This window comes from Shewanella marina JCM 15074 (genome assembly GCF_000614975.1).
Lineage (GTDB): Bacteria > Pseudomonadota > Gammaproteobacteria > Enterobacterales > Shewanellaceae > Shewanella > Shewanella marina.
In genome coordinates, this window is the sequence record NZ_BALM01000012.1 from 1 (window position 1) to 57,671 (window position 57,671).

Annotated in this window: 46 protein-coding genes, 1 other RNA gene and 2 pseudogenes (1 of these 49 running past the window's edge); 29 read left to right on the plus strand and 20 right to left on the minus strand. The window is 41.1% G+C overall.

The genetic code is table 11. From position 1 onward, the window contains the following. Window positions 1-953: 953 nt before the first annotated feature. Complete coding sequence (locus JCM15074_RS10510; RefSeq protein ID WP_025821164.1) at window positions 954-2,225, plus strand: CinA family nicotinamide mononucleotide deamidase-related protein; 1,272 nt, start codon at window positions 954-956, stop codon at window positions 2,223-2,225. A gap of 44 nt (window positions 2,226-2,269) precedes the next feature. On the opposite strand, the gene ppc is transcribed toward JCM15074_RS10510, so the two are convergent. Both ppc and argE read right to left on the minus strand, forming a co-directional pair. Continuing rightward, complete coding sequence (gene ppc / locus JCM15074_RS10515) at window positions 2,270-4,906, minus strand: phosphoenolpyruvate carboxylase (protein ID WP_025821165.1); 2,637 nt, start codon at window positions 4,904-4,906, stop codon at window positions 2,270-2,272. A 154-nt stretch (window positions 4,907-5,060) separates the two neighbouring features. After that, entirely contained in the window at window positions 5,061-6,209 is a 1,149-nt protein-coding gene (gene argE / locus JCM15074_RS10520) for an acetylornithine deacetylase (protein WP_025821166.1), read from the minus strand. A 257-nt stretch (window positions 6,210-6,466) separates the two neighbouring features. Here argE and argC point away from each other — a divergent pair, with 257 nt between their 5' ends. From argC to argH, 5 genes are read left to right on the plus strand one after another with little or no spacing between them, the layout of a single operon-like run. Beyond that, window positions 6,467-7,459: an N-acetyl-gamma-glutamyl-phosphate reductase gene (gene argC / locus JCM15074_RS10525; RefSeq protein ID WP_025821167.1), complete on the plus strand. Its 993-nt coding sequence runs from the start codon at window positions 6,467-6,469 to the stop codon at window positions 7,457-7,459. 12 nt (window positions 7,460-7,471) lie between these two features. After that, window positions 7,472-8,257: an acetylglutamate kinase gene (gene argB / locus JCM15074_RS10530; RefSeq protein WP_025821168.1), complete on the plus strand. Its 786-nt coding sequence runs from the start codon at window positions 7,472-7,474 to the stop codon at window positions 8,255-8,257. A 12-nt stretch (window positions 8,258-8,269) separates the two neighbouring features. Continuing rightward, window positions 8,270-9,178, plus strand: coding sequence for an ornithine carbamoyltransferase (locus JCM15074_RS10535; protein WP_025821169.1), 909 nt, complete (start codon window positions 8,270-8,272; stop codon window positions 9,176-9,178). A 22-nt stretch (window positions 9,179-9,200) separates the two neighbouring features. Next, window positions 9,201-10,433 (plus strand): argininosuccinate synthase, encoded by a 1,233-nt coding sequence (locus JCM15074_RS10540; protein ID WP_025821170.1) that lies wholly within the window; start codon window positions 9,201-9,203, stop codon window positions 10,431-10,433. A gap of 19 nt (window positions 10,434-10,452) precedes the next feature. Then, window positions 10,453-11,826 (plus strand): argininosuccinate lyase, encoded by a 1,374-nt coding sequence (argH, locus tag JCM15074_RS10545; RefSeq protein ID WP_025821171.1) that lies wholly within the window; start codon window positions 10,453-10,455, stop codon window positions 11,824-11,826. Between the two features lie 68 nt (window positions 11,827-11,894). On the opposite strand, the gene JCM15074_RS10550 is transcribed toward argH, so the two are convergent. Further along, window positions 11,895-14,474, minus strand: coding sequence for a penicillin-binding protein 1A (locus tag JCM15074_RS10550; RefSeq protein WP_025821172.1), 2,580 nt, complete (start codon window positions 14,472-14,474; stop codon window positions 11,895-11,897). A gap of 516 nt (window positions 14,475-14,990) precedes the next feature. Here JCM15074_RS10550 and JCM15074_RS10555 point away from each other — a divergent pair. The 9 genes from JCM15074_RS10555 to JCM15074_RS10595 all read left to right on the plus strand — a co-directional run bounded on the left by JCM15074_RS10555 (window position 14,991) and on the right by JCM15074_RS10595 (window position 24,307). Next, on the plus strand, window positions 14,991-16,070 hold the full coding sequence (locus JCM15074_RS10555; protein WP_025821173.1) for a pilus assembly protein PilM: 1,080 nt from the start codon (window positions 14,991-14,993) through the stop codon (window positions 16,068-16,070). Beyond that, on the plus strand, window positions 16,058-16,630 hold the full coding sequence (locus tag JCM15074_RS10560; protein ID WP_025821174.1) for a PilN domain-containing protein: 573 nt from the start codon (window positions 16,058-16,060) through the stop codon (window positions 16,628-16,630). The genes JCM15074_RS10555 and JCM15074_RS10560 overlap by 13 nt, the downstream gene beginning before the upstream one ends. Beyond that, window positions 16,630-17,235, plus strand: a complete 606-nt coding sequence (locus JCM15074_RS10565; protein ID WP_025821175.1) for a type IV pilus inner membrane component PilO — start codon at window positions 16,630-16,632, stop codon at window positions 17,233-17,235. The genes JCM15074_RS10560 and JCM15074_RS10565 overlap by 1 nt, the downstream gene beginning before the upstream one ends. After that, window positions 17,232-17,747, plus strand: coding sequence for a pilus assembly protein PilP (locus JCM15074_RS10570; RefSeq protein WP_025821176.1), 516 nt, complete (start codon window positions 17,232-17,234; stop codon window positions 17,745-17,747). The genes JCM15074_RS10565 and JCM15074_RS10570 overlap by 4 nt, the downstream gene beginning before the upstream one ends. A 23-nt stretch (window positions 17,748-17,770) precedes the next feature. Beyond that, complete coding sequence (locus JCM15074_RS10575) at window positions 17,771-19,813, plus strand: type IV pilus secretin PilQ (RefSeq protein ID WP_084266990.1); 2,043 nt, start codon at window positions 17,771-17,773, stop codon at window positions 19,811-19,813. Window positions 19,814-19,994: 181 nt separating this feature from the next. Further along, window positions 19,995-20,510 (plus strand): shikimate kinase AroK, encoded by a 516-nt coding sequence (aroK, locus tag JCM15074_RS10580; RefSeq protein ID WP_025821178.1) that lies wholly within the window; start codon window positions 19,995-19,997, stop codon window positions 20,508-20,510. A 12-nt stretch (window positions 20,511-20,522) separates the two neighbouring features. Then, window positions 20,523-21,593 carry a 3-dehydroquinate synthase gene (gene aroB, locus JCM15074_RS10585; protein ID WP_025821179.1) on the plus strand — a complete coding sequence of 357 codons (1,071 nt, stop codon included), beginning with the start codon at window positions 20,523-20,525 and terminating at the stop codon, window positions 21,591-21,593. A 25-nt stretch (window positions 21,594-21,618) separates the two neighbouring features. Further along, window positions 21,619-23,331, plus strand: a complete 1,713-nt coding sequence (locus tag JCM15074_RS23570) for an AAA family ATPase (protein ID WP_025821180.1) — start codon at window positions 21,619-21,621, stop codon at window positions 23,329-23,331. Window positions 23,332-23,470: 139 nt separating this feature from the next. After that, the gene (locus JCM15074_RS10595) at window positions 23,471-24,307 is read left to right on the plus strand and encodes a Dam family site-specific DNA-(adenine-N6)-methyltransferase (RefSeq protein WP_025821181.1); all 837 of its coding nucleotides are present in this window, start codon (window positions 23,471-23,473) and stop codon (window positions 24,305-24,307) included. Here JCM15074_RS10595 and JCM15074_RS24000 read toward each other — a convergent pair. Beyond that, window positions 24,295-24,483, minus strand: a complete 189-nt coding sequence (locus JCM15074_RS24000; protein WP_084266991.1) for a DUF2970 domain-containing protein — start codon at window positions 24,481-24,483, stop codon at window positions 24,295-24,297. The genes JCM15074_RS10595 and JCM15074_RS24000 overlap by 13 nt on opposite strands. A 513-nt stretch (window positions 24,484-24,996) precedes the next feature. On the opposite strand from JCM15074_RS24000, the gene rpe reads away from it, so the two are divergent. From rpe to trpS, 3 genes are read left to right on the plus strand one after another with little or no spacing between them, the layout of a single operon-like run. Beyond that, on the plus strand, window positions 24,997-25,674 hold the full coding sequence (gene rpe, locus JCM15074_RS10600) for a ribulose-phosphate 3-epimerase (RefSeq protein ID WP_025821182.1): 678 nt from the start codon (window positions 24,997-24,999) through the stop codon (window positions 25,672-25,674). Then, entirely contained in the window at window positions 25,674-26,357 is a 684-nt protein-coding gene (locus JCM15074_RS10605; RefSeq protein WP_025821183.1) for a phosphoglycolate phosphatase, read from the plus strand. The genes rpe and JCM15074_RS10605 overlap by 1 nt, the downstream gene beginning before the upstream one ends. A gap of 18 nt (window positions 26,358-26,375) precedes the next feature. Beyond that, the gene (gene trpS / locus JCM15074_RS10610) at window positions 26,376-27,374 is read left to right on the plus strand and encodes a tryptophan--tRNA ligase (RefSeq protein WP_025821184.1); all 999 of its coding nucleotides are present in this window, start codon (window positions 26,376-26,378) and stop codon (window positions 27,372-27,374) included. A gap of 40 nt (window positions 27,375-27,414) precedes the next feature. On the opposite strand, the gene JCM15074_RS10615 is transcribed toward trpS, so the two are convergent. After that, window positions 27,415-28,287: a LysR substrate-binding domain-containing protein gene (locus JCM15074_RS10615; RefSeq protein WP_025821185.1), complete on the minus strand. Its 873-nt coding sequence runs from the start codon at window positions 28,285-28,287 to the stop codon at window positions 27,415-27,417. Window positions 28,288-28,473: 186 nt separating this feature from the next. Here JCM15074_RS10615 and JCM15074_RS10620 point away from each other — a divergent pair, with 186 nt between their 5' ends. Next, window positions 28,474-29,376 carry a DMT family transporter gene (locus JCM15074_RS10620; RefSeq protein WP_025821186.1) on the plus strand — a complete coding sequence of 301 codons (903 nt, stop codon included), beginning with the start codon at window positions 28,474-28,476 and terminating at the stop codon, window positions 29,374-29,376. Here JCM15074_RS10620 and dolP read toward each other — a convergent pair. From dolP to JCM15074_RS10640, 4 genes are all read right to left on the minus strand, one after another. Continuing rightward, window positions 29,373-29,942: a division/outer membrane stress-associated lipid-binding lipoprotein gene (dolP, locus tag JCM15074_RS10625; protein ID WP_025821187.1), complete on the minus strand. Its 570-nt coding sequence runs from the start codon at window positions 29,940-29,942 to the stop codon at window positions 29,373-29,375. The two genes, JCM15074_RS10620 and dolP, sit on opposite strands and share 4 nt — an antisense overlap. Continuing rightward, window positions 29,939-30,532, minus strand: a complete 594-nt coding sequence (locus JCM15074_RS10630) for a phosphoheptose isomerase (RefSeq protein ID WP_025821188.1) — start codon at window positions 30,530-30,532, stop codon at window positions 29,939-29,941. The genes dolP and JCM15074_RS10630 overlap by 4 nt, the downstream gene beginning before the upstream one ends. A gap of 118 nt (window positions 30,533-30,650) precedes the next feature. Then, complete coding sequence (locus tag JCM15074_RS10635; RefSeq protein ID WP_025821189.1) at window positions 30,651-30,977, minus strand: YraN family protein; 327 nt, start codon at window positions 30,975-30,977, stop codon at window positions 30,651-30,653. Then, on the minus strand, window positions 30,974-32,797 hold the full coding sequence (locus JCM15074_RS10640; protein ID WP_025821190.1) for a penicillin-binding protein activator: 1,824 nt from the start codon (window positions 32,795-32,797) through the stop codon (window positions 30,974-30,976). Before JCM15074_RS10640 ends, JCM15074_RS10635 begins: the two co-directional genes overlap by 4 nt. A gap of 87 nt (window positions 32,798-32,884) precedes the next feature. Here JCM15074_RS10640 and rsmI point away from each other — a divergent pair, with 87 nt between their 5' ends. Next, the gene (gene rsmI, locus JCM15074_RS10645) at window positions 32,885-33,727 is read left to right on the plus strand and encodes a 16S rRNA (cytidine(1402)-2'-O)-methyltransferase (protein ID WP_025821191.1); all 843 of its coding nucleotides are present in this window, start codon (window positions 32,885-32,887) and stop codon (window positions 33,725-33,727) included. Window positions 33,728-33,834: 107 nt separating this feature from the next. Beyond that, an RNA gene (gene rnpB, locus JCM15074_RS23585) (RNase P RNA component class A) lies at window positions 33,835-34,204 on the plus strand. Between the two features lie 170 nt (window positions 34,205-34,374). Here the strand turns inward: rnpB and JCM15074_RS10650 are convergent. The 5 genes from JCM15074_RS10650 to fixA form a co-directional block, all read right to left on the minus strand. Further along, the gene (locus JCM15074_RS10650) at window positions 34,375-35,691 is read right to left on the minus strand and encodes an MFS transporter (protein ID WP_025821192.1); all 1,317 of its coding nucleotides are present in this window, start codon (window positions 35,689-35,691) and stop codon (window positions 34,375-34,377) included. Window positions 35,692-35,908: 217 nt separating this feature from the next. Then, window positions 35,909-36,196: a ferredoxin family protein gene (locus JCM15074_RS10655; protein ID WP_025821193.1), complete on the minus strand. Its 288-nt coding sequence runs from the start codon at window positions 36,194-36,196 to the stop codon at window positions 35,909-35,911. Beyond that, window positions 36,193-37,485 (minus strand): FAD-dependent oxidoreductase FixC, encoded by a 1,293-nt coding sequence (fixC, locus tag JCM15074_RS10660; RefSeq protein ID WP_025821194.1) that lies wholly within the window; start codon window positions 37,483-37,485, stop codon window positions 36,193-36,195. The genes JCM15074_RS10655 and fixC overlap by 4 nt, the downstream gene beginning before the upstream one ends. Before the next feature lie 77 nt (window positions 37,486-37,562). After that, window positions 37,563-38,498, minus strand: a complete 936-nt coding sequence (locus JCM15074_RS10665) for an FAD-binding protein (protein ID WP_025821195.1) — start codon at window positions 38,496-38,498, stop codon at window positions 37,563-37,565. 16 nt (window positions 38,499-38,514) lie between these two features. Beyond that, window positions 38,515-39,288, minus strand: a complete 774-nt coding sequence (gene fixA / locus JCM15074_RS10670; RefSeq protein WP_025821196.1) for a putative electron transfer flavoprotein FixA — start codon at window positions 39,286-39,288, stop codon at window positions 38,515-38,517. A gap of 544 nt (window positions 39,289-39,832) precedes the next feature. Here fixA and caiT point away from each other — a divergent pair. The 6 genes from caiT to caiD all read left to right on the plus strand — a co-directional run bounded on the left by caiT (window position 39,833) and on the right by caiD (window position 46,311). Beyond that, window positions 39,833-41,395: an L-carnitine/gamma-butyrobetaine antiporter gene (caiT, locus tag JCM15074_RS10675; protein ID WP_025821197.1), complete on the plus strand. Its 1,563-nt coding sequence runs from the start codon at window positions 39,833-39,835 to the stop codon at window positions 41,393-41,395. Between the two features lie 38 nt (window positions 41,396-41,433). Next, window positions 41,434-41,634, plus strand: coding sequence for an acyl-CoA dehydrogenase family protein (locus JCM15074_RS25620; protein ID WP_234400212.1), 201 nt, complete (start codon window positions 41,434-41,436; stop codon window positions 41,632-41,634). Between the two features lie 14 nt (window positions 41,635-41,648). Then, window positions 41,649-42,569 (plus strand): crotonobetainyl-CoA dehydrogenase, encoded by a 921-nt coding sequence (gene caiA, locus JCM15074_RS21805; protein ID WP_234400215.1) that lies wholly within the window; start codon window positions 41,649-41,651, stop codon window positions 42,567-42,569. A 24-nt stretch (window positions 42,570-42,593) separates the two neighbouring features. Further along, window positions 42,594-43,811: an L-carnitine CoA-transferase gene (caiB, locus tag JCM15074_RS10685; protein WP_025821198.1), complete on the plus strand. Its 1,218-nt coding sequence runs from the start codon at window positions 42,594-42,596 to the stop codon at window positions 43,809-43,811. 98 nt (window positions 43,812-43,909) lie between these two features. Continuing rightward, window positions 43,910-45,475, plus strand: coding sequence for a crotonobetaine/carnitine-CoA ligase (gene caiC / locus JCM15074_RS10690; protein ID WP_025821199.1), 1,566 nt, complete (start codon window positions 43,910-43,912; stop codon window positions 45,473-45,475). Between the two features lie 50 nt (window positions 45,476-45,525). Next, window positions 45,526-46,311: a crotonobetainyl-CoA hydratase gene (caiD, locus tag JCM15074_RS10695; protein WP_025821200.1), complete on the plus strand. Its 786-nt coding sequence runs from the start codon at window positions 45,526-45,528 to the stop codon at window positions 46,309-46,311. Between the two features lie 70 nt (window positions 46,312-46,381). Here the strand turns inward: caiD and JCM15074_RS10700 are convergent, their stop codons facing one another. Further along, window positions 46,382-47,134, minus strand: a complete 753-nt coding sequence (locus JCM15074_RS10700; protein WP_025821201.1) for a TetR/AcrR family transcriptional regulator — start codon at window positions 47,132-47,134, stop codon at window positions 46,382-46,384. 619 nt (window positions 47,135-47,753) lie between these two features. On the opposite strand from JCM15074_RS10700, the pseudogene JCM15074_RS21810 reads away from it, so the two are divergent. Continuing rightward, window positions 47,754-48,877, plus strand: a pseudogene (locus JCM15074_RS21810) (dicarboxylate/amino acid:cation symporter). A gap of 6 nt (window positions 48,878-48,883) precedes the next feature. Here the strand turns inward: JCM15074_RS21810 and JCM15074_RS23575 are convergent. Together JCM15074_RS23575 and JCM15074_RS10715 are read right to left on the minus strand one after the other, a co-directional pair. Beyond that, window positions 48,884-49,558, minus strand: a complete 675-nt coding sequence (locus tag JCM15074_RS23575; RefSeq protein WP_051536880.1) for a BamA/TamA family outer membrane protein — start codon at window positions 49,556-49,558, stop codon at window positions 48,884-48,886. A gap of 1,027 nt (window positions 49,559-50,585) precedes the next feature. Further along, entirely contained in the window at window positions 50,586-51,809 is a 1,224-nt protein-coding gene (locus JCM15074_RS10715) for a threonine/serine exporter family protein (RefSeq protein ID WP_025821202.1), read from the minus strand. 236 nt (window positions 51,810-52,045) lie between these two features. Between JCM15074_RS10715 and JCM15074_RS21820 the strand changes: the two are divergent. Continuing rightward, window positions 52,046-54,318, plus strand: a pseudogene (locus JCM15074_RS21820) (YgiQ family radical SAM protein). A gap of 142 nt (window positions 54,319-54,460) precedes the next feature. Here the strand turns inward: JCM15074_RS21820 and hisS are convergent. The 3 genes from hisS to hdcC form a co-directional block, all read right to left on the minus strand. Next, window positions 54,461-55,720 carry a histidine--tRNA ligase gene (gene hisS, locus JCM15074_RS10725; RefSeq protein ID WP_025821203.1) on the minus strand — a complete coding sequence of 420 codons (1,260 nt, stop codon included), beginning with the start codon at window positions 55,718-55,720 and terminating at the stop codon, window positions 54,461-54,463. 238 nt (window positions 55,721-55,958) lie between these two features. After that, the gene (locus JCM15074_RS10730) at window positions 55,959-57,095 is read right to left on the minus strand and encodes a histidine decarboxylase (RefSeq protein ID WP_025821204.1); all 1,137 of its coding nucleotides are present in this window, start codon (window positions 57,093-57,095) and stop codon (window positions 55,959-55,961) included. 96 nt (window positions 57,096-57,191) lie between these two features. Beyond that, on the minus strand, window positions 57,192-57,671 hold the final stretch of the coding sequence (gene hdcC / locus JCM15074_RS10735; RefSeq protein WP_025821205.1) for a histidine-histamine antiporter. Its footprint extends 885 nt past the window's final position; only the last 480 of its 1,365 coding nucleotides appear in the window; the start codon falls outside the window, past its right edge — the gene reads right to left on this strand; the stop codon is at window positions 57,192-57,194.

Sequence of the window (57,671 nt, forward strand, 5' to 3'; positions counted from 1 at the left end):
AAATCCAAGCGCTTACTAAGCGAAGCTTAGTGCTTGAATTGAACGCGGAGAGCTTGCCTCGAAGCTGGCCATTGCCAAGCGTCTTTATGGTCGCCATCAATATCTTTTATGTCATTCATCTGCCGCTAAGCTTGGCCAGAAATTGCATCCCTGAATTCCAGACATTCGCCACATCCCAGTGGCTTCCACGTGCTAAGCGGACCTCCCGCTTCGCAACAAGTTGCTTCGCGTTCCACTAGGGCAATAAGCTGCGTTTATTAAGCACCCTATTGTCACCTCCATGTGTCCCTTAAAGCGAGCACAAGTGCTCTGAGATAAAAGAGTAGGTCATCGCCATACCCAAAGGGCATAAATACCCGAGGGCATGAAAGTGCCTAATACACGAGAAAGCCCGTTGCTGATACAACGGGCTTTTTTCGTTTATGCGCGGCATGACCGAACGAACATGGGGAAATAAATAGCCCGAACGCAGTGAGGTAACCATTCATGTGATAGGTCGATGATTGTTCCGTTCATAATCGACACTTCCGCCGTCCATGGCAGTCGTAGGGTGAATATCGCGTAGCGATGTGCTAATGGCAGAAAACTGTTCCAGACATTTTCTGCATTTACTACATCCATGTAGTTCAGCGCGAAGCTTTAGCGTAGCTGGCCATTGCCATACCCAAAGGGCATAAAAGTACCTTTATAGTCGTCATCAATATCTCTCAATCATCATTCGTCACATTTCTGTAGCTTGTGGATTATTTCCTTATTTTTAATGGATGAGGTTGGTAACGCTTCTCTATTCAGTTAATCACTTTATGCAAATTTTAATTGCTATGACGAAACTCTGTGCTATCGCTCATATCGAAGCAGAAAAAGTTATTATTATTTAAACCTATATTGGTTGCTTATTAGGTTGGTTAACTTAGTATTGCTGCATATTAGTTTTACGCAAATGAGGGATTATGATGAAACTTGAAATGATCTGTACGGGTGAAGAGGTATTAGCAGGTCAAATAGTCGATACGAATGCAGCTTGGTTTGCTAATACGATGATGGATCATGGTATTGAACTTCAACGACGCGTAACTGTTGGTGATCGCTTACAAGATTTGATTGATGTTTTTATTGAGCGCAGTCATTACGCGGATGTGATAGTCGTTAATGGTGGCTTAGGTCCAACGAGTGACGATATGTCAGCACTAGCTATGGCGCAGGCTAAAGGTGAAGATTTAATTGAAAACCAACAATGGCGTCAATCATTAGAAGCATGGTTTGCTAAAAATAATAGAGTGATGCCAGAGAGTAATCTTAAACAGGCGATGTTGCCCGAGTCTGCGATTATAGTTGATAATCCTGTCGGAACTGCTTGTGGTTTCAGAGTGAAGCTCAATCGTGCATGGCTCTATTTTACCCCAGGTGTGCCATTTGAATTTAAGCAGATGGTGAGCGAACAGTTTTTAGCTTTCATTAAACAGACATTTTCTTTGTCTGAGCCTACTGCAGTTTATAAATTACAAACCATAGGCCAAGGTGAATCCGCTTTAGCAGATGTGCTCGATAAGCTAGCTATTCCTGATGGGATTACTATCGGTTATCGTTCGAGTATGCCTTATATTGAAGTTAAGTTATTTGCTCGTGGTGAGCAGGCTATTGCTCAATTGTCTGCGTTAACATCTCAAGTCAAACAGTTACTCAGCAATGTTGTTGTGACTGAAAATATACCTACGTTAAGCCAAGCTGTACACGAGTTGTTATTACTTAAGCGTAAGACATTGAGTGTGGCTGAATCTTGCACGGGAGGAATGATTGCCAGTGATTTAGTTCGTTTTTCTGGCAGTTCTGCCTATTTGCAACAAGGTTTAGTGACTTATTCTAATGAGTCCAAGAATATGTTGCTTGGTGTTACTGTCAAAACATTAGCTCAGTATGGGGCAGTGTCTTATCAAACGGCTGAAGAGATGGCTGCTGGGGTAAGGCGATTATTGAATGGTGATTATGGATTATCAACTTCGGGGATTGCTGGTCCTGATGGTGGTAGTGATGAAAAGCCTGTTGGTACCGTTGCGATTGCTTTAGCGACTCGTGAGCAAGTATATAGCCAAGTTATTTGTTTTCCTCGTCGATCTCGTGAATTAGTGCGTCAACTTGCCACTGCAGTGGCGTTAGATATGTTACGACGTCATCTATTGGGTGAGTCACCTATTGTCGATTACCCGTCATATAAACGCATTAAATAGTACAAAGCCCGCAATTGCGGGCTTTGTTTTATGGAAGTAGCAGCTTAACCTGTATTGCGCATACCTGCAGCTACACCTGCGATGGTTAACATTAATGCCAGTTGCACATCAGCCGAAGCTTGTTGTTCTTTACGAGTACGTCCTAATAGTTCTGCCTGAAGGAAGTTAAGTGGATCAATGTATGGGTTACGCAAATTGACCGATTCTTTATTCCATGGAGTATGCGCCATTAGGCTATCATCACCGGTTAAGTTCAGTACTGCCTTAATGCCAGTATCTAAGCGTTGACGTAGGGTATCTCCTAGATAATGTAGATCTGGTGAAACTAAGCAGGTTTCATAGTAACGCGCTAAATTTGGTTCTGCTTTGGCATATACCATCTCTAACATAGACAGACGAGTTTCAAAGAATGGCCATTTGGTTGCCATCTCTTGTAATAATGCTAGTTCGCCTCTATCTGTTGCTGCTTGAAGTGCTTCGCCAGCACCAAGCCATGCAGGTAACATGAGCCGGTTTTGCGACCATGCAAAGATCCAAGGAATGGCACGTAAGCTTTCAATCCCACCATTGACTCTTCGTTTCGCTGGGCGGCTGCCCAATGGCAGGCTACCGAGTTCTACTTCTGGTGTTGCCGCTCTAAAGTAAGCTACAAAATCTGGCTCATCGCATACAATTGCGCGATATGAGTCTACTGACTCATCGGCAATACGTTGCATGGTTTCACGCCATGTTTGCTCTGGTTCTGGCGGCGGCAATAATGTTGCTTCTAATACCGCCGTTGTATATGAGGCTAAGCTTTGCAAAGCAAGTTTAGGTAAGCCAAATTTAAAGCGGATCATCTCGCCTTGTTCTGTGACTCGAATACGTCCAGCAACTGAGCCTGGGGGCTGTGATAAAATCGCTTTATGCGCTGGACCACCGCCACGACCAACGGTACCACCACGACCATGGAATAGCGTTAGTTCAACTTCGGCTTGATTGCAGATTTTAACCAGCTGCTCTTGTGCTTGATATTGTGCCCATGCCGCTGCCATTACCCCAGCGTCTTTAGCTGAGTCAGAATAGCCAATCATGACTTCTTGTTTATTTTTGCTATAACCACGGTACCAATCAATGGCTAATAATGCGCTGATACAGTCGGCGGCATTATTGAGATCATCAAGGGTTTCAAATAGCGGTACAACCCGCATAGGGTGAGGGCAACCAGTCTCTTTGAGTAATAATAAAACGGCCAGCACATCTGATGGTTTGCTTGCCATTGAAATAACATAAGATCCAAGTGATGAGGCGGGTTGAGTTGCAATCAGTTTGCAGGTGTCGACGACTTCTTGTACTTCTTGACTCGGTTGCCAGCAATTTGGAATGAGTGGGCGTTTATCGGTTAATTCACGTAATAAGAATGCCTGTTTTTCCTGTTCATCCCAATGGTTATAATCACCTAATCCTAAATAGCGTGTTAGCTCTGCTACTGCATCGCTGTGACGTTGTGCATCTTGTCGTATATCAAGTCGTAGTAAATGAATGCCAAAACAGGCTAAGCGGCGTAGCATATCTAATAACAGGCCATTAGCGATAAGGCGCATACCGCAATCACATAAGCTGTTATAAATCATTAGTAATGGCTGTTTTAAATCTTGCTCATGCCAGATAATGTCCGCAGCATTGATACTTGGGTGGCTACCATCAATACGTTCATTTAAATAATCGATGGTGTTTCGTAATCGTTGGCGTAAGTCTCTTAGTACATCGCGATAGGGTTCACAGCTATTATTGGTAAAGCTCAGCAGCTCTGCATTAGCTTGTTCCATCGATAACTCATTTACTAATAACACAACATCTTTTAGATAGAGTCTTGCCGCAGCATGACGGTTACGCAGTAAGACTTCTTCGGTCACTTTTGCTGTAACAAACGGGTTACCATCGCGGTCTCCACCCATCCAGCTTGAGAATTTTACCGGCGCAATATCAATGGGTAATTGGATATTCGTGCGCAGTTCAACTTGGTCGTTGAGTTGACGTAGAAAATCAGGTACCGCGTGCCATAGTGATGTTTCAATTGTCGCTAAGCCCCACTTAGCTTCATCAACTGGTGTTGGGCGTTCACGTCTAATTTCGTTGGTATGCCAAATTTGAGCGATTAACTGGCGTAGTCTTAGGTTGACTTGCTGATGCTCACGCTCACTAAGTTGGTTATTCTCTTGCTCTGTTAAGCAATCAATAATCGCTGCGTATTTTTGGATCAATGTCCGTCGTGAAATTTCAGTCGGATGAGCCGTCAATACCAGATCAATATTCATATTTTTCAGGCAATCAAGCATTTGCTGTTGATTGATTGGGCCATCTAACATGCGGCCAAGCAGTTGCTCTACGGGATCGGGTACACAAACTAATTCATCACAATCACGGCTAATCGTGTGGAATTGCTCTGCAATATTGGCAAGGTTGAGGAATTGGTTAAATGCTTTTGCAAAAGGCACTAGCTCTTCATCAGGTAGTGCTGCAAGTAATTCAAGCATCTGTTCACGTGCGGCGTTATCACCGAGTCGTGATTGTTTGGCTAGTTGTCTAATCAGTTCTATTTTTTCTAAAAAAGCATCGCCGAGATGAGCTCCCATGGTATCACCCAGAATTTGTCCTAGATGATTAACATTGGATTTTAATGTTGCATACATATCTTGCATCTATTGCTCCGCAGTACTGTTGCTGTAGGGGTAAAACCTTGTCTTAGCACAATACCAGTTGATCTAATCTGGTCAATGGCAGCAATTGGTTGATGCCATAAATAAACAGTTTATTGTGTGGTAGATCATTATTTAGTCATTACTAATTAATCTATTAATCCTTCATACAGGCATGAAATATCATCTGTTTTATGAGAGTTACGCTCTTATTTAAGTAGTGCATATCGATATATTCATTTGCTTGATGTGCTTGGTTAATGCTACCGGGACCAAGCACTAATGTTTGACAGCCTAGTTGTTTAATATAGGGGGCTTCGGATGCATAGTTAACGACCTCAGGTGTTTGATTAGCAAGTTCAGCGACAAGTTGGGTCCATGGATTATATTTGTCATCAGCAAAGGCTTCTGAGCCCGGATATAATGGATTAATCGTAATTGAGCCGGGATATTGCTGGCTAATAGGTAATAAATAATTGGCCAATATTTGCTCGAGTTCCTCAAGTGGCAAGCCTGGGATGGGTCTTAAATCGATATGTAACTCACAACAACCACAAATACGATTGGCAGCATCTCCACCTGTGATTTGACCAAAATTAAGTGTTGGATAGGGGACACTGAAATCAGTTTGATGATAATTCTCAGCTAGATCTTGCTTGAGTTTTAGTAGCTGCGTAATGATTTGATGCATGATCTCTATAGCATTTAATCCATTGGCAGGATCTGATGAATGACCACTGCGACCATGAACGCGGATCCCTTGGGCAAGGTGTCCTTTGTGCATATAAATGGGTACTAATCCGGTAGGCTCACCAATAATCGCGTAATCAGGGGCTATCTTTGTTTCAGCGGCAAATGCTTTGGCACCGTTCATCGTGGTTTCTTCATCCGCACTGGCTAAAATATACAGTGGCTTTTTTAATTGTGTAAGGTCTAGTTCACTTGTTGCCGCTAACACTAAAGCAAAAAATCCTTTCATGTCGCATGTGCCTAATCCATACCAGCGGTTATCTTTTTCTGTCAGTGTAAATGGATCTTGTTGCCATAAATGTTCATCAAATGGCACTGTATCAGTATGTCCCGCTAATAATAAGCCACCTTTGCCTGTGCCTATTTGAGCCAGTAAATTAAGTTTACCGCGACTATCTGTAACAGGCGTTATTGTGGTTTCAAATCCTAAACTTGCGCACCAATTAGCTAAATGTTCTATTACTGCTTGATTACTCATATCCATATCAGGAGTTAATGAGCTTACAGAAGGTAAGCTTATTAATTGGCTAAAGCTCTGTTTTAATGTAGGGAACATAATAAACCTTAAAATAGTTATTCATAAATATTGCATAATTAATTTTACGTGTTAGTCTAGCAAGTATTAAATATAACAACTACAAAACATAGTGCCTGAGATGAAAATAATTTACGCATTGTTAACCCCGTTTAACGTAAACCAAGTTACTCCCCTTCTACGACGATAATCTGTCATTCAGCGTTCCGCTGTGGGCCTTTGATTGTGCCCTAATTCAACTAAAAATCCCTACAACATACTATTAAGACACAAAAATAATGACTAAAAAAATAGCCGTAATAGGTGCTAGCGGTTACACCGGGGCACAACTATCTGAATTAATATTCAACCATCATCAGCTCCATTTATATGGTTTGTATGTTTCTGAAAATAGCTTAGATAAACACAAGCAATTGGCTGATTTATACCCTTGCTATAGCCAAGTTAAATTACCTCTTCAAGGTTTATCTGATGCGGCCAAAGAGGATATTGCTACGCAGTGTGATGCTGTTGCTTTAGCGACTGATCATAAGGTGAGCTTGCATTTAGCGGCGTGGTTTCATCAGCAAGGATTAACGGTATTTGATTTAAGTGGGGCTTATCGTTTCAAGGATATCAATCTATATCCGCAGTGGTATGGCTTTGAACATGAGTATCCTGAGCTATTAGCACAATCAGTTTATGGGCTCACTCAATGGCATGCATCTGCTATTAGTCAAACTAAGATGATTGCTGTACCAGGCTGTTACCCGACAGCAAGTTTATTAGCATTAAAGCCAATTGCCGATATGGTTGATCAGCAAGCATGTGTTGTTATTAATGCGGTAAGTGGTGTCAGCGGCGCAGGTCGAAAAGCTAGCTTACATACTAGCTTTTGCGAAGTGAGTTTAGCTGCCTATGGTGTATTGAATCATAGGCATCAACCTGAGATTGAAGCTTATTCTGGCCTACCAACTATTTTTACTCCTCATCTTGGTAATTTTAAACGAGGTATTCACGCCACTGTGACTGTGAAAATGCAGCCTCAGGTCACTACTGCGCAAATTTCACAAGCCTTTCAAGTTTACAGTGACTCTGAAATCGTACATGTGCAGCAGCAACTGTTACCTAAAGTTGATGATGTTGTTAATAGTGAACGTTGTCATATTGGTTGGTGTTATGACTCGGATAAGTCTTATTTAGTCATGACAAGTGTGATTGACAACTTAATGAAAGGGGCTGCAAGTCAAACGCTTGAATGCATAACTATTCATTATGGTTTAACGGCTTAAATGGAGGTAATTATGAGTACAGTAACTGGAACCGTGTTGGTCATTAAAGTGGGCGGTGCATTATTGCAGTGCGAAATGGGCATGGCGCGTTTGATGGACACGGTTTATCAGATGCTCAGTCGTGGTCAAGCTATTGTTATTGTGCATGGCGGTGGTTATATGGTCGAAGAGCAATTACAAGCTAACCAAATGCAAACTCAAAAAGTCGATGGTCTACGTGTCACACCCGCAGAACAGATGCCCGTTGTGGTGGGCGCTTTAGCTGGCATGGCCAATAAGACACTGCAAGCTGCCGCTAAAAAAGCGGGGATTAATAGTGTGGGCCTTAGTTTAGCTGATGCCGATATGGTTACCGCCACCTTCAAAAATGGTCATTTAGGCAATGTTGGCAAAGTCAGTCCGCTCAATAGCCAATTTATCACCTTATTACTGGCTAACCAGTTAATGCCCATTATTAGTTCTATTGCGATTGATAACGATGGCAATTTACTGAATGTGAATGCTGATCAAGCTGCAACCGCAATAGCCCAACTTGTGGCCGGACAGTTGATATTACTCTCAGATGTGTCAGGTGTATTGGACGGTAAGGGGAAATTAATTGAACAGCTCAATCAAACTCAAATTGCTGAATTGGTTAAGCAAGGCGTGATTGATAGCGGTATGAAAGTAAAAGTTGAGGCCGCATTAGAAGTTGCCCAAACACTTGGAGAGCCCGTACAAGTTGCGAGCTGGCGTGATGCTAAGCAATTAGCGGAATTAGCGAATGGTTTGCCAGTTGGTACTCAAATACACCCTTAAGGAGATAAGTCTATGGACAACTTTTTATCACTAAAGCAATTAACTCAAACTCAATTGCATGACCTGTTGCAATTGGCGCAAATGATTAAAGCTGCGCCTACTCAATATAACCAAGCTTTAGCAGGTAAAAGTGTGGTGATGTTATTTGAAAAACCCTCATTACGAACTCGAGTGAGCTTTGATATTGGCATTAATAAACTCGGTGGGCATTGCTTATATTTGGATCAACAAAATGGTGCATTAGGTCAACGTGAGTCGATAGCTGATTTTGCTACTAATTTATCTTGCTGGGCCGATGCAATTGTTGCAAGGGTCTATAGCAATAAAACCATTAATGAACTGGCTCAGCATGCTAGCGTCCCGGTGATTAATGCGCTTTGCGATCTGTATCATCCATGTCAGGGACTTGCTGATTTGCTGACGTTAACAGAACAGCTAGGTACGCTTAAAAACACTAAGTTAACTTATATCGGCGATGGTAATAATGTGACTCATTCTTTGATGTATGGCGCAGCCATTATGGGAATGAAGATGACAGTAGTTTGTCCTGCAGGACATTTCCCTGATGGACAAGTTGTACAAGAAGCACAAGCATTAGCTGCTCAGAATGGTGGTTCGCTGTTATTAACTTCAGAGGTGAGTGACATCGGAGAGCAAGATGCAATTTATACCGATACTTGGATCTCAATGGGAGACAACACCTCATTTACTGACATTCAGCAGAAATTTGCGCCTTATCAAGTTAATCAAACCTTGATGCAGCAAGTCGGCACTCCCTATTTTATGCACTGTTTACCTGCTCACCGCGGCGTTGAAGTGACCGATGAGGTGATGGATGGCGAGCAGTCGCTTATCTTGCAACAAGCTGAAAATCGCATGCATGCGCAAAATGCAGTACTGGTTACTTTATTAGCTCAATAATCTTTACCTAGGAAAAATAATAATGTCTCTACAACAAGCAGCCAAAATCAAAAAAGTCGTATTAGCCTATTCGGGCGGGTTAGATACTTCCGCCATTATCCCATGGTTAAAAGAAACCTATGATAATTGTGAAATTGTGGCGTTTTGTGCTGATGTCGGTCAAGGTGCTGCTGAACTGGAAGGGTTAACTGAGAAAGCGCTAGCTTCTGGTGCGAGTGAATGCCATATCGTTGATTTAAAAGAAGCCTTGGTTGCTGATTATATTTATCCAACCATTGCGACAGGTGCTATTTATGAAGGTACCTATTTGTTAGGAACATCAATGGCGCGCCCAATCATTGCTAAAGCACAAGTTGAAGTGGCACGTCAGGTTGGTGCCGATGCGCTTTGTCATGGTTGTACGGGAAAAGGCAATGACCAAGTTCGATTTGAGGGCTGTTTTGCAGCACTTGCGCCTGATTTAAAGGTGATTGCCCCTTGGCGTGAGTGGCAAATGAAAAGTCGTGAAGATTTGTTAGCTTATCTGGCTGAACGTAATATTGCGACCACAGCTTCTGCAACAAAAATTTATAGTCGAGATGCCAATGCTTGGCACATTAGCCATGAGGGTGGCGAATTAGAAGATCCTTGGAATGAGCCTTCTAAAGGGGTTTGGACTATGACGGCTGCTCCTGAAGACGCGCCAAATGAACCAGAATATGTGTCATTAACCATTGAAAATGGTCGGATTACTCAAGTTAACGATATCGAGTTAACGCCTTATCAAGCACTGATGTACCTCAATGATGTGGCTGGCAAACATGGTGTTGGACGAGTCGATATCACTGAAAACAGATTAGTGGGTATGAAGTCGCGGGGCTGTTATGAAACGCCTGGTGGCACAGTGATGTTTGCGGGGCTTAGAGCAATAGAGGAACTGGTATTAGATAAAACCAGTCGTCAATGGCGTGAACAAGTAGGGGCACAAATGGCGCAGTTAGTTTATGACGGTCGTTGGTTTACTCCTTTGTGTGAATCGTTATTAGCGGCATCTGAGTCATTAGCCACATTAATGAATGGTGAGGTTGTGATAAAACTGTACAAAGGCCAAGCAGTTGCTGTTAAGAAGCGTTCGCCAAATAGTCTTTATTCAGAAGCTTTTGCGACTTTTGGTGAAGACGATGTTTATGACCAAAAACATGCTGAAGGCTTTATTCGTTTATATTCATTAGCGAGTAGAATTCGGGCTTTAAATAGCCACTCAAACACTAAATGACACAGTAAAGGATAACGACATGGCATTATGGGGTGGCAGATTTAGCCAACAAAGCAGTCAATTATTTACCTTATTTAATGATTCACTGCCAGTGGATTACCGCTTAGTTGAACAAGATATTATTGGCTCGATTGCATGGTCACAAGCAATAGCGTCAGTTGGGATTATTACCCTTGATGAATCTAATCAGTTACAACAAGCGTTAACTCAACTACTTAACGAAGTGCAGCAACAGCCTGAATTAATTTTAGCCAGCGGTGCTGAAGATATTCATAGTTTTGTTGAACAAGCACTGATTACTAAAGTGGGTGATTTAGGTAAGAAACTACATACTGGGCGTTCACGTAATGATCAAGTGGCGACAGATTTGAAGTTGTGGTGTAAAGCGCAGGGGCAACATGTACTTGGGTTATTGACCGGACTGAGACAGCAACTATTGTTGGTTGCCGAGCGTGAATATGATGCTGTGATGCCAGGCTTTACCCATTTGCAACGGGCACAACCCATTACTTTTGGGCATTGGTGTTTGGCTTATGTTGAGATGATGGAACGTGATATTTCACGTTTGCAAGATGCGCTTAAACGACTTGATACTTGCCCATTAGGCTGTGGTGCACTTGCGGGAACGGCCTATGCGATGGATCGCGTCGCGTTGGCACAATCACTGCAATTTGCAGCACCGACGTTAAATAGCTTAGACAGTGTTTCGGATAGAGATCATGTGGTAGAGCTGTCTGCCACAGCAGCGATTAGTATGATGCATCTTAGCCGTATGGCAGAAGATTTGATCTTCTTTAACTCAGGGGAAGCTAACTTTATTGAGTTAAGTGATGATGTTACATCTGGCTCATCACTCATGCCGCAAAAGAAAAACCCTGATGCATTAGAGTTGATAAGAGGCAAGACTGGACGAGTATATGGCAGTTTGGTGGGTATTCTAACCACGATGAAAGCGTTGCCTTTGGCCTATAACAAAGATATGCAAGAGGACAAAGAGGGCTTATTCGATGTGATGGATACATGGAGTATCTGCTTAGAGGTTGCACAATTAGTCTTACAAGGGCTACAGGTGAATCATGAGCAAGCCACATTAGCCGCCCTGCAAGGTTACGCTAATGCAACCGAGTTGGCTGATTATCTTGTTGCGAAGGGCGTACCATTTAGAGAAGCACATCATATTGTGGGCGAGCTTGTGGTTGCTGCAATTAAGCAACAATTAGCGATTGAAGCATTACCACTATCAACATTACAAAGTTATTCAGATGTGATTACTGATGATGTATTTGAGTGCTTAACGATTGAGTCTTGTCTAGCACAACGTCAAGCGCTTGGTGGCACCTCGCCAGAGCTTGTGAAGCAAGCTATTGCAGCAAAATCGAAGCTGAATAATTAGTGATAATAGTTGTCCACAAAAAAAGCGCGATAATTATCGCGCTTTTTTATGGGTATTATTGCTGTGAATTACTGGAATAGCTCCGAGCCGACATCTTTATTAAAGAGGTCACCCTCTTCAGTTTGAGTGTCACTGACATAATCAGTGGGTTCAGTTCCCGAGATGAAATATTCAAAACGCGTAGTGTAGTCCGTTTTACGAGTCAGTAAGCCCGTTGCTCGGTCAATACGCACAGAAACAATCCCTGGTGGCGGTGTATTTGGCGCTTCAGGTACACCTTGCAGTGCATGTTTCATAAACTCATTCCAGCCTGGCCCCGCTGTTTTTGCACCCGCTTCAGCGCCAGTGATCTGGCCTTGGCTATCGTTAGCATTCCAACTTGTACGGCCTAGCTCTCTACCATGGTCATCAAAACCAACCCATACTGTTGTCGCTAAGTTCGGCGTAAATCCACTAAACCAAGTGTCACGAGATTCGTTAGTTGTACCTGTTTTACCTGCAATATCATGACGCTTAACTGTTTTCGATGCACGCCACGCAGTACCATTCCAGCCTGTGCCATGCGCCCAATCTCCGCCACCCCAAATAACACTTTTTAACGCCTGTGTAATAAGGAAGGCATCTTGCGCTGAAACAATGCGTTTAGCAAAATGGCTATTTACATCACCGCAAGTTTCAATATCAATGCTGGTGTGATCAGTGCTTGGATTTTCAATACCTGCTATTTCTGTTGGGGTACTGCTGACTTCATCCTTCATTGCCGCAAATGGATCATTATGGTCAGCGGTCTGTGGATCTACAATTGCTGGTGGCGTACAAGCTAGAGTCGGTTCACTTTGTTCTATAATATGACCTTCAGGATCTTGGATACGATCAATATAGAAAGGCTTAACTAAATAACCACCGTTAGCAAATGTCGCAAATGCGGTAACCACTTGCATCGGCGTAACGGAAGCCGAACCTAAAGCGATTGATTCGTTATGCGGTAGATCGTCAGGATTAAAGCCAAATTTTTCTAAATCTTGAATGGTGTAATCAAGGCCTGCATGACGCATAGCGCGTACCGACATAACGTTAATCGACTTAGCTAAACCAATACGCAAGCGAGTTGGACCACCATAAACATCAGGTGAGTTCTTTGGTCGCCATGCTGTACCTTGACGAATATCAGGCTTATTGATTGGTGCATTGTTGATAAGCGTTGCTAGGGTATAGCCCTTTTCTAATGCTGCCGTATAAATAAATGGTTTAATATTCGAGCCCAGTTGGCGTTTAGCTTGAGTGGCACGATTGTACTGGCTTTGGCTAAAGCTATAACCACCAACCAGTGCCTCAATTGCACCATCATGTGGATTAATTGAGACTAAAGCACTTTCAACCTCAGGTACTTGAGATAGTTGCCATGCATCGGCGTTATGACGAACCCAAACAACATCACCCACTTTAAAGATATCAGCGGCTGTTTTTGGTGCTTTACCTTGGCGTTTGTCGGTAATAAAGGCGCGAGCCCATTTTATACCATCCCAAGCTAGAGTTTGTTCGCTACCATCAGCAAGCATGACTTGTGCTTGTTTATCCTCAATCTTAGTCACTACAGCGGCTTGTAGATCTTGGATAGGAGCAATACTATTTAGTGTTTTATTTAGCTCTGCTTTATCTTGTATTTGTGCAGCTGTTAATTGCTTTATTGGACCGCGATAACCATGGCGTTGATCATAAGCATAGAGGTTATTACGTAATGCATTTTGACCGTCTATTTGGAGTTTAGAATTAATGGTGGTGTAGACATCATAACCGCCAGTATAAGCTTCCTCTTCACCATACTTAGCCACTATATAATCACGCGCCATTTCTGAAATATACGGTGCGTATAAGTCAATTTCTGCACCATGATATTTGGCTGTGATAGGCTGCTCTTTGGCTTGTTCGTATTCTGCATCAGTAATATAACCAACTTCATGCATACGCATTAATACGATATTACGACGCTCTTTAGCTCGGCGAGGAGAAGTAATTGGATTGAGGGTTGATGGTGCTTTAGGCAGACCAGCAATAACCGCCATTTGAGCTAAGGTTAGGTCTTTTACATCTTCACCGTAATACACCTGTGCCGCAGCGCCGACACCATAAGCACGTTGGCCTAAATAAATACGGTTGATATAAAGTTCTAAAATTTCATCTTTAGTCAGTAATTGCTCAATATGGTAAGCGATAAAGATCTCTTTAACTTTACGGATAATGGTTTTATCACGGGTTAAGAAGAAGTTACGCGCAACCTGCATGGTGATGGTACTGGCGCCTTGCTTCTTTTGTCCTGTCGTTATCCATACTAAAGCTGAACGCAAAACACCAATTGGATCGACGCCGTGGTGCTCATAAAAGCGTGCATCTTCAGTGGCAATAAAGGCTTGTAATAACGGTTTTGGCACTTCATCTAGGGTGACGGGAATACGACGTTTTTCACCAAATTGCGAAATTAATTTACCGTCACTACTGTAAATACGCAGCGGGGTTTGCAGTTTGACCGTTTTGAGTGTTGCCACATCAGGAAGCTCTGGCAATACATAATAGTAAGCGGCAACAACGGCGCCTACTCCTAAGAGTGCGAGAGTGAATAAGGCAATAAGAATTCGTTTAAACCACTTCACTGAATATTTCCGATAATGAGAGTTAAGTCGAGCCGACTATTATATACCCAAGTTAACCTTGGGTGCGAGTGCAAGCAAATTTAGCAATGCGCAATGTATAGCAATTTGAATTAAAACGTTAACAGAATAATGAGGTTGGTTGTGTTGAGTGTAGACTATTTTGCCGAGCAGTTTATAAGATAACTAAATGAGGTTATATTTTTATTCGCGAATGAAATTGGAGCGATATACCCACTAAATTACTAATTAGCTATAGCCATTGTCTTACATTTTTTTCCTTAAAAAGCTTAATTATATAGGCTTTCTATTCGTTATCTTTAGATTAATTACCCCCTTATTTTAGATTTGCTTTTAGTATGGATCTTACCTTTTTAGGTTAGATATAAGCGCTAAGTATCACACTTAATTATTGACAAATGTAAAAAAAATGAACATTTTATACCTAATACTTTAACGTTAGGTTAACTTGTTAACATTGGCGTGAGTGAATAATAATAATTTGCAAGGATAGGTGCAGTGCTTTCTAAATTATGGAAGCGTCAGGCTCCGCATATGGTTGGCATCGATATTGGGTCTCATGAAGTCAAAGCCATATTGCTGAATAAGACGTCTAGGGGTTATAAAATTGTTGCGTCTGCGGCAGTTCCTTTGAAAAAGGGGGCTGTTAAGGATCATGATATTCGCGATCTTGATGCAGTTGTACTTGCGCTTGCTAAAGTCAAACAAAGTCTGCCGAAATCTGTCAAATATGTAGCTGTAGCCGTTTCAGGCTCTGCAGTGATGACCAAGGTCATTTTCATGGACGCCGCTTTAAAAGAGGATGAAATGGAAATGCAGATTGAAATTGAGGCTGACAATATTATTCCCTACTCACTTGATGACGTCAGTATCGATTTTGAAATTCTAGGTACTAATATTGCTAATCCAAGTAAAGTTGATGTGCTATTAAGCGCTTGCCGCACTGAAAATATTGATGCCAGAGTTGATAGTATTGACGGTGTTGATCTCTCGGTAAAAGTGGTCGATATCGAAGGTTATGCATTAGGTCGTTCTTACCAACTTATTGCCGAACAATTACCAGAAATTAATGATAATGAAGTCGTTGCAATGATTGATATTGGCGCAGAGATGACAACCTTTGCGGTGATTGAAAATGGTGAAACCACCTTTATTCGTGAACAAACCTTTGGCAGTGATTATTTAACTAAAGCTATCGTTTCTCATTACTTTATGAGTTACGAAGACGCTGAAAAAGCCAAGTTAGAACAAACCTTACCTGATACTTATGAACTTGATGTATTGATTGATTATCACAAACAATTGATCCAGCAAATCAAGCGTACCTTACAAATTTACTGCACATCTAGTGGCCACCTTAAGGTGGATTTTGTGGTGTTATCTGGTGGTGGTGCACAGATGGAAGGGGTGACAGATTTAATTCGTAGAGAGTTGAATTTAAAAGTTATTTTGGCTGACCCATTTAATTCAGGTTTATATGCTGATTTAAGTATTAAAAGTAAATTACAGCCTAAGATTGGGCAATATATGGTGGCCTGTGGCTTAGCTTTAAGGAGTTATAGCGAATGGCGAATATAAATTTACTGCCTTGGCGAGAGGAACTTAAAGAGAAGCAAAAACGCGATTATTTAGGCGTGCTAGGGCTTATTTTTGTGCTTGCTATTGTTGTGCTTTATATCGGTCAACTGTTTATTAATGGCATGGTTGAACGTCAAAATGCCCGCAATAACTTTTTAACTGAAGAGATTCAGATGCTTGAAGTTCAAATTGGTGAGATTCGAGATATTCGGGGTCGTAAAGACAGTATTGAACAGCGCAGTAAAATCATTCTGGACCTACAGGAATCACGTAATCTACCGACCCATATTCTTGATGAATTAGCACAAATTATGCCTGCAGGTGTATATCTTTCTAAAGTGGATAAAAAAGGCAGTTTGCTGTGGATAGAGGGACACAGTGAATCGAATAACAATGTGGCTAATTTTATGCGCAAAGTAAAAAGTTCGATTTGGCTAAAAGATCCCAATTTGCAGTCGATTAGTATTAAGGATAATGCTGAACATAAATTACAGGCTTTTAATTTACAAATTACCATTGTTGATGCCCCTAAAAATAATAATCTAGTTGGAGCTAAATAATGAAACTTAATTTGCAGCAGTTTAATGATATCGATTTTGAAAATATTGGTGGTTGGCCTGTTCAAGTTAAGGTGGTATTTGCAGCTGTAATGGGTGTACTCGTGCTGATTTTTGGCTATTTGTTTTTCTTATCTAGCGCTCTTGAACAGTACAGTGCAGCGCAAAATAAAGAAGCTGATCTACGTAATGATTATAAGTTCAAATATACGTTAGCTTCTAATTTAGATGTATATCGGCAACAACTTAATGATATGGAAGTGCAATTTAATACCTTATTAAGAATGCTGCCCTCGCAAAATGAAATGCCGAGCTTGTTGGATGATCTTACGTTTGTGGCAACCAATGCAGGATTGCAGATCCACAGCCTTGATTGGCAACCTCAGCTTAATCGCGATTTTTATGGCGAATTTCCAATTAATATGACAGTAACTGGCGATTACCATCAATTAGGTAAATTGGTTTCTGGCGTAGCACAGTTACCGCGTATTGTAAGCTTACATGACTTTGTTATTGAAAAGAGTGACGATAAATTAACCATGGAAATTCAGGCTAGAGCTTATCGCTTTATTGAGCAGCCAAAACTTAAAGGGCAAGGGAAAAAATGAACAAAATAGCCTGGTTAAGTTTGGTATTGCTATTAGTCGGTTGTGGTGACCCCACTGAAGAGCTGCAGCAATTTGTAGTAGAAACTAAGGCCAATAATAGTGGTCGTGTAGCACCTTTACATAGTACGCCCGATTTTGAGCATTATGCCTATCAATCACAAAATTTACGTAGTCCATTCTCACCACCGGTAAGAGAGACAATACAAGAGATTTATGTCTCTAATAAAGATTGCTTACAACCTGATATTAAGCGAGTTAAATCCAATGCAGAAAGTTATGCATTAGAGAGCCTAAAAATGCGCGGTACATTAAGTCGAGGTAAGCAGATTGTTGGTTTGATTGAAACCGATGATAACCGAGTATTTCAAGTCAATAAGGGTGATTACCTTGGCTTATATCATGGTCGAGTCGATCAGGTGAGTTCATCACAGATTAATATTGTTGAGCTTATCCCCGATGGGGCAGGTTGTTGGACCGAGCGTGTCAGCAGTATGGAATTAGCAACTGAATAACGATTATTAAGGATTTTTGCATCATGTCTGTTTTTAGCTGCAAACATATTTTAAATTTACTGGCTCATAAATGGTCGCTAGTTGCGACATTATTATGTGTTAGTTTTTCATCTACCGCATGGGCTGAAAATAAACTCGTTGATGTGAAATATCATACACTTGTGGGTAAACAGTTAGCGATTAATTTGGTCTTTGAAAAAGAGGTTGAACAGCCGAAAGTCCAATTGAATGCTGATCCTGCGACTGTCACCTTAACCTTTGCCAACTCAGTTTCGGCGATGACCAAAAATCCGATAGATATTGGTAAAGACGGCGTAAAGCAGGTGACGACAATGCCGCTAGATAGCGCGTTAAACGTTGAAGTTAAATTAGATGCAATGATGGCTTATCAAGCTAATACGAAAGCTAATGTGTACCAATTAGTGTTTAATGATGAAGTTAGTTATCAAGAACATAAACAGACCTTACTGAATCAAATTGAAGGCATAGATTTTAAGCGTTTTAATCAAGAAGGCGGTGAGTTAATTGTTAAGTTAGCTAACTCATCTGTTGCGGTTGATGTTGAGCAAGTTGGGGCAAAATTAGAAGTTAAATTCTATAACACTGGAATCGCTAACGATCTTTTATATGTCATGGATGTACAGGATTTTGCAACGCCGGTGAAGCAGTTTGAAACTTTCAAGGACACATTAACTGCGCGTATTTTACTTGATATTAATGGCCATTATAATTTTGAACATCATCAGATTGGCAATCAACTGCAATTACAGATTACCCCCAATGTTAATAAAGGGGTGATTCAAAAATCTAAAAAGTTCAAAGGTCGTAAGTTATCACTTAATTTCCAAAACATTGAGGTACGCACGGTACTGCAAATTATTGCGGATTATAACAATTTTAACCTAGTGACCAGTGATTCAGTCGACGGTTCTATTACCCTTAGATTGGATGATGTGCCCTGGGATCAAGCGTTAGATCTTATCCTACAAACAAAGGGGTTAGATAAGCGTATTGAAGGCAATATCTTGATGGTAGCTCCAAGTGCAGAGCTTGCAAACCAAGAAAGCCAACAACTTAAAAATCTGCAAGAAGTGAAGCAATTAGCACCGCTTTATTCAGAATATTTGCAAATTAATTATGCTAAAGCGACTGATATTGCGGAGTTGCTAAAGGGCAAAGACACCAGTTTATTATCAAGCCGTGGTTCAGTTGCCGTTGATGAACGAACTAACACCCTATTAGTTAAAGATACCGCTGACAGTTTAGAGAATGTGCAGCGCTTAATTGAAGTGCTTGATATTCCAATCCGCCAAGTATTGATTGAGTCACGCATGGTGACGGTCAAAGACAATGTATCTGAAGACTTAGGTATCCGCTGGGGAATAAGTGATCAGCAAGGTAATGATGCAACCTCTGGCTCGCTAGAAGGCGCTGAAGATATGGCGGGTGGCACCCTGCCATCACTTGATGATCGTCTTAATGTGAATTTACCTGCGGCAGTGAATAATCCAGCCAGTATTGCATTCCATATTGCTAAACTCGCAGACGGAACCGTACTTGATTTAGAATTAAGTGCGTTAGAACAAGAGAACAAAGGCGAGATTATCGCCAGTCCGCGGATCACCACCTCTAATCAAAAAGCAGCCTATATTGAACAAGGTGTTGAGATTCCTTATGTGCAGGCCTCATCAAGTGGTGCAACAACGGTAACCTTTAAAAAAGCCGTATTGTCGCTACGGGTTACGCCACAAATTACCCCAGACGATCGTGTTATTTTAGATTTAGTCATTACCCAAGATACTCAAGGTCAAACCGTTGATACTCCTACTGGACCCGCTGTTGCGATTGATACTCAGCGTATTGGTACCCAGGTATTAGTGGATAATGGTGAGACCATTGTTTTAGGTGGTATCTATCAACAGAATTCAATTAGTCGCGTAAGTAAGGTACCATTGCTCGGTGATGTCCCTTGGTTAGGTGCTTTATTTCGTAACTCAACAGATACGAATGAACGTCAGGAACTATTGATTTTCGTCACGCCAAAAATTGTCTCAGAGCAATTTTAACCTCAAAAATTATACCAAAATATAGACTATTTCGGATTATTCTTAAGCTTCACTTGCCTTTAATGGGGGTAAGCTGAGATAATCCGTGGTCAAGTCTCATAAGAGCAAGGTAACAAATAGGTCGGCTTGAGCTACGAATAAGTCGACATGGGCAAACTTTTCATAAGATTCAGACGAAAAAATGGCTGAAAAACGTAATATCTTTCTAGTAGGCCCAATGGGCGCAGGTAAAAGCACTATTGGTCGTCATCTGGCGCAGATGCTGCATTTAGAGTTCCACGATTCAGATCAAGAGATTGAGAGCCGTACAGGTGCTGATATTTCTTGGGTGTTCGATGTCGAAGGTGAAGAAGGTTTCCGTCGTCGCGAAGCTCAAGTGATTGAAGATTTAACCGAAAAACAAGGCATTGTCCTAGCTACTGGTGGTGGCTCGGTACAAAGTAAAGATATTAGAAATCATCTTTCTGCCCGCGGTATCGTGGTGTATCTTGAAACCACTATTGATAAGCAAGTTGCTCGTACTCAACGAGACAAACGTCGTCCTCTACTTCAAGTAGATGACCCTCGTGAAGTCTTAGAGAGTCTGGCAGAAGTTCGTAATCCGATGTACGAAGAAATTGCAGATGTGATTGTTAAAACTGACGATCAAAGTGCAAAAGTAGTCGCGAATCAGATTATTGAGCAATTAGGATTTTAGGCAGATCCCATTATGAAACAGGTTCAGGTTGAGTTAGAGAATAGACGTTATTCGATTGAAATTAACCCGAAGTTGTTTGAGGAAAGCGAGGCTTTGTCTCGCTTTCTGCTCAATAAACGCGTGTTAATCGTTACGAATGACACCGTTGCCCCCCTATATTTAAATTCATTGCAGCAGCTTATAACTGGTGCCAGTGAAGTCCGTTCAGTCATCCTTCCCGATGGCGAACAATACAAAACCTTAGCGTATCTCGATAATATTTATACAGCACTACTGGAGCATAACTTTAGTAGAGACAGCGTACTAATTGCGTTGGGCGGTGGTGTTATCGGTGATATGACGGGTTTTGCTGCAGCAAGTTATCAACGTGGTATTGATTTTATTCAAGTACCCACTACCTTATTATCTCAAGTTGACTCATCCGTAGGCGGAAAAACAGCCGTAAATCATGTGTTAGGTAAAAATATGATTGGCGCTTTTTATCAGCCTAAATATGTGATGATTGATACTGATTGCTTAACCACATTACCCGCACGCGAGTTTGCTGCAGGTATGGCAGAGGTGATTAAGTACGGTATTATGTGGGATAGTGAGTTTTTTAGCTGGCTCGAATCTAACGTACAAAAAATTAAGCAACTTGATGCTGCGACATTGAGCGACATGATTGGCCGCTGCTGTGAAATTAAAGCGCAAGTTGTGGCTGAGGATGAAACCGAGCAAGGTGTACGTGCACTGCTTAATTTAGGTCATACATACGGTCATGCGATAGAAGCTGAGATGGGCTATGGCGTTTGGCTGCACGGAGAAGCCGTTGCTAGTGGCATGATGTTAGCGGCGCAAACATCCGTACAATTAGGATTAATGACCGAATCGCAACTCGCGCAAATTAAAGCGTTATTATTACAATTTGACTTGCCAACTCATATTCCTGACGGCATGCATTTTGAACACTTTATTAAGCATATGCGGCGTGACAAAAAAGTATTAGCAGGTAAAATAAGATTGGTGCTACCAGAAGGGATTGGTCGTGCCGGCATTTATGCCAATATTACCGATGAGCAATTAAAGCAGGTGATTAATTAAATTAAACTAAGGATATGGTTTAAAGGTGAAAAAGGATTCTAACCTTCTGCCAACGCAGGACGCATTACTTCAAAGACTGCAGCATAATGCCTGCTATAGCCAGCAAATGGTTATGGTGGTCGGGAAGCAAGGCGCTGGTAAAACTCAAATTGCCACCAGTTTAGTGAGCGATACCGAGACCTTTAATACGGCATGGCTGACTTGTGCTAAGCATACCGATAGTGGTGAAATTCGCCGTAAAGTTGTATTCCAACTATTTTCAGATCCTATTTTTGATCAAGATGAATCTCTTACCGATATATTCATTCGTTTAGCTGCAGGTGTAAAACAGCACCTCCATATTGTGATTGATGATGCGCATCATATGCCATTGGCGTTATGGGCTGAGTTTATGGTGTTGAGTCAAATGAAATGTCATGGTTATCGTATTGCTATTACTACTTTTGTGAGTCCCCAGTTTAAACGTGAATTCTTTGGCGAACTCAGTGCCAAGCAGCGGTCATTAGTCTTACCTATTAGCGTGCCAGCATTAAGCCTGACTGAGCGTGAACAGTTATATGTGCAGCTCATTAATCAAAGTGGTGTTAACCCGTTTTTAGCTATTGATGTGATTAAAGAGCGCTTGGCGACGTTATCTGGTACCCCTAAAGATGTCATTGAACTCAGCAAATTAGCGATAAAACCCGAAATTATTGCCGCCGCTAAACCTAAGTGGCCTGTGATTGTTTCTGGCAGTGTGGCTTCAATATTAATTTGCTCTATTGCTGTTGCACTCTTATTTAGTGAATCAAGTGAAGTCGTTGCTGAAACATCGCCAGCGGAGTTAGTGACTGACACCGTGTTAGTTCAATCGGTTGTCGTTAATGATAAAGAGACTGATGATAACGTCAGTACCATTGCCGAACCAAGTATCAGCTTGGCAAGTCAATCCAATATTACTGAGGCGAATGCGATTGTAAAAAAACAGCCGTTTATTGATGATACTGAGGTTGTGGCTGAACTTGCTTTAGCACAGGATTTAGCTGAGTTGAAACCAAGTGAATTTGCAGACGTGACCCCAGATGAACAGGCGGCTGTAGAGATTTCATCTATTGCAACTGACAGTGTATTAACGGCAAACAGAACTGCTGAATTGGTCGCTGATAACGCGGTTTCTGTTGAAACCAAATCAGAGGTTGATGTCATTAAGGTAGATGAAGCGGCCATTAGTGCGAGTACGGCGGCTAACGCAATGGCTCAAGCAGAAGTCCTGACTGATGATGACGCACCAACTCAAGATAAAGCGCCGATTAAAGAGGCCTCGGATACGTTATTAAGTTCATCAAGTCCTCAGTCGGATGGTACTGATACAGCCGCGACTAAGCTTGCCAGTAATGAAGAGCCGCAAGCGCCAACAGAAGCCAAAATAGCTGCAATTGAACCAGAGGCTGTTGAGGATATAATGCCTGAATTAGCCGCTCTGCAGTGCCAGTTACAAAACAGGCAAGGTTATACCACCCAGTTGGGGACGGTTAAGCGACAAAAGACCTTAGCTAAATTTATTGCTGAGTTAGATATGCAAGATAACATCTGTTTTGCTCGGCAGAAACAATGGTTAATTGTGTTTGCTGGTGACTATCAAGACAAACAACTCGCATTAACCGCGGCAAAAGAGATGGAATCTAAATATCGTTTAAAGCAGGTTTTTGTGAGAACTTGGACCTCGTTAGCGCGTTATCAAGCTAAACATGTGGGTTAATATTGGTTTGTGTTAACTTGAAATAAATCACGAGATATTGATGTAATGATTGTCGCTAATTTTATTGAACTAGCCGTGCTGACGCGCTCATTTTAAGGTATACTCTGCGACTGTTTTTTTTAGGGTGTTGATCGGGTTAATGAGCAAAAAAACAAGAGCCTTCTTAAAATGGGCTGGTGGTAAATATAAATTAGTTGATGCGTTATCAAAGCATTTACCCCAAGGAAAGCGACTTGTTGAGCCTTTTGTCGGTGCTGGTTCAGTGTTTTTAAATACTGACTATGAGCGTTACCTGCTTTGTGACATTAACCAAGATTTGATTAATTTATATCAAATTGTGCAACGTCAACCTGAGCAATATATTACTGCGGCTAAAAAACTATTTGTCGATGAGATGAATGATAAAACGCAGTACTACAAGATCCGCGATGCATTTAACCAAAGCAAAGATCCCTTCACGCGTTCAGTTTATTTTTTATATATGAATCGCCATGGTTTTAATGGTTTATGCCGTTATAACAAAAAAGGCGGCTTTAATGTGCCTTTTGGTTCATATAAAAAACCTTACTTCCCAGAAAAAGAACTGCGTGCTTTTTCTGTAAAAGCTCAGCGAGCAGAGTTTAAATGTATTGGCTATGAGCAAGCATTTGAATTAACGCTGTCTGGTGATGTGGTTTATTGTGATCCACCTTATGCGCCATTATCAACCACGGCGAGTTTTACAACCTATGTGGGCGCAGGTTTTTCATTAGATGATCAAGCCTTATTAGCGAGACATTCGCGACATACCGCCGTTGAACGTGGTATCCCAGTGTTGATTAGCAACCATGATATTCCGTTAACCCGTGAGTTATATCGCGGCGCTAAGTTTGAGAAGATCCAAGTGCAGCGTAACATTAGCCAAAAGGGCAGCGCACGTAAGAAAGTAGATGAATTAATGGCCTTGTATGATCAAAGCTATCATTACGAAGAGTAATTCAATACTAAGTTAACCAATATTATTAATACTATTACAAATAATATTGCCATCACTATCCCAGTAATAATAAACACAATAGGCGAACCTTGAGCAAAGTCTCTGCGTCTATTTTGCTGGGATTGAACCCCCAAAAATGCTAGCAGTGTGCTACTGATAACTTGCCAAATATTCATTAATTATGATTGCGGGTCAGTAATATTATCAAGCGGCTTATCAGTATGACCATACAATAATTCTAATAAGTCCATAAAGTGCAGCTGACTAGAGCGGTTTGATCCTGTTAACCAATTTTTCCAATTTAGTTGATCATTACTCTTGGCGCAACGGTTGCTCGGGGCACTTACTGGTAAGTTAGCGTTGTAACTATTTATGTTGCTACAGATACATTGACTGGAGTGTAAAGGGCGGGGGAATACTGTTCTACAATTATTGCAGTGGTCGATAATGAGACAGACAAGAGTATGCTTGCTAAAAAAGTTGCAAGGTAACTAGGTAATACTGTCATATAACCTCCATGGCAAAATCGGATACACATTACTATAACAAATTTGTATAAAAAGTGTTCGGAAATATATCAAGATAAAACTTAATTGATTTTTTTATTAGAAAAGTCGCTCTGTTACCTAGAGCCGACAGGGAGCAGAGAGTAGAATGTTCACATCTTACCCTACTGCTAAGAGATTAATATGCGTCCGTTTTTGATTGCTCCATCAATTTTATCAGCTGATTTTGCCCGTTTAGGTGATGATGTTCAGGCGGTGTTAACTGCCGGTGCTGATGTCGTTCATTTTGATGTGATGGATAACCATTATGTGCCTAATTTAACGATTGGCCCTATGGTGTGTGAAGCACTACGTAAATTTGGTATTACCCATGAAATTGATGTGCATTTGATGGTGAAGCCTGTCGATCGTATTATTCCTGATTTTGCAAAAGCAGGAGCATCGATTATCACTTTCCACCCAGAAGCCTCTGAACATATTGATCGCACATTACAGTTAATTAAAGAGTCAGGTTGTAAAGCAGGTTTAGTCTTTAACCCTGCTACGCCATTACATTATTTAGATCATGTAATGGATAAACTTGATGTCATTCTATTAATGTCAGTCAATCCAGGTTTTGGTGGCCAATCATTTATTCCTTCAACCTTAGATAAGTTACGTCAAGTACGTGCGCGTATTGATGCCAGTGGCTTTGATATTCGCCTAGAGGTTGATGGCGGTGTTAAAGTTGATAATATCGCTGACATTGCTGCTGCTGGTGCTGATATGTTTGTCGCAGGTTCTGCTATTTTCAATAAGCCATGCTATAAAACTGAAATTGACAAAATGCGTGCAGAACTTGCAAAAGTTGAGGGTAAATAATGACACAATGGCAACAGATTAAAGCGGTCGCTTTTGATTTAGATGGTACCTTAATTGATAGTGTGCCTGATTTAGCGGCGGCGGTACAAGCGACATTAGCCGAGTATAATTTACCAAGCTGTACTAATGACGATGTGCGTTCATGGGTCGGTAATGGCGTTGAAATGCTAATGCGCCGCGCATTAACTCAAGCGTTAGGTCATGAGGTTGAGCAAGATCAGCTTGATCAAGCTATGCCACGTTTTAGTCACTATTATGCGCTACATTTAGAAAAGCATAGTTGCTTATATGAAGGCGTACATGACAGCTTAAAGCAGTTACACCAAGCGGGTTTTAAAATGGCTATTGTGACCAATAAAGCCCATTGCTTCACCGTTCCATTATTAAAAGCATTCGATATTGATGGCTTTTTTGATGAGGTATTAGGTGGTGACTCATTAGCGAAAATGAAGCCAGATCCATTGCCATTAACTCATTTAATGGACAAATGGCAGTTAACATCAAGCCAGTTACTCATGGTGGGTGACTCGCGTAATGATATTCTAGCGGCAAAAGCGGCTGGAGTTGCCTCAATAGGCTTGACCTATGGCTATAACTACGGTGAAGATATTGGGCTTTCACAGCCAACAGCCGTATGTGAACAATTTAATCAAATTCTGACACGGCTTTTGCCAACTCAATAATACGGAGCAAGAAAACGTATGACTAAACCCATCGTCCTCAGCGGTGCCCAACCGTCAGGTGAATTAACAATTGGTAACTACATGGGCGCGCTACGTCAGTGGGTGGCTATGCAAGATAGTCATGACTGCTTGTACTGTGTTGTTGACCTGCATGCGATTACTGTTCGCCAAGATCCTAAGGCATTGCGTGAAGCTTGTTTAGATACTTTAGCGTTATATTTAGCCTGTGGTGTTGATCCAAAGAAAAGCACTGTATTTATCCAGTCACAAGTACCACAGCATACTCAGTTAAGCTGGGCACTAAACTGCTACACCCAAATGGGTGAATTAAGCCGTATGACACAGTTTAAAGATAAATCACAGAAGCACGCTAATAACATCAACGTGGGCTTATTTGGTTACCCAGTATTGATGGCTGCTGATATTTTGTTATATCAAGCCGATCAAATTCCGGTTGGTCAAGATCAGAAGCAACACCTTGAGTTAACACGTGATATCGCGACTCGATTCAATAACGCTTATGGTGATACTTTCACTATCCCAGAGCCATTTATTCCGACAATGGGCGCAAAAGTGATGTCACTTCAAGATCCATTGAAGAAGATGTCTAAATCTGATGACAATCGCAATAATGTGATTGGCTTACTTGAAGATCCAAAAGCGATCCTGAAGAAGATGAAAAAAGCGATGACCGACAGTGATGAGCCACCTGTCGTCCGTTTTGACGTTGAAAACAAAGCGGGTGTGTCGAACTTACTTAGCATCATGTCTGGTGTGACTAACCGTTCAATTGTTGAGCTTGAAGCTGAGTTTGAAGGCAAGATGTATGGTCATTTAAAAGTGGCTGCAGGTGAAGCTGTTGTAGCTATGCTAGAGCCGCTGCAGGCGCGCTTCCATGAATATCGTGCAGACCAAGCTTTCTTAAATGAAATCATGCGTGACGGTGCTGAACGCGCTGGTGCTCGTGCTGAAGTAACGCTTAAGAGTGTTTACGAGAAAATTGGTTTACTTGTGTAAATACACAAGTCATTAGTAAAAAGGAGCTGCGGCTCCTTTTTTAATGGGCCTGTTTTATCCAATTGGCGAAAGTGGCAATATCGCGATCGTGGATACGGCTTTGTTTAGTACAAAAATAGAAATCAAATCCGGTTTCAAGAACTGGTAATGGCAACTGGATAAGCTTGCCTGAGGTGATATCTTTTTCAACAATAAAGTCTGAAACCAAAGCGATGCCTTGAGCGGCAATGGCGGCTTCTAATGCCAGTAACATATGACTGAAAATATGTTGGTGCGGCAGTGGTTCAGGCAAGTTAAAGTGTTGTTGCCAGCGCAACCAGTCTAAGCCAATGCCGATTTCATCAACACACAATAGCGGGTACTGATATAGCTCTAGTTCGGTAAAGTTGCTGATGTCAGTCACCAGTAATGGACTAGCAACAGCAATCAATCGTTCTTTATGCAGCAGTTGTCGGTAGTAGCCTTTTTTATCAGGTTTACCCGTAATAAACATATCTGCGACACTGCTATTGAGCAGAGGATCTGCACTCATCATCTCTAATCTGATATGAATATCAGGATAATTACGCTTAAAGTCTGTCAGTCTTGGGATTAACCATTTAACCGCAAATGAACTGTAGACCGCCAGTCTTAACGGCGCTTTTGCTTCTTGTTTTAATTGACTACTCAGTTGCTGCAAACTATCAAATTGGTCAGTTACTAATTCAAAGAGTGTTAAGCCTTTGGCGGTGAGTTGTAACTGCCTATTTTGCCGTTCAAACAGGGTAAAACCATAGAATTGTTCAAGTAAACGTATCTGATGTGAAACCGCGCTTTGGGTGATACACAATTCATCACCCGCGCGAGAAAAATGCAGATGTCTGGCAGCAGTTTCAAAAACCTGTAACGCTCTTAATGGTGGTAATTTTCTCATAGGTTATCTCTGCCAGCGATTAGTTTTGTTTTTTGCTGATAAGTTAGCGTATTTTGTCTTGTTTTGAATAACTATCAATATTTAAACTAATCATGAATTAAATTCATGTATAAGTAAAAAACATCATTTTTCATCATGTTAGCCGCAGTATAAGCTATTGCCTAATCAATTTTTAGGGTGGTAGTCATGCGGTCGGCATTTTATATTGGTATTAGCCTATTACTCATCGGTAATGTGTTTAGCGCATTATATGATGTATCCATTAAATGGGTGCCTGAAGAGGCTTCTGCCACTAGCTTTTTACTGCTTAGACAAGTCACCGCAGTATTGATGATACTGCCGTTTTGGTATTGCTCGGGCCGCCCTAAAAGTCAGCTACATAAATTTCATTGTTATCGTGCCAATATCGGTGCAGTCGGCGCGTTGGCATTAATTTCAGGTTTAATGGTATTACCCTTAGCTACAGTGAGTTCACTGTTTTATACCGGCCCAATTATTATTTTATTGTTGGGTTATTTTTATTTAAAAGAGAGTGTTACACAAGCGCAGTGGTTGACGGTGTTATTGGGATTTGTTGGTATTGTGATTATGCTGCGTCCAAGTGAAATATCAATGGCCAGCTTATTGGTGCTATTTTCAGCGACTACCTTTGCTATTTGCCAGCTTACATTACGTAAAATACCAGCCACAGAACATGTCTCCTCAACGTTAATGTTGAATAATTTGTATGGTATTCCACTGATTGGGGCAATGGTGTTAATTCAAGGAGCTTGTCCATTTAGCTGGCAGTTATTGGCTGTGGCGTTAGCTTCAAATGCATTTTTGCTGATTTATCACGGTTTATGCGTGATGGCTTATCGCCAAGCTAAAGCTAGTGAGATTGCCATTGCAGAGTATTCTGGGTTGATTTTTGTGGTGCTACTGGGGTGGTTGTTGTTTGATGAGTGGTTAGATAATTTAACCTGGTTTGGCGCGGCGTTGATTGTCTTGCCAACCCTGCTATTGCAGGTATTGACAAGAAGACCACCAGAGCCACATATTGAAGCGGTTAAAATTGATCCATTACAAGTTGAAGCAGTAAAAGATTAATCGACAATGTACTCAAATACTTTAACGACTTTACGTACGCCAGCGGTATTACGAGTGATGTCTACGGCAATATCGGCCTGAGCTTTAGTCACTAAGCCAAGTAAGAATACCTCACCATTTTCAGTGACCACTTTAATTTTTGATACGTCTAAGGCCTCATCATTCAGCATGCGGCCTTTCACTTTAGTGGTGATCCAAGTGTCATTACTACGAGTTGTGAATGAGGTTGGATTACCAATGCGGATCTGATTATGGATTTTGCCTTCAATATTTAAGCTTTTCACAACCTGCACCGCTTTATCACGTAACATCGAGTTTGGCGCTTGACCGATAAGCAACACATTGTTGTTCATGGTAATGCCTGTGATATTCGTTTGGTTGTGTAAGTCTTGGTGATCGCTTAAGGCACTGGCAATTCTAAAGTCAGTGTCGGTGTCGCTGATTTGAGTGGTGAAACTACGTTCATCATTCATCATCATGGCACCACCAACCGCTCCCACCATTACGGCGCTAGCACAACCTTGCAGTAGCATAAACGCAATCAGTAGTGGGAGCAGGCGCATCATTGTTGCTCGTCCTGTGGGAATAGGGTGCGGTCAATGTTGTCGCATAAGCAGTGAATTGCTAATAAGTGGACTTCTTGAATACGTGCAGTCACATTTGATGGCACACGGATTTCAACATCATGAATCCCCATTAAACCTGCCATTGCACCGCCGTCTTTACCGGTTAATGCCACAATGGTCATATCACGGTTAAGAGCTGCTTCCATCGCTTTAATCACGTTACCAGAATTACCACTGGTTGAGATTGCTAATAAAATATCACCAGGTTGCCCAAGAGCTAAAATTTGCTTAGAGAAAATCTCGTCATAGCTGTAATCATTCGCAATTGCAGTAATGGTTGAGGTATCTGTCGATAATGCAATTGCAGGTAGCGGTGGACGCTCAATTTCATATCGGTTTAGCAGTTCTGCAGAAAAGTGTTGTGCATCACCCGCACTACCACCATTACCGCATGATAGGATCTTATTACCACCAAGTAAGCACTGAACCATCATTTCAGCTGCTTTTGCAATTGACTCTGGTAGTGCTTCAGCAGCATCAATCTTGGTTTGAATTGACTCAGTAAAGCTATCTTTAATACGTTCTAACATGGAAAGATCCTTCGACACTAAAATAATGATCTAGCTGAAATTAGAGCATAACCGCTAGATGGATAATTATACACATATCACTAAGTTACTTGAAGATACACAGTGCTTTTAACTAGCATTAAAAAGCCGCTTTAAGCCATTGAATATGTTGATTATCAATGGCGACAACATCAAAACGGCATATCACATCGAGTTGTTGCTGTTGCAAATACGCGCTTGCAGCCCGGCGAATGCGTGTGATTTGTGCAGGCCTTAACGCATTAATGGCACCGCCAAAGTGAGTTGATGTACGGTATTTCACTTCAATAAATACCAGTACATCATCATGCTGCATAATTAAATCAATTTCACCAAAAGCAAAGCGTACGTTACTGGCTACAAACTTAAGTCCTTGTAGGCTTAAATAATGTTGCGCTAACGCTTCGCCATGCTGGCCTAAATTCATTGATTAACTAGGCTACCATTCTGATATTGACCCCAACTGAGTTGACGCTCAATCACGCCTTCAGGGTTAACCGATAGGTCGCCACTGCGGCCATGGAATTGGTAACCTGGGAATGCACGCATTTGCGCCAAGCTGTTGATTAAGTCAATAGCGTCATAACCCATAATAAACAGGCGTTTTTGGTTATTTCCCCAAGTTGGCCATAGTTGCTTTAATTGTTGGCTGTCAGCACTTGCTTGCATTAACCAAGGACTATCACTGATATTGAGCTTATTTAACTCCTGAGCGGTCTCTTGATTCATACTGTCAGGGCGACCACGGCTTGAGGTATAAAGCGGCACGGGTTGAGCAAACACACTAAAGCTCACATCAATAAACGGCTTTAACAGTGGTAAGTCACGACTTGGGGCAATCATATAAATAGCATCAATGTCGCGGCGAGAGCGAAAATCAGCTTGGGTCTTATTCCCAATGAGTGCTTTCATGGCTTTAATGCGCGCCAAGCTATCGGTCACATCAAGTGCTTCACGTACGGCTAATTTCATTTTATCGCCCGCATCATAGTAATGCACTTCTGCCGGCTTACCTGTCAATTGCTGCCATTCATCGCTAAAGCTTTGCGCCATACGTTTGCTGGTGGCATCGTTACTGGCTAAAATTAGGGGCAGTTTAATACCGTCACTGTATAGCTTTTTAGCGGCTTCCAGCGCTTCTTGCACCGGCGATAACGCGAAGTAGAAGCTATGATCATTGGCTAAAATTTGTTTTGGCTGGTTTAAGAACAATTGCGGTACGCTAGACGGTTGCTGCGCCACAAATTCAGCGACTTGCTCAACATTGTTTGGTAGTAATGGGCCAATAATAAAATCAGCCCCCGCAGTGACCGCTTGTTGATAAGCTTGTACTGCACCTTTACTGGTGTCATAAAAATTCACCGTCGCATCTTGGTCGTGGTTCGCCAAATAGGCAGCCGCTAAGCCTTGATCAACAGGTGCTGCGACTTTTGCCATATTGCCTGTTAACGGCAGTAATACTGCGATGTGTTTGGCGTTATAGGGTTTAGCGTTCAGTGCTTTTTCTAAATCAGTTGGCAGGGCGATTGCTGCTGGATGCGATGGGTTTTGTTGCTGCCATTGCGCTAAATAACGCACCAGTTCAGCAGGATCTACCGCATAATGTTTAGCAATATAAGCCAGTTGCATCCAGCCCGCAAAAATAGGCTGACTGGTGTCTTGCATATAGTGCGCTAGAATATGCTCAGGCATTGGGTAAACGATTTTCCAAATTTGGTCATTGACCGTTTTGGCTTGTTCACGCGGCAAGTATTGGCTTAATAGGCTCAGTTGCTGCGCTTGCTCAACAGGACGCTGGATCAACTGATATAAGCTGGCTTTCAATTGATGATAAGCCGCTAATTGCCAATCAGGCAGTTGCCAGTCAGTTGGGTAATTCAGTACTTGCAAGGCGGTATCATATTGTTGATTCGCCGTCATTGCTTTGGCTTCTAGAAACTGATGTTCAGCTAATAGTTTTGGGGATTGCGTCATGGTGGCGCGCATCGCATTTAAGATTTCCAATGCTTTAGCATGATTACCTTGATTTAAGTAAGCATGTGCTGCCAATAGCAAATAACTGTCATGACGGCTACCTTTAGGCGCTTGCGCAGCAAGGGCTAAATAGTGGCTAGCAGCCATTGGAGCAGAGATTAAAGACACTGGCTCAAGTGAGCTAGTATCAGGCGTTGACGTTGCACAGCCCACTAAAATAGTGGATAAAAGTGCTAATGGAATCAATTTAGTTGTATTCAGGCTTTTTAACACTGGGCTTCACTCTGGTAAGATGCTGCTACTAGTTTAACCTGCTCTTACGCCAGACGAAAGTCTGTCGCTTAATCCATCGAGGTAATTATGGACCAAAAGGTCGCACTCTATGTTGTTCCGACACCCATTGGTAATTTGTCAGACCTTAGCCCACGGGCAATAGAGGTGCTCAATTCAGTGGATCTTATTGCTTGTGAAGATACTCGTCACAGTGGCAAATTATTAAGCCATTTTGGTATTACCACGCGAACGACTGCGCTACATGATCATAATGAGCGCGCACGTGCACAATGGGTGGTTGAGCAGTTAGCAAATGGTATTTCTATTGCATTGATTTCAGATGCCGGTACGCCGCTGATTTCAGACCCAGGTTATCACCTAGTGAGCCATGTGCGCGAATCTGGTTATGCGGTCACGCCATTGCCTGGCCCATGTGCCGCTATTACTGCGCTTAGCGCATCAGGCTTACCATCAGATCGCTTTAGTTTTGAAGGTTTTTTACCTGCTAAAGAGAAAGGCCGTTTTGATAAGTTAACCGAATTGCGAGAAGATCCACGCACGTTAATTTATTATGAATCACCGCATCGCATTGTGCATAGCTTAACCTCGATTGTGAAAGCACTTGGCGAGGATAGAAAAATTGTGATGGCACGTGAAGTGACCAAAACCTTTGAAACATTTTTATCTGGTACTGCGGCTGAAGTCTTAGCGATGGTTGAGGCGGACAGTAACCAACAGCGTGGCGAAATTGTGTTAATGGTGCATGGATTTGTGGCAGATGAAGATGACACGATTCCAACCGAAGCCATTGAAACATTAAAACTGTTATGCACTGAATTACCATTAAAGAAAGCATCAGCTTTAGCCGCACAAATTCACGGCTTAAAGAAAAATGCCTTGTATAAGTTAGGGCTCGAATTCGATTTATAAGTTGCAGTGATTAAATATGCAGCAGCTGATATCAGTTTTTGATGATATTTAAGATTTGAGGTCGCCTTGGGCTGGTGAGTTGTAACATCTTCGGTTATACTCGCCGCCGAGTTGGCTAGACAGTCGCCGCGTTCTTCGGAACGGGGAGGAAAGTCCGGGCTCCATAGAGCAGGGTGCCAGATAACGTCTGGGCGGTGTGAACCGACGACAAGTGCAACAGAGAGTATACCGCCTGCCTAATTTATTAGGTCGGTAAGGGTGAAAGGGTGCGGTAAGAGCGCACCGCGCGACTGGTAACAGTTCGTGGCATGGTAAACTCCACCCGGAGCAAGATCAAATAGGGTTCCAGTACTTACTTCGGTAAGTTAATGCGCGGCTCGCGTTGGAACCGGGTAGATTGCTTGAGCCTGTGAGCGATTGCAGGCCTAGATGAATGACTGTCCAAGACAGGACCCGGCTTATCGGCCAACTCACCTCATTCAAGAGAAAGCGCATATCGAAAGATATGCGCTTTTTTGTTTTCTGCGTTCTAAGTTTTAGTTAATGGTTGAAGTGATGTAGGCCGTAGCTTATCGGCAGCAGATTTAAAAAGAAGGGCGCATATCGAAAGATGTGCGCCCTTTTGTTATCGAGTGACTTTTAACGTGTTATTTAAAAGACGTTGAACTGGTGACCGCTAATGTTTGCCCTTTTGTTTCTGGTGCCATTGTAATTGACACACCAAGACCAATTAATGAGATTGCAGCACCGATTAACATTGTGGCACTAATGCCGTGATTGACCATAAAGATAGGTAGCGCATAAGTTGAAATTACGGTACCAATACGGCTAATAGACATGACTGCGCCTACTGCAGAAGCTCTAATTTCGGTTGGAAAGAGCTCATTTGGATATAACCACTGCAAAATACCCGGTCCACCGGAGAAGAATGCATATAAACCAAATGCACCCACTACGACCCATGTTGCAGGATTATGGACTAAGCCCAAGATCGCCATGGAACCAGTCATCATGGCAAAACTGCCAATTAATAATGCGCGTCTGCCAATACTGTTGAGCCAGAACATTGCAGGTATACAGCCAACCATAAAGAACAAGCTGATAATGATATTACCTAACGCTGCATCTTTAGGCTCAGTAAAGCCAAATAAGCTGATAATTTGTGGGCCAAAGGTATAAATGGCGAACATTGGAATAACCTGACAAGTCCAAATGGCGCCAATAAATAGAATGCGTTTTAAGTATGTTTTTTGGAATAACATACGGTATTGAGTTGGTTGTGGTTTTTCTTCATCAAGGGTGACATGTTCGCCAAAATATTTATGCATAATTTCTTGGCTTTCTTTTATGCGACCTTTACGTAATAACCAACGTGGTGATTCTGGTAGATGAAAACGGCCTAATAAGATAATAACGCAAGGGATAATGGCACTACCAAACATCCAGCGCCAGCCACCATCTACATCATATAACAGATAACCAACTACGTTAGCAGCCGTTGCACCTACGTACCACATAGCAGCAATAAAGCCCATGGTAAAGGCGCGCTGTTTGGTTGATGAGAACTCCGCAACCATTGATGTCGCAATAGGGTAGTCGGCACCAATAACGATACCAATTAAGAATCTGGCGATGACCAGCTCAACAGGTGATGAAATAAACATGGTGCCAAATGATAATACTGCAATGGCAATAATATCGATCATAAACATGAGTTTACGACCAAATAAATCGGCAATATAACCAAATAATGCGGTACCAATAAAAAGACCAACGAGTGTTGATGCACCAACAAGTCCTATCCACTGTGCATCAAGTTGTAATTCTGGAATTAATTGTTCTAGTGCAAGCCCTATCATGACTAATACATAACCATCAAGAAATGGTCCGCCACTGCCCCAAATCATTATTTTTTTATGGAGCGGGGTAAATGCTAAGTCATCAAAATTTGTTTGAGTTTTCATATAGGTATTACTCACATTATTGACTAATGCTATACAATTGTAAGCATTGGTCACACCAACGAAGATCAGACTCATTTGCGTATATGTTTGCAGATGAGAGACGACGAATTTCTGATTGTTGGTGCAAGATAATTGCTAATGCAAAATAATGAGTGCACTAGCATTAAAGTCTTTGATGGAAAAGGCAGGCAACTCATTGCTACCTGCTTTAATTGAATTAACCGTAACGGTATTCAACACCAAAAGTACCACGGGGAAACTCCCACTTTTCTAAAATGGTGTTACCACATAGAATTTTACAAGTACCGCATTCTAAGCAACCAGCATAATCGAAGCGGATTGAACCATCTTCTTGTAGCTTATAAAGTCCAGCAGGACAGGCGATCATTAACTTTTTGAATTCGGCCATATCAGGGTTAGGTTTGATAATAATATGCGGATTTTCTTCATCAACATGAAATTTATCAACACCTAATTTAACGTCAACATTAACAACTTCGGTCATATTGCTGTTACTCCTTTAATGCCATCTTTTAGTAAGTTCATATAACCTACTTCTTTACAATGTTTCATAATTGTTTGGCGTATTGGCTTTGATGGACTGCCGTCAATGGTGAACATGTCATGCATGATATCTGCGACCATTTTCGGGTATTGATTGAAAATACGTGGATTTTCCATAAATGCAGGTGCATTTTTATAGAGCTTCATATCTTTGATAATAAAGCTGTCATCCAACAAGGTTTGATAAGACGCAAGACCTGCTGCGCTAAAGTCATTATTTTGTTTAGCGGTGAGTACTGCTTGTGCTGCGGCTTCACCAGAGGCGATGGCTAGATCCATTCCGCGTACGTTAAAGCCTAGGTTCATACATAAGCCTGCTGCATCACCTGTAAGTAATACACCATCTTTGATTAACTGTGGCATCATATTTATGCCAGCTTCTGGTACAACGTGAGCTGAATATTCGACCATTTTCCCGCCAGCAATTAATGGCTTAATGACTGGGTGGTTTTTAAAGTCTTCCATCATTTGCGGGACGGTTTTAGTTGCACTTTCGATATGTGCTAAGCCACAAACAAGTCCAAGAGAAATACTTGATTCGTTAGTGTATAAGAATCCACCGCCCATCAAACCATTAGATGGCATTCCTGCAAATAACCAGGCAACGCCCTCATTTTCGGTAAGATTGAAGCGATCTTCTAATTGATTTTTCGGTAACTCAATTAACTCTTTGACGCATACTGCTGTAGCACCTGCTTCAACTCTAGGTTTAAGCATACCGAGCTGTTCGGCCAGAATGGAGGTGACCCCATCGGCTAAAATAACCACATTAGCTTCGAGTGCATCACCATCTGCTTCTACACCAATTACCTTGCCATTTTCAGTTAGGATTTTGTCAACTCGAATGCCACTGATAAATTGTGCGCCTTGCTCTTCCGTTTGCTCCATAAACCACTGGTCAAACTTACCTCGAAGCACGTTATATGATTGTTGTGGCGCGGTTTTGTCACTCACACCGTGATAATCCAGAGTCACACCTGAGTCATCAGTTAAAAATGAAATTTTCTCTTTAGTCACACGGCGCTCTACTGGCGCATGACTTGCAAAATCGGGAATGATTTTTTCTAAACTATGGCCATATAATCGACCACCAGTCATATTTTTGCTGCCAGCATAGTTGCCTCGTTCAATTACGAGCACATTAGCTCCTGCCTTAGCTAAGACATAAGCTGCACTGCAACCTGCTAAACCTGCGCCGACGATAATGGCGTCAAATGCATCTTCAGACATAATTAATTCACTTATAAGGTTGGGGTAAACATCAGGCAGGGGTGTACCTGATGTTTATAAGCTGACTAATGGTATATTTATGCCTTTAGCGCATTGATAAGTGCGGGTAACACTTTATTAATATCGCCAATTAGGCCGTAATCAACCTGTTGGAAAATAGGTGCATTTTTATCACGATTAACTGCGAAGATAGTCTGCGCACTATTGACGCCAACCATGTGTTGAATTTGACCTGAAATACCTAAAGCAAAGTAAATTTCAGGCTTTAGCATAACGCCTGACACGCCGATATAACGCTCGCGATCCATCCACTTTTCTGTTTCTGCAATTGGACGAGAGCAGCCTAATTCAGCGTTAATCATGCTGGCAACTTCTGCTGCTACCACAAGATTTTCTTTTGAACCAATACCGCTACCAATACCAATAACGCGTTTTGCTTTATTTAAATCAACGCTACTGGCTTGTTTGGCTCGGCGCTCGATACAAGTGATAGCAACTGCTGGTGCGATATAGTCAACATTCACTACCTCGCCAATAACCGCTGTTGGTTGTGCTGCAGGGAAAGCGCCATTACTCAGTGTTAGAATCGCGGTGTTGCTATTGATCTGTTCTTCACTGATCGCCATGCCACCGTAAGTCATATGAGCGGCTTTAATACCTTGCTCAATATCGATATGGTTAACGTCATTAACTACACCAGCATTAAGTTTTATTGCTAACTTTGCTGCTAATGTTTTACCACGTTTAGTTGCTGGCAATAACACCAATGGTGCTTCATTCTGCTGTAACGTGTGTGCAATTGTTTCTGCGTAGTCTTCAGTAATACGGGTGGTTGGTTGCTCACCTAGATAGTGAACTTGGTTAACACCTAATGCTAATGCTTGATCAACTTGTTGTTGATCGCCTAATACAAATACAGAGACTTTTTCTGCTAATGTATTCGCTGCGTTGACTAGTTCTGGTAGGCGATTAGCAAGATCACTGAATAACCAAATGTTTGATAATTTTTGCATGGTTCGTTCCTCTAAATCAGTTGAAAGACTTACGTAAGTAGTCTGCAAAGATAGTGATTTGCTCTTCATCATCACCATCGATGATGATCTGCTTACGATCCATCTGTTTTGGTGCCATAACTGAAATAGGTGTCACAGGAGTCGCAAGTTCTCCCACTTCTAGATCTGTTAGAGAGAGTTGTTTAGCTGGTTTTTTCGCGGCGCCAAGAATCGCTTTCATTGATGGAATTGCTGGGTCATTAATATCTGCTGATACCGAAATAACTGCTGGTAATGGAATTTCGAGTACTTCAACAACTTCATCTAATGCACGTTCAACGGTAATGGTTTGTTGTGTTGCAGCAATAATTTTGCTTACCGCATTGATGGTTGGCACGTTTAGCATGCTGCCCATAAGTAAACCAACTTGTTGGGCGTATAAGTCACTTGAACCATCACCACAAATTATTAAGTCAAAGCCTGCTTGTTTAGCCGCAGCCGATAGAATTTGTGCCGAGGCGTGTGGTTGTAGTTGATTAAATGATTCATCGACAACTGTTAATAGATCATCTGGACCACGAGATAGTATATCTTTGCGAAGCTTTACATTTTCTAATGACTTATCGCCAACACTTAATGCCGTTATTTGTTCAACATCAGTTAACTTTTTGAATTCGATTGCTGATTCAATAGCATTTAAATCAAAAGTATTGATCTTTTTAGCTGCTTTAGATAAATCTAACGTTAGATCTTTAGCAATATTAATATCTTGCTCTTCTGGTACCAATTTATAACAAGTAATAATTTTCATTTTATCTCCGGTTACCTTTTAACACTTTTTAGTTATGTAAAAAAGCGACTGGCCAATTACATTTTAAAGTATTTACTGCGGTGATTTGATAAATGGGTTTAGTGCGTTTTTTATATTAAATTTGATATTTACTTAATTATCACTTGATAAATATTAAGATTGTTATATAGCTCACAAATAAAAAGTTTTATATTTTTTCACACATTGCAACTAGTTGAAAAGTAAGGGTTATTTTTTAAATAAGTAATTGGTAATTTAGGTGAAAAAATTTTACAAGCTATCTTACACATTGAAAAAGACAAAAAATAATAGTGTTTTTGGTGTGATATTAATCACGGTTTAAATTATTGCTAATGCCATTATTTAAAACGCAAATTAATCGAATTGTGATTGTATTCTTTCAGTTTGAAATATATCGCTAATATTCTACAAAGTTTAAATGTATGGATTATTTATGGGACTGTTTAATCAATATTGAGTTGATTAAGTCGTTTTATGTAAAACAATAAATATTAACCTCCAATAGTGAGGGAGAAACATAAGTATGAATGATAAAGTCATTGGAAATGAAACAGAGAAGGTTAAAAATAAGGTCACTATTGATCCTAAAATATTTTTCCCATCTCTGATTGTCGTTGTATTACTCTCCTATTTTACAGTAAGAGATTTGGATGCTTCGAATATTGTAATTCAAAATGTATTCCATTATTTAACCCATACATGGGGCTGGGCATTTGAATGGTACATGGTTGTTATGGCGATAGGTTGGGCTTGGTTAGTTTGGGGACCATATGCACACAATCGTTTAGGACAAGAAGAGCCCGAGTTTAGTACCAGTAGTTGGATTTTCTTGATGTTTGCTTCTTGTACCTCAGCAGCTGTATTGTTCTGGGGATCATTAGAAATCTATTACTACATTACGTATCCACCTTTTGACTTGGCGGCTGGTTCGATTCCTGCTAAGGAACTTGGACTTGCATACAGTCTATTCCATTGGGGTCCATTACCTTGGGCTGGCTATGGCTTCTTTACTGTTGCGATTGGTTACTTCCTATTCGTTAAAAAGATGGATGTAGTACGTCCAAGTGGTACTTTAGAACCTGTATTAGGTAAATACCATAAAGGTATTATCGGCACGATTATCGATAATATTTATGTGGTTGCACTTATTTTAGCGATGGGTACGAGCTTAGGTTTAGCGACACCATTAGTGACTGAGTGTATTCAATGGTTGTTTGGTATTCCACGCACCATGGAAGTTGATACCATCATTATCTCTGCTTGGATTGTGTTTAACGCTATTTGTGTGGCGTTTGGATTACAAAAAGGCATTAAGATTGCGAGTGATTTAAGAAGTTATCTAAGCATTATTATGTTGGCTTGGGTATTTATTATCGGCGCAACTAGCTTCACTGTTAACTATTTCACTGATTCAATTGGTGTCATGTTAAACCATCTACCTCGCATGCTGTTTTATACCAGCTCTGTGAGCCCTGACAGTTTCCCTCAAGATTGGACTGTATTCTACTGGGCTTGGTGGGTAGTTTATGCCATTCAAATGTGTATTTTCTTAGCTAAGATTTCTCGTGGTCGTACTGTACGTCAGTTATGTCTAGGTATGGTTGCGGGTTTAACCTCTTCTACTTGGTTACTTTGGACCATTCTTGGTAGTAATACCATGAGCTTGATGAATGAAAATATCATCAATATGCCTCAATTAATTGAACAGTATGGCGCCGCCAGGGCCATTATCGAAACATGGGCTGCGTTACCATTTAGTACGCTAACTATGTGGGGCTTCTTTATTCTCTGTTTCCTTGCAACTGTCACACTTATTAATGCTTGTTCATACACTTTAGCAATGTCGACCTGTAAAGGTGTAGACGCTGATAACGAGCCACCAATTTGGGTACGTGTTGGTTGGTCAGTTCTAGTCGGTATTATCGGTATCGTGTTGTTAGCATTGGGTGGCTTAAAGCCATTACAAACGGCCATTATTGCCGGTGGCGCACCGCTGATTATCGTTAACATCTTAGTCATTATCTCGTTCATCAAAGATGCTGGTAAAAATAAATGGGGCTCAGAGACCAAAACTGAGACCAACTAATTTTTTACTTGAAGAATATTATTTTAGAGGAATAAACAATGGATTTTAAATTAACTGACGAGCAAGAACTGTTTGTTGCTGGTATCCGCGATTTAATGGCAAAAGAGAACTGGGAAGCTTATTTCGCAGAGTGCGACCATACCAGTACTTACCCTGAGCGCTTTGTTAAAGAGTTAGCTGAGATGGGCATTGATAGCTACTACTTTCTGAAGAGCACGATGGTTTTAATGCGGGTCTAGTTACGCTTGCAGCTATTTGGGAAGAGTTAGGACGTCTTGGTGCGCCAACTTACGTGCTATATCAATTACCTGGCTTAAATACGGTATTGCGTGAAGGTACGCCTGAGCAGATTGACAAAATTATGTCGATGCGTGGCACTGGTAAGCAAATGTGGAACTCAGCAATTACAGAGCCATCAGCAGGTTCTGATGTGGGTAGTTTACAAACCAATTACACCCGCAAAAATGGCAAGGTTTATTTAAACGGTAGCAAATGTTTTATCACGAGTGCCGCTGGTACCCCTTATTTAGTTGTGATGGCTAAAGACGGTGACAGTGATGAGCTTATTTTCTCTGAATGGTTTGTCGATATGTCGAAGCCAGGTATCAAGATGAGTAAGTTACCTAAGCTTGGTTTAAAGATGGACAGCTGCTGTGAAATTCAATTCGATAACGTCGAATTAGAAGAAAAAGATATGTTTGGCCGTGAAGGTAATGGCTTTAATCGCGTAAAAGAAGAGTTTGATGCAGAGCGTTTCTTAGTGGGATTAACTAACTATGGTACAGCGTACTGTGCCTTTGAAGATGCCGCTAAATATGCCAACCAACGTGTACAGTTTGGTGAAACGATCGGTCGCTTCCAAATGACTCAAGAGAAGTTTGCTCATATGGCAACTAAGTTAGCCAATATGCGCAACATGCTTTATATGACTGCATGGAAGGGTGATAACGGTCTAATGACTTCAGGTGATGCAGCAATGTGTAAATATTACTGTGCCAATGCTGGTTTTGAAGTTGTTGATGATGCAATGCAAATCTTAGGTGGCTATGCCATTGCAGGTGAACATCGTATTAGCCGATTCTGGCGTGATATTCGTGTTGACCGTGTTTCTGGTGGTTCTGATGAAATGCAGATCTTAACACTAGGCCGTGAAGTACTTAAGCGCTACCGCTAATCTCTTTTATAAGGAATAAGATGTATGAGTGAATCATTATCAATACCTAAATTTGGTCCATTATCTGGTGTTCGTGTCGTGTTCTCAGGTATCGAGATTGCGGGTCCTTTCGCCGGTCAAATGTTTGCAGAGTGGGGCGCAGAAGTTATTTGGATTGAAAACGTGGCGTATGGTGACACTATTCGTGTGCAACCTAATTACCCACAATTATCACGTCGTAATTTGCATGCGTTGTCGTTAAACATTTTTAAAGATGAAGGTCGTGATGCATTCCTTAAGTTAATGGAAACGACTGACATTTTCATTGAAGCAAGTAAAGGCCCAGCATTTGCTCGCCGTGGCATTACTGATGAAGTGTTATGGGAACGCAATAAAAAGTTAGTTATTGCTCACTTATCTGGTTTTGGCCAGTACGGTACAGAGGAATACACCAACTTAGCGGCGTATAACACAATTGCACAAGCATTCAGTGGTTATTTAATCCAAAACGGTGATAAAGACCAACCAATGCCTGCTTTCCCATACACAGCTGATTATTTCTCTGGTATGACCGTGACTACTGCGGCTTTAGCTGCACTGTACAAAGCACGTGAGACAGGTGAAGGTGAAAGTATTGACGTTGCAATGTACGAAGTCATGTTACGCATGGGTCAGTACTTTATGATGGATTACTTTAACGGTGGTGAAATGTGCCCACGTATGACCAAAGGTAAAGATCCATATTATGCAGGTTGTGGTCTGTATAAGTGTGAAGATGGTTATATCGTGATGGAGCTTGTTGGTGTGACTCAGATTGAAGAGATGTTTAAAGATATGAACATTGCTCATCTGCTTGGCACTGAAGAAGTCCCGACAGGTACGCAATTAATTCATCGTGTTGAATGCCCATTTGGTGAATTGATCGAAGCTAAGTTAGATGAATATCTAGCAACCCGTAGCATTGCTGAAGTGTTAGCGCGTTTTGGTGAGTTAAAGGTTGCATGTGCAAAAGTGCTGACTATTCCGGAGCTTGAGTCTAATCCGCAATATGTGGCTCGAGAGTCTATTACTGAGTGGCAGACGATTGATGGCAAGACCTGTAAAGGTCCAAACGTTATGCCTAAATTTAAGAAGAATCCAGGTAAGATTTGGCGCGGTATGCCAACTCACGGCATGGACACTGCGGCAATTCTTCGTGATGTCGGTTACACAGATGAAGCTATTCAAGAGTTAATTGAAAAAGGTCTAGCAAAGGCTGATTAGCAATTTATCTCTGCTTATTGCTGTACTAGTCAGTGAGATTACTGGCTAGTACAGATAACAGTATGAACAGATTTGATATAGCAATTTGTGGGAATGAGATGGATATAATTGGTGGACAAAACCTTGGCCAAGCATGGGACGATTTTGCTGAGCTCTATGGTAATAAAACAGCGTTAATTTTTGAAGATATAGCAGGGAAAGCTCAACAGTATTCTTATACCGAACTCAATAACGAAATTAATCGTGCTGCCAATTTATTTAGCAGTCTTAATATCGTGAAAGGCGATCGTGTTGCCATACATTTAAATAATAGCGTTGAATTTATTCTATGTTGGTTTGGGTTAGCCAAGATCGGTGCCGTTATGGTACCAATTAATGCCCATTTTGTTCATCAAGAATGCGCTTATATTTTGGATAAATGCAATGTTAAATATGTGCTAACTGAACCTGAGTTTTTACATATATATCAGGACTTTATTCGAGACGAACAATTCAAATTTAAACAGTTGTTATTAGCCCGTTGTGACAGTGAAGAGGTGATCACTGGAACACAGAATTTCAATACATTACTAAAACAACAATCCTCGGTATTAAGTACTGATGCGGTTATTACGAGTGATGATACTGCTGAAATTCTATTTACTTCTGGCACAACCTCAAGGCCCAAAGGGGTTGTTATTACTCATTATAATTTGAGGTTTGCTGGCTATTACACCGCATGGCAAGCTGCAATTCGTAGTGATGATGTCTATTTAACCGTGATGCCCGTATTTCATATCGACTGTCAATGTACAGCCGCTATGGCAGCGTTTTCCGCAGGTGCTACTTTTGTGCTGTTGGCTAAATACAGTGCCCGAAAGTTCTGGGGACAAATATGTCAGTATCGCGCCACCATTACAGAATGCATTCCTTTAATGATGCGTACTTTGTTATTGCAGCCTCCCATGCCGTGGGAACAACAGCATTGTTTAAGGGAGGTCTTTTTCTATTTAACGCTTTCAGAAGAAGAGAAAAATAGTTTTATTAATCGTTATAACGTCAGGTTATTAACCTCGTACGGTATGACAGAAACTATTGTGGGCATTATTGGTGACAGACCAGGAGATAAACGCCGTTGGCCATCAATTGGTAGAACAGGATTTTGTTATCAAGCAAAAATTATTGATGCTAAAGGTAATGAATTGCCTGCTGGCCAAACGGGTGAGATATGTATTAAAGGTGTACCCGGTAAAACCATTTTTAAAGAATATTACAACGAACCAGAGCACACTCAAAAAGTATTGAGTCATGATGGTTGGTTACGTACAGGCGATGCAGGTTACGTAGATAATGAAGGCTTTTTTTATTTTGTCGACCGTAATATCAATATGATCAAACGTGGTGGCGAGAATATCTCATGTGTTGAAATTGAGAATGTCATCTCATGTCATCCCAAAGTATTTGAAGCTGCAGTCGTCGGCATTAAAGACTCTATTCGCGATGAAGCGATTAAGGCTTTTGTTATTGCTAAAGAAGGGGTCAACGTTACTGAGGCTGAGTTGATTCAATACTGCAGCGCAAGATTAGCCAATTTTAAAGTTCCATCCGTTATCGAAGTTAGAAAATCATTTGCGAGAACCAGTACCGGCAAAGTGCAAAAGCATGTTTTGTGCGGTGTTAATTAAATTAATTGTTCTAATAAATGGAGCCTGTAGGTTCCAAATGGAGTATTAGTATGAGCGAATCGTTACATGTTGTCCGCAATGGCGCAATTTTAGAAATTACTTTAGATAGACCAAAAGCGAATGCCATCGATGCAAAAACCAGTTTTGAAATGGGAGAAGTTTTTCTTGCGTTTCGTGAAGATCCAGAACTACGCGTCGCTATTATTACTGGTGCCGGTGAACGTTTCTTTTCTGCGGGTTGGGATCTAAAAGCGGCTGCTGAAGGTGAAGCGCCAGATGCTGATTTCGGATTGGGTGGTTTTGCGGGTTTAACTGAGCTATTTGATCTTGATAAACCTGTTATTGCTGCTGTTAATGGCTATGCATTTGGTGGTGGATTTGAGCTTGCCCTTGCTGCTGACATGATTATTTGTTCTGAAAATGCCAGCTTTGCATTGCCAGAAACTAAGATTGGTATTGTGCCTGATAGCGGCGGAATTTTACGTCTACCTAAAATCTTACCGCCTGCGATTGCCAATGAAATGATGATGACTGGCCGTGGTATGGGTGCTGAAGAAGCATTAAAGTGGGGTGTGGTTAATCAAGTTGTATCAAGCGAACAACTGATGCATTGTGCACGTGAACTGGCTCAGCAAATTGCTCAAAGTGCACCTCTTGCGATTGCGGCAGTAAAAGAGATTTGCCGTACTACTTCTGAACTTTCAATCGAAGATGGCTTTAAATTTATTCGTGCTGGTAATTTGAAGAATTATCCTTCTGTTCTCCATTCTGAAGATGCATTAGAAGGTCCTGCTGCATTTGCTGAAAAACGTGCTCCAGTATGGAAAGGCCGTTAATAAAATAGAATTAAATTAATAGGGGTCTTCAGTTGGAGACCCTTCTTTAATTATAAGTAGGAACGATAAATTATAAAAAAGTGTGACATTCGTTTAAATTAAAAAACTTACAACGGTGACAGCCCACATTTTCAGTTGTTCTATTCCTATTTAAGTAAATAATGACTAATTGTTTTAAATATTTTAGTTCTGATAAGTTTACAGATAGATCATAGTCAAATCCTGCACTTAACCTAAGTAGATCTTCTAGTTCATCTTCTCTTACATATTTAGGCTGTTCTGTGGCTGAGCTAATTGAAGTGGTTGATAATAATTTACCCATACTATAAAAATACATAATATTGGCAATGGCATAAGCATATTTATCTGTTTGTAACTTTTGAAGCGACATGATTATTTTTGCAGTCTCTACAAATGAGTGAAAAAACATCTCATCAATCACTTTCAATTTTTTAATTTTGTTTTCACTGGCAACTTGCCATGTGGTTGCGTTACCTGCTACTACACATGCTTGAGCGTAGATAGGGTCTCGTTTTGCTATCTCTACACAAAGTAAGGCTGGGACATAAATTGATAATGGTTTTGATAGCTCTGGGTGATTTAAAAGAAAATGTTTAATGTCGTAAACAATACTTCTTCTTAATAATATACAGGCTAATAAATCTTCTTTACCTGAAAAGTATTTATAAAACTCACGAGTTGAACAGATTGCACTTGTGATTATTTTGCTATGAGTAAAAGATAATGTGCCATGTTCAATGATTAACCTTTCTGCTTCATTTATTATTTTGTTACAAACATTATCATCGCATAATGTATTCATCAGAAGATCCTGTTTTAGAGTAATTAAAACATGAGTTATAATTATGTCAAATATTTAAAAAATAAATATAATTTAGCTCACAGTAAAATGAAAACTATTGCCATTAATGTTGTGAAAATTGATTTTTCTAATTTAAACATATCTTTTGAATAATGGTGCTTAAATATTTTTAATTAATCAGAATTGAGTTAATCATGAATGATTATATTAGTTTTGGAATATGTTTATTAGTCATTGATTATGTAAATTTATTGGTTGTTATGTTGCGCTCATAGTCGCTATAAACATTGCCAAAATGACTGGTTAGTCTTTTCTCATCTTATAAATAACAATTAGATCTTTCTAATTGTGTTACCTATCTGCCAATAATTCGCGATTGGGCGTTTAGCTCCGGTTAGTTTTTGTTTGAGTGAACCGATGTTCATCACACTAAATGATGTCATTTTGTTCGATATAAGACATTTATTAACTAGAGTTATAGTAGTAATGCGTTAAGAGAATCTTATTTATGTGGCAACAAATGTGGCAAAAACTTTCAGCTTATCATTCTTCAATTATTTTATTGCTGGCGATCAGTATCGGTGGCGTTCTGGGTGTCTTTTTGCCTGATTGGGCATTGATGCTCAAACCTCTAGGGCAAGCCTTCTTAAATTTATTGTTTATGATGATTGTGCCATTAGTGGCGATCAGTGTGGTGTCATCCATTGCCAGCATTACTGATTTAAGGCAATTAGGTAAAATCTTATTAGCCGTGCTTGTGGTATCCGCTTTGATGGCGATGCTACCTGCGTTAATCATGATGGGCTTTAGTGAAATTTATAACCCAGCTCAAGGTGTGGTGTTAGATCTTACTGAAAAAGTGACGACTGCCGGTCAAGGCATGGATTTTGTCGCTATGTTTACTGCCAATGATTTTTCTCAGTTATTGTCTAAGTCACATATTTTAGCGCTGATTATCATGAGTATTTTAGCGGGTATCGCCATTAGCCAGTCAGGTGAGCAAGGTAAAAAAATTGCTGATTTGTTTGATGCGGCTAATACCGTAGTGATGAATATGGTGAGTTTAATTATGAAGCTCGCCCCCATTGGTTTAGGCGCTTTTTTTGCGGCAACAATGGCAGCACAAGATCCGAAACTGCTCTCTACATTTGCCAGTGCAATTGGCTTGTATATGGTGGCATTAGGCTTTATTTTGTGGTTGGTTCAACGCTATATTCCTATGTGGCTGGTGGTCTTAAGGCGGTTAAACTATTTTGGTCGAATGTCACTGAACCTGCGCTAACAGCATTGGGGACGAGTTCTTCTTTAGCTTCTTTACCGGTCAATATCCGCACCGCTAAAAAGATGGGCTTAAATGAGCAACTGGCAGATATCTGCTTACCTTTATTAGTGAATTTAAATAAAGGTGGTGCGGCAATGACCACAGCATTAAAGATTATGTTTATTTATGCTTTGCTTGGATTACCGATTACGCCCGATGTTTTGCTAATGACAGTGGTGATTTCAGTCTTATCAGCCGTGATTATTAGTGGTGTGCCGGGTGGCGCATTTGTGGGTGAGATCTTTATTGTGATGACCTTGGGGCTACCTACTGAAGTGATCCCAATGTTAGTGGTTTTAGGCGCTGTAACCGATGCACCATCTACAGTGGTCAATGTGGTTAATGATCTTAATGCTACTCAGTTAATTCAGCGCTTTTTAGGTTATCCAGCTCAAGCAGAGGTAGATAAACAGCAAGTGTAAACTTGCTTAAAAATGATTTTTAATCTGAAAGCGCCACTCCCAACTATCGACATTAGGTCCTGTGGTAATCGGGACACTGATGTCGATATGGGCAACATTGCCATAGCTTGAACGAGATGAAAAAATACGAGCACCGAAGCCGACACTACCAATCGGCTTATTGATGGCATTATTATCGGTATTGTCACCAAATGATTGGCCAACATCCATAAAGGCTGCCCAACCAAACTCAGCAAATTGATATAGATTGATGTGGGGGTAATTGCGTAACTCAGTGGTGAGTAACCACTGGTAATCTCCATATTGGTAGTCGTTATTATAACCTCGTAGTCCTGTATCATCGCCCAATGCGACTGGTTTATTGAGTGGATTATTATGGGAGGCTGTCAGTCTGACTTTATTGTAGTAAGTCCACTTCTCGGCAATACGGTAATAATATTCAGCTTGTAGTGAAGTTCGGTAAAAATCTTTTTGTCCCACTGAAATACGTGCTTTAGTCCGCAGCTTTAATAATAGGATTTGTGATTCGTCACAGTAGCCTCTGCTGCTCTTACTATTAAAGTGATATCCCAAGCTTTGGCCTGTTCGAACATCGTTGGTTTCAATGCCTAATGAGACTTGGTGCTGCCAACCAAGATTGACATCTTCTCGATTGCCTATCAGACGAATATTGGTTAACACCTGAAATTCATCATCGATATATTGATATGACAACCAAGGGTATAAGTAATCATGATTTTGCGGCAGATTTTTATCTGGATATTGATTGGTATGGCTAAAGCTTTGTTTGTCGCGAGTGATACCGACTTGCCAACGTTGGGTATTCTCTATGGTATGGCTGATTAAACTGCCATAACTGACATTAATAAAATCAATGTCATGATTAAATTCATTGATATCAACGCCATTTTGTTTAAGCGTATCAATACGGCTGTCATCTAAAAAAATAAATCCATATTGTTGATTATCACTTAATGAGTAAAAAGGGTTCTCAAAATAAAATTGAGTCGACTCACCATCACTATTATCAAGATGTGTAGCACCTATACGGGCATGTTCGATCCAGCGAAATGGCGCGATAAATGCAAATTTATAGCATCTCGTTCACTGTCTTTTTTATATTTTATACGGGTACGAATACCATAACCCAGCAAATTATCTTCTTTAATTCCCACGGAAAACTTACTTTCGCCGCCACTATGGTTAAAGCTCATGGTCGGTAGTAGTGACCAATTATCCCAAGTTTCGACCACTAATTGTTGTGGCTGTTGGCTGTCAGGATTGTCTGCAAAATAGACTTTAGCATCACGAATATAACGCTGTTTACGTAGTAGTCGAGCAGATTCTTGTAGCTGCTTTTGGTTAACTGTCTCACCTTGCTTAATGCTTAGGTTATCGATAGTGACATTTTTACGGGTGTTGATGTGCAGTTGATTTGCCCAGTCATGGATAAAAAAACTGTCTTGTGCATCTGTATTAAAAATATTGTGGTTGATGACTTTGATTGATGAGACTTTTTAGGATTGGCTTGCACAGTGTGGGGGCGTATGGCAGAGCATAGGCTGATACTGATAAAACAGATATTTCGACTGGTTATATTCAAATATTCTCCCCCAGCTAAAAAATTTAGCTATGTAACATATATATAACAATATAGAGGGGAATGCGAACCTTAATTGGTCATATCAGTTGATAAGAACAAGCTGATTTATAGGCTTTTTCTGGGAGGAATAATGGCATTTGCAAAAATAAGTCCAGCAATAAGCGACATAAAAATAACGAAAATTTGTGCGCCTAAATTTGTTTGTTCAAGCATAGTTTGTCCCGAAATTAGACCATTGAGACCGATATAGGTTTTACTGCCGGGGACTAAGATAACGATGCCTTGTAACAGTGCAATTGAGGGCGGCGCATTTAATACTATTGAGTAGATATTGGCATAAATGCCAACGGCTAAAGCACCAAAGAAAATACTTATTGAAGGTTCAACAAATTTAGCGGCAATGGCTGATACACCAAAGGCAATGACACCCGCAAATATCCCCCAAATAGCATCTTTAGGGCGGGCTTTAAATAGGACCACTAACGTCATAGACAGTATTGGCACTGAGATGAGATGTGCCCACTGAGGTAGAAAATCATGCTCATCAATCGCTTGTACGCCAAATAAAGCTTGGCCAATCATCATACCGAGCATGGCGCCGAAATAGAGTTTAAATAGCAACATAAATGCATCCATGACTCTGGCGGTGCCAGAGATAAGATCGCGATTAGATAACTCGGCTAGCCCCAGTGTTAATGCCAGCCCTGGAATAAAAGCGATAATGCCAGATAGAATCACCACTGGAATATTCAAGATCATATAAAACTGGCTGAGCGTATAGGCAATAACGGCGCAGCTTAATGCCGCGAAAGGTTCCAACATGGGGGCAAAGCGAGGGGTTCGTTCAGCCAATAAGATAAGACAATAAACCCAAATGCCTAACATTGCTGATGCAATGGCATCATGCCAGCTGGTATTGACCAACATGGCAAAGGCCCCTGATGAGGCGCTAAAAGCGATGAAATTAAGCCACTTGCTGTATTGTGGTGGTTTGTTCTTTATCTCTTCTAATCGTAATAGGGCATCATCCAGATCGCGATTGCCATTAATTAACTCATCAACCAATTCATCGGTACGCGCTAATGCGCCTAGATCAAGATCGCCGGGTTTGACTCTTGCTAGGTGGTTATATTCTTGATCTTCATCATAATAAAGTACAAAGGTAAGCGCGGTTGGTGACGCAATAAAACTGCCTGATAGGCCAAGGTGTTGAGTGACGGCTTGTAGGTGAGCTTCGAGTCGATATGCCGGTGTACCAAATTGATGTAATGCCTTACCTAACCGAATAATAAACTTTCGTTTTTGGTTAAATAGTTGAGTGTCAGGCATTAGCGTGTGCTCTCGAAGGATTGAGTTCAATAAAATGTGTTCGCATATTAACTCAATTTGTAAACAAAAGGTTAACGTGGTATATCGATAATACCGGTGAGAATTGTTGACAGTTGTTGATAAAAGTTGACAGGTACTAGTGCAGATGCGGATTTTTTGTGCGTAGCCTGCTATACTCCGCCCCCCATATCGTTTGAGCTGGTCAAGCGCTATTTGTTTATTTGCTGGACATTGAAATGCAAGTTGAATCCACATTATTTACCTATCCTAAATATCGTACTGGCGAAAAGCCTGCGTCTTTTTTACCTATGTCTCGTAAAGAGATGAATAAATTAGGTTGGGATAGTTGTGATGTCGTATTAGTAACCGGTGATGCCTATGTTGATCACCCTAGTTTTGGTATGGCGGTGATCGGCCGAATGTTGGAGGCTCAAGGGTTTAGAGTGGGCATCATTGCTCAACCAGATTGGTCCAATAAACAAGATTTTATGCGTTTAGGTAAACCGAATCTATTTTACGGTGTCACAGCCGGCAATATGGATTCGATGATTAACCGTTATACCGCCGAGCGTAAATTACGTCATGATGACGCTTATACGCCCAATAATGAAGGTGGTAAAAGACCCGATCGTGCGGTCACTGTTTACACCCAGCGTTGTAAAGAAGCCTTTAATGATGTGCCAGTTGTTATTGGTGGTATTGAGGCCAGTTTACGCCGTTTAGCTCATTACGATTATTGGTCAGACAAAGTGCGCCGTAGCGTTATTTTTGACGCTAAAGCAGACATCTTAATTTACGGTAATGCTGAACGACCGCTGGTGGATATTGCCCACCGGTTGGCGCAAGGTGAAACCATTGCTGATATGCAAGATGTGCGTGGCAGTGCCGTTATTCGTAAAGAAGTGCTTCCAGAGTGGAGAGGGGTTGATTCACGTAAGATCGATCAACTGCATAAGATTGATCCGATCCCAAATCCATATGGTGCTGATGATGTTGGCTGCAGTAATCTATCAGGTCCAACCGATAATAAGATTTTGATAACGATGCGCCTCAGGCCATTAGCGTGCAACCACCTAAACCAAAGCCATGGGAACAAACTTATGTGTTGTTACCCGCTTATGAAAAGGTGAGTAACGATCGTTATCTGTACGCGCATGCATCGCGTATTTTGCATCAAGAGACTAATCCAGGTTGTGCTCGTGCTTTATATCAACCGCATGGTGATCGTGGTGTTTGGCTTAATCCGCCAGCATGGCCATTAAATACTGATGAGATGGATGCAGTGTTTGATCTGCCGTATCAGCGTTTGCCACATCCAAGTTACGGCAAGGCAAAAATCCCGGCTTATGACATGATTAAGACCTCAATTAATATTATGCGTGGCTGTTTTGGTGGCTGTGCATTTTGCTCTATTACTGAGCATGAGGGCCGTATTATTCAAAGTCGCTCAAAAGAGTCTATCGTCAAAGAGTTAGAGGCGATTCGAGATACGGTACCGGGCTTTACTGGAGTGATATCTGATTTAGGCGGACCATCGGCTAACATGTATCGTCTTGGTTGTACTAGCGAGAAAGCAGAGCAAACTTGCCGCCGTTTATCATGTATTTATCCAACTATTTGCGGTCACTTAAATACTGATCATGAACATACGATTGATCTGTATCGTGCAGCGCGTGATGTGCCAGGGATTAAAAAGGTGTTAATTGCTTCTGGTGTGCGTTATGACCTCGCGATTGAAGATCCACGCTATATCAGAGAGCTGGCAAAATACCATGTGGGTGGTTATTTAAAGATTGCGCCAGAACATACTGAGGAAGGGCCATTAAGTAAAATGCTGAAACCGGGCATGGGGACTTATCATAAGTTTAAAGAGTTATTTGATAAGTTTTCAGCTGAAGCCGGTAAAAAACAATATTTAATCCCTTACTTTATTTCAGCGCATCCGGGCACAAGCAATGAAGATATGGTGAATTTAGCATTGTGGCTTAAGTCTGAAAACTTTAAGTTGGATCAAGTGCAAAACTTCTATCCATCGCCAATGGCAAATGCGACTGCAATTTACTACACCGAGCTTAATACATTAAAGAATGTAAAGCGTGATAGCGAAGAGGTTGAGGTGATTAAGAAGGGGCGTCAACGCCGCTTACATAAAGCCTTGTTGCGTTATCATGATCCTGCTGGCTGGCCGCTGATCCGTGAAGCCTTAGTGGCGATGGGTAAAAAGTATCTAATCGGTACTGGGGCGAACCATTTAGTGCCGCCTGAAAGCCGCAATGAGGGTAAAACCAATAGCTGGGGCACGAAACCCGCCGCGAAAGGGCAGCAAGCGAGCACACGCTTTAGTGACAATCAACATGACTCTCGTAAGCCAAAAGCGAAAAATAAAGCCGCAGAGGGTGGTCACGCTGGGCCTGCAAAAGGTAAAGCTAAACCTGCAACGGCAAGTAAAGGTGGCAAGCCTGCGGGTAAAGGTTGGGCAACACCGTCTAAATATGGCCGTAATAAATAATAAAATGAGATAAAAAAAGCGCCACAACTGGGTTGTGGCGCCGCTACCTATAAGAATGGCCTAAAGATGAGGTAGCAATATACCCATCAAGATGGGCATCCCCATTAAGTAGGGGAACAAGGGTAGCGCATATGAAAAAAGTCTATTGAGCTAATGTCACTTTTAGTTGTTCTAAGAAGCGACCCGCATCTGCTGTCATGCGTTGATCTGTTTTTAAATTCCAAATACCAATAGTGCCATCACCATTTAGGGTGATGATAATATTGGCATCACTCTTAAGTGCACGGTTATGTTGGCGTTTAAGCTTACTGCCACTAAAATCGTTTTGTACTGAAGCTTGTGGGAATGCATGACGAATTTGGTTGGCAATTATTAATGCCTGAGCGTTGTCATTACTATTTTCACAGGTAATTGCAATCACCCCATCTAGTACAATACGGTGTTTAATATTGAGGGTTTCAAGTAATAAAATAAGGCGCTCTAACCCAATTGCAAAACCTGATGCAGGTAATGAATCTCCGCTAAATAGCTCAACTAAACCATCGTAACGCCCACCGCCACATACTGTACCTTGTGAACCTAAAGCATCAGTAATCCATTCAAATACAGTACGGCTATAATAATCTAGACCGCGTACTAGGCGTGGGTTGATAACATATTTAATGCCTACATTATCTAAAATTCGGCAAACTTGTTCGAAGTGCTGTTTTGACTCTTCATCCAAATACTCAAGCAGCTTCGGAGCATCAGTTAACATCGCCTGCATTTGTGGATTTTTGCTGTCTAAAATGCGTAATGGATTTTTCTCTAAACGGATCAAACTATCTTCGTCAAGTAGGTCTTTATGAGCCGTTAAATACTCAATCAGTGCAGCGCGGTGAGCACTACGCTCAGAGCTAGTGCCTAATGAGTTAATTTCTAAACGTAAGTGGCTAATAATGCCTAATGAGCGGAATAGGTCGTGGCTCATTAAAATCAGTTCGGCATCGACTTCTGCGCCAGCCATGCCAAAGGTTTCTACCCCTAGCTGGGTAAATTGACGTAAACGACCTTTTTGCGGACGCTCATAACGGAACATCGGGCCTTGATACCACATTCTTTGAGTGGCGTTATAGCAAAGTTTGTTTTCAATGACGGCGCGAACACAACCGCTGGTGCCTTCTGGTCGTAGCGTAATGTGATCGCCACTTTTATCGATAAAGTTGTACATCTCTTTTGACACGATATCGGTTGCTTCACCAACCGCGCGTTCAAAGAGTGCAACAGGCTCAAGTAGTGGTAAGCGGATCTCTTGATAACCGTAACCTTGAGTCACTTGCCTAATGCGTGACTCAAGCCACTGCCATATTGGCGTTTCATCGGGGAGTACATCTTTCATCCCACGAATTGATTGAATTTTCATATGTTTTCCTTCAGTAACCGCTACGGTTAGAGCCTAATGCTAAAGAGTTAGATTTTATTATGCGCTGATAAGACGACTGAAAATGAGGTAAAGGTAGCAGAAGTTAATGAGTTAATTCAGGCACCCTTAATACTAAAGACAGTGGCAATAGCAGGCGAAAAAGAAACGTATATAGCATGACGGGTGTAATAACACGACTGCATTAGCAAATGCAGTCGTGTTGATCAGTTAAAAAAGATTAAGCTGATTTTTTCTGTGCATCTGCAATAACGTCATTGATTAAGCCATCAATGCTGTCGTGGTCTAGATGGTGACCAGATAGCACCATATGGGCTAAACCGTTTGAAATTGCTAGGCAATGATCTTTCCAAACATGCTCAGATGGGCAAGGGAATACAACAGTGATTGAGTTACGGCCACGCCATGCATCAATACCTGCAGCTTGGAAACGTTTAACTGTGTATTCAGCAAGCTCTAAACAACGGTCAATACGACGACGCCATTCGTTCTTGTCATGAGTCATTACCGCTTCCCATAACATTAATGGAGTATGACCGTTACGAGAACCTGTAATTGTTTTGTCGTGTGCTGCAATGTAATCGATTTCAACAGTGATGCCGTCTACATATTTTTTCTTAGCAAGTACCACACCGCAAGGGATTGGAGAACCAATCATTTTGTGGCCAGATACGCCGATAGAGTCGATACCATCAGCAAAGTTGAAGCCTTGAGCGTCATCAACGAATGGTAGGATCATGCCGCTTAATGCAGCATCAGCGTGTAGGTAGTAATCTTCACGTTTGATGCCAGCATCTTTTAGTAATTTTTGGATTTTATGAATATCATCAATTGCGCCTTTAACGGTAGTACCGATGTTAGCGAAAATGATTGGGTGTTGTTCATTGTCAGCCGCAATTTTCTTCATTAAATCGTCATAGTCGATTTCACCTGTAGGTAGTGATTCAACAACTTGACTCTTAATACGTAACAACTTAACAATTTTAGCAACTGAATAGTGAGTGTCTTTTGAATAGTAAAGTGTACCTTCAGGGAAGATTTCACGTGCTAGGTAACAACCAAACATATTACCTTCAGTACCGCCGTTAGTTACATAACCCCAGCTTTCTTCAAAAGGAATTTTATAAAGGTCTGCAAAATATTCCATTACCTCTTTTTCAAAATCAAAAGAGTTTAATAGATAGTTACAATATTCGCCCCAGTCACCACAGTTGTTAATTGAGAAACGAAGAAAACGCTCTAAATTTGTGTAATCAAAGTCAGCTGATTCAGGATAACCAATATTGAAGTATTGGTTTTTAACACAATGTGCCCAAAATGCGTCTAATTTATTTTGGTTCTCGATAGATAAAGTCATTTTTGTATCTCCCGATAAGCGGAATTAATATTTAAAATTAATTCCGCTTATCATTTAAATTAAAAAATATTCTTGAAACAAAGTTGAGATTGATTATTAAGAGTTTGCGTTAGCAGCGTCATCAGTAAGAATTGTTTTACCTTCATGCGCTTTTTTAGCGGCAACGAATGAGTATAGAGGGATGGTGCAAAGCATCATCATAATACCCCAGTAAATTGCATCACTACCTGAAGACAACAAGGCGAAGATTGAATAAATCATGCCGATAACCACTAGGATGGTGTAGATAACGAAGCTACGACCCTTATCTAGTTTTTTGGCTGCCATAATAATTGGTAGTGAAATGATGGCGTACATGTAAGGAAGCAATGAAGCAAATACAGACATCAAAATAATAATTTGGAATTGTTGAGCTAAGTCTGGTGACGCAGTCATTAATAATACTGCACTCATCAATACACCGGTAAACACTAGGCTCTTCATTGGTACGTCGTTTTTATTAACTTCACCGAAGAATTTAGGGAATAGACCAGATTTAGCACCTGCTTTTGGTGCTTCAGATTGAAGAATTAACCA

Excerpts from the sequence above, each read along its gene's own strand:
- caiC (WP_025821199.1), top strand. The coding sequence starts at position 43,910 with ATGGATATAATTGGTGGACAAAACCTTGGCCAAGCATGGGACGATTTT.
- JCM15074_RS10575 (WP_084266990.1), top strand. The coding sequence starts at position 17,771 with ATGTCTGTTTTTAGCTGCAAACATATTTTAAATTTACTGGCTCATAAA.
- caiB (WP_025821198.1), top strand. The coding sequence starts at position 42,594 with ATGAGTGAATCATTATCAATACCTAAATTTGGTCCATTATCTGGTGTT.
- JCM15074_RS10635 (WP_025821189.1), bottom strand. The coding sequence starts at position 30,977 with ATGAATTTAGGCCAGCATGGCGAAGCGTTAGCGCAACATTATTTAAGC.
- fixA (WP_025821196.1), bottom strand. The coding sequence starts at position 39,288 with ATGAAAATTATTACTTGTTATAAATTGGTACCAGAAGAGCAAGATATT.
- ppc (WP_025821165.1), bottom strand. The coding sequence starts at position 4,906 with ATGCAAGATATGTATGCAACATTAAAATCCAATGTTAATCATCTAGGA.
- argB (WP_025821168.1), top strand. The coding sequence starts at position 7,472 with ATGAGTACAGTAACTGGAACCGTGTTGGTCATTAAAGTGGGCGGTGCA.
- JCM15074_RS10655 (WP_025821193.1), bottom strand. The coding sequence starts at position 36,196 with ATGACCGAAGTTGTTAATGTTGACGTTAAATTAGGTGTTGATAAATTT.
- argH (WP_025821171.1), top strand. The coding sequence starts at position 10,453 with ATGGCATTATGGGGTGGCAGATTTAGCCAACAAAGCAGTCAATTATTT.
- JCM15074_RS10605 (WP_025821183.1), top strand. The coding sequence starts at position 25,674 with ATGACACAATGGCAACAGATTAAAGCGGTCGCTTTTGATTTAGATGGT.
- JCM15074_RS10615 (WP_025821185.1), bottom strand. The coding sequence starts at position 28,287 with ATGAGAAAATTACCACCATTAAGAGCGTTACAGGTTTTTGAAACTGCT.
- argC (WP_025821167.1), top strand. The coding sequence starts at position 6,467 with ATGACTAAAAAAATAGCCGTAATAGGTGCTAGCGGTTACACCGGGGCA.
- JCM15074_RS10715 (WP_025821202.1), bottom strand. The coding sequence starts at position 51,809 with ATGCCTGACACTCAACTATTTAACCAAAAACGAAAGTTTATTATTCGG.
- JCM15074_RS10730 (WP_025821204.1), bottom strand. The coding sequence starts at position 57,095 with ATGACTTTATCTATCGAGAACCAAAATAAATTAGACGCATTTTGGGCA.
- JCM15074_RS10535 (WP_025821169.1), top strand. The coding sequence starts at position 8,270 with ATGGACAACTTTTTATCACTAAAGCAATTAACTCAAACTCAATTGCAT.
- aroK (WP_025821178.1), top strand. The coding sequence starts at position 19,995 with ATGGCTGAAAAACGTAATATCTTTCTAGTAGGCCCAATGGGCGCAGGT.
- caiT (WP_025821197.1), top strand. The coding sequence starts at position 39,833 with ATGAATGATAAAGTCATTGGAAATGAAACAGAGAAGGTTAAAAATAAG.
- JCM15074_RS10565 (WP_025821175.1), top strand. The coding sequence starts at position 16,630 with ATGAAACTTAATTTGCAGCAGTTTAATGATATCGATTTTGAAAATATT.
- fixC (WP_025821194.1), bottom strand. The coding sequence starts at position 37,485 with ATGTCTGAAGATGCATTTGACGCCATTATCGTCGGCGCAGGTTTAGCA.
- trpS (WP_025821184.1), top strand. The coding sequence starts at position 26,376 with ATGACTAAACCCATCGTCCTCAGCGGTGCCCAACCGTCAGGTGAATTA.
- rsmI (WP_025821191.1), top strand. The coding sequence starts at position 32,885 with ATGGACCAAAAGGTCGCACTCTATGTTGTTCCGACACCCATTGGTAAT.
- JCM15074_RS10665 (WP_025821195.1), bottom strand. The coding sequence starts at position 38,498 with ATGCAAAAATTATCAAACATTTGGTTATTCAGTGATCTTGCTAATCGC.
- dolP (WP_025821187.1), bottom strand. The coding sequence starts at position 29,942 with ATGATGCGCCTGCTCCCACTACTGATTGCGTTTATGCTACTGCAAGGT.
- hisS (WP_025821203.1), bottom strand. The coding sequence starts at position 55,720 with ATGAAAATTCAATCAATTCGTGGGATGAAAGATGTACTCCCCGATGAA.
- JCM15074_RS24000 (WP_084266991.1), bottom strand. The coding sequence starts at position 24,483 with ATGAATATTTGGCAAGTTATCAGTAGCACACTGCTAGCATTTTTGGGG.
- JCM15074_RS10630 (WP_025821188.1), bottom strand. The coding sequence starts at position 30,532 with ATGTTAGAACGTATTAAAGATAGCTTTACTGAGTCAATTCAAACCAAG.
- rpe (WP_025821182.1), top strand. The coding sequence starts at position 24,997 with ATGCGTCCGTTTTTGATTGCTCCATCAATTTTATCAGCTGATTTTGCC.
- aroB (WP_025821179.1), top strand. The coding sequence starts at position 20,523 with ATGAAACAGGTTCAGGTTGAGTTAGAGAATAGACGTTATTCGATTGAA.
- JCM15074_RS10570 (WP_025821176.1), top strand. The coding sequence starts at position 17,232 with ATGAACAAAATAGCCTGGTTAAGTTTGGTATTGCTATTAGTCGGTTGT.
- JCM15074_RS10510 (WP_025821164.1), top strand. The coding sequence starts at position 954 with ATGAAACTTGAAATGATCTGTACGGGTGAAGAGGTATTAGCAGGTCAA.
- JCM15074_RS10620 (WP_025821186.1), top strand. The coding sequence starts at position 28,474 with ATGCGGTCGGCATTTTATATTGGTATTAGCCTATTACTCATCGGTAAT.
- JCM15074_RS10650 (WP_025821192.1), bottom strand. The coding sequence starts at position 35,691 with ATGAAAACTCAAACAAATTTTGATGACTTAGCATTTACCCCGCTCCAT.
- JCM15074_RS10540 (WP_025821170.1), top strand. The coding sequence starts at position 9,201 with ATGTCTCTACAACAAGCAGCCAAAATCAAAAAAGTCGTATTAGCCTAT.
- JCM15074_RS10560 (WP_025821174.1), top strand. The coding sequence starts at position 16,058 with ATGGCGAATATAAATTTACTGCCTTGGCGAGAGGAACTTAAAGAGAAG.
- argE (WP_025821166.1), bottom strand. The coding sequence starts at position 6,209 with ATGTTCCCTACATTAAAACAGAGCTTTAGCCAATTAATAAGCTTACCT.
- JCM15074_RS10700 (WP_025821201.1), bottom strand. The coding sequence starts at position 47,134 with ATGAATACATTATGCGATGATAATGTTTGTAACAAAATAATAAATGAA.
- JCM15074_RS10595 (WP_025821181.1), top strand. The coding sequence starts at position 23,471 with ATGAGCAAAAAAACAAGAGCCTTCTTAAAATGGGCTGGTGGTAAATAT.
- JCM15074_RS25620 (WP_234400212.1), top strand. The coding sequence starts at position 41,434 with ATGGATTTTAAATTAACTGACGAGCAAGAACTGTTTGTTGCTGGTATC.
- caiD (WP_025821200.1), top strand. The coding sequence starts at position 45,526 with ATGAGCGAATCGTTACATGTTGTCCGCAATGGCGCAATTTTAGAAATT.